36 protein-coding genes and 13 pseudogenes are annotated in these 44067 nt (G+C 63.5%); 25 read left to right on the top strand and 24 right to left on the bottom strand.

From position 1 onward, the window contains the following. The first annotated feature begins 48 nt into the window (after nucleotides 1–48). Entirely contained in the window at nucleotides 49–1506 is a 1458-nt protein-coding gene (locus tag BQ7477_RS02065) for a hypothetical protein (RefSeq protein WP_073982633.1), read from the top strand. Here the strand turns inward: BQ7477_RS02065 and BQ7477_RS02060 are convergent. Beyond that, a complete protein-coding gene (locus tag BQ7477_RS02060) occupies nucleotides 1429–2343 on the bottom strand; it encodes an enolase C-terminal domain-like protein (protein WP_478209443.1) in 915 nt (304 codons plus the stop codon). The two genes, BQ7477_RS02065 and BQ7477_RS02060, sit on opposite strands and share 78 nt — an antisense overlap. A gap of 410 nt (nucleotides 2344–2753) precedes the next feature. Here BQ7477_RS02060 and BQ7477_RS12960 point away from each other — a divergent pair. After that, nucleotides 2754–3834, top strand: a pseudogene (locus tag BQ7477_RS12960) (enoyl-CoA hydratase-related protein). A 15-nt stretch (nucleotides 3835–3849) separates the two neighbouring features. On the opposite strand, the gene BQ7477_RS02040 reads toward BQ7477_RS12960, so the two are convergent. Next, nucleotides 3850–5016 (bottom strand): hypothetical protein, encoded by a 1167-nt coding sequence (locus BQ7477_RS02040; protein WP_073982631.1) that lies wholly within the window; start codon nucleotides 5014–5016, stop codon nucleotides 3850–3852. 395 nt (nucleotides 5017–5411) lie between these two features. Between BQ7477_RS02040 and BQ7477_RS02035 the strand changes: the two genes are divergently transcribed. After that, complete coding sequence (locus BQ7477_RS02035) at nucleotides 5412–5987, top strand: hypothetical protein (RefSeq protein ID WP_073982630.1); 576 nt, start codon at nucleotides 5412–5414, stop codon at nucleotides 5985–5987. Between the two features lie 50 nt (nucleotides 5988–6037). Here BQ7477_RS02035 and BQ7477_RS02030 read toward each other — a convergent pair whose 3' ends face one another. Beyond that, nucleotides 6038–7771, bottom strand: a complete 1734-nt coding sequence (locus BQ7477_RS02030) for an alpha-glucosidase (protein WP_073982629.1) — start codon at nucleotides 7769–7771, stop codon at nucleotides 6038–6040. Nucleotides 7772–8421: 650 nt separating this feature from the next. Continuing rightward, nucleotides 8422–9864 (bottom strand): L,D-transpeptidase family protein, encoded by a 1443-nt coding sequence (locus BQ7477_RS02025; protein ID WP_073982628.1) that lies wholly within the window; start codon nucleotides 9862–9864, stop codon nucleotides 8422–8424. Nucleotides 9865–10070: 206 nt separating this feature from the next. Here BQ7477_RS02025 and BQ7477_RS02020 point away from each other — a divergent pair, with 206 nt between their 5' ends. Beyond that, on the top strand, nucleotides 10071–11393 hold the full coding sequence (locus BQ7477_RS02020; RefSeq protein WP_073982627.1) for an AMP-binding protein: 1323 nt from the start codon (nucleotides 10071–10073) through the stop codon (nucleotides 11391–11393). Nucleotides 11394–11436: 43 nt separating this feature from the next. Next, nucleotides 11437–11835, top strand: a pseudogene (locus tag BQ7477_RS11300) (UbiA prenyltransferase family protein); the annotation flags it as partial. Here the strand turns inward: BQ7477_RS11300 and BQ7477_RS02015 are convergent. Beyond that, nucleotides 11824–12351: pseudogene (locus tag BQ7477_RS02015) on the bottom strand (MFS transporter); the annotation flags it as partial. The pseudogenes BQ7477_RS11300 and BQ7477_RS02015 sit on opposite strands and share 12 nt — an antisense overlap. Nucleotides 12352–12443: 92 nt before the next feature. On the opposite strand from BQ7477_RS02015, the gene BQ7477_RS02010 reads away from it, so the two are divergent. Beyond that, on the top strand, nucleotides 12444–13337 hold the full coding sequence (locus BQ7477_RS02010; RefSeq protein WP_073982626.1) for a 1,4-dihydroxy-2-naphthoate polyprenyltransferase: 894 nt from the start codon (nucleotides 12444–12446) through the stop codon (nucleotides 13335–13337). Between the two features lie 125 nt (nucleotides 13338–13462). Here BQ7477_RS02010 and BQ7477_RS02005 read toward each other — a convergent pair whose 3' ends face one another. Further along, on the bottom strand, nucleotides 13463–14893 hold the full coding sequence (locus BQ7477_RS02005) for an MFS transporter (RefSeq protein ID WP_073982625.1): 1431 nt from the start codon (nucleotides 14891–14893) through the stop codon (nucleotides 13463–13465). 165 nt (nucleotides 14894–15058) lie between these two features. Here BQ7477_RS02005 and BQ7477_RS02000 point away from each other — a divergent pair, with 165 nt between their 5' ends. Together BQ7477_RS02000 and BQ7477_RS01995 are read left to right on the top strand one after the other, a co-directional pair. After that, nucleotides 15059–15964 carry a ribokinase gene (locus BQ7477_RS02000; protein WP_073982624.1) on the top strand — a complete coding sequence of 302 codons (906 nt, stop codon included), beginning with the start codon at nucleotides 15059–15061 and terminating at the stop codon, nucleotides 15962–15964. Nucleotides 15965–16030: 66 nt separating this feature from the next. After that, nucleotides 16031–16393, top strand: a complete 363-nt coding sequence (locus BQ7477_RS01995; protein WP_073982623.1) for a phospholipase — start codon at nucleotides 16031–16033, stop codon at nucleotides 16391–16393. A 64-nt stretch (nucleotides 16394–16457) separates the two neighbouring features. Here BQ7477_RS01995 and BQ7477_RS01990 read toward each other — a convergent pair. From BQ7477_RS01990 to BQ7477_RS01960, 6 genes and pseudogenes are all read right to left on the bottom strand, one after another. After that, nucleotides 16458–17396 (bottom strand): annotated as a pseudogene (locus BQ7477_RS01990) (IS1249 family transposase); the annotation flags it as partial. A 6-nt stretch (nucleotides 17397–17402) separates the two neighbouring features. After that, a pseudogene (locus tag BQ7477_RS12955) lies at nucleotides 17403–17534 on the bottom strand (IS30 family transposase); the annotation flags it as partial. A gap of 1118 nt (nucleotides 17535–18652) precedes the next feature. After that, entirely contained in the window at nucleotides 18653–19045 is a 393-nt protein-coding gene (dtd, locus tag BQ7477_RS01980; RefSeq protein ID WP_073982671.1) for a D-aminoacyl-tRNA deacylase, read from the bottom strand. A gap of 749 nt (nucleotides 19046–19794) precedes the next feature. Beyond that, nucleotides 19795–20391 (bottom strand): annotated as a pseudogene (locus tag BQ7477_RS12950) (transposase); the annotation flags it as partial. A 58-nt stretch (nucleotides 20392–20449) separates the two neighbouring features. Further along, nucleotides 20450–20590: pseudogene (locus tag BQ7477_RS11290) on the bottom strand (IS256-like element ISAod1 family transposase); the annotation flags it as partial. Between the two features lie 112 nt (nucleotides 20591–20702). Then, a pseudogene (locus tag BQ7477_RS01960) lies at nucleotides 20703–20882 on the bottom strand (hypothetical protein); the annotation flags it as partial. A gap of 143 nt (nucleotides 20883–21025) precedes the next feature. Between BQ7477_RS01960 and BQ7477_RS01955 the strand changes: the two are divergent. Beyond that, entirely contained in the window at nucleotides 21026–21427 is a 402-nt protein-coding gene (locus BQ7477_RS01955; protein WP_234968635.1) for a hypothetical protein, read from the top strand. 96 nt (nucleotides 21428–21523) lie between these two features. Here BQ7477_RS01955 and BQ7477_RS11280 read toward each other — a convergent pair. After that, nucleotides 21524–22498: pseudogene (locus BQ7477_RS11280) on the bottom strand (MFS transporter); the annotation flags it as partial. Between the two features lie 2 nt (nucleotides 22499–22500). Further along, a pseudogene (locus BQ7477_RS01945) lies at nucleotides 22501–23187 on the bottom strand (MFS transporter); the annotation flags it as partial. A 176-nt stretch (nucleotides 23188–23363) separates the two neighbouring features. Here BQ7477_RS01945 and BQ7477_RS01940 point away from each other — a divergent pair. Further along, the gene (locus BQ7477_RS01940) at nucleotides 23364–24140 is read left to right on the top strand and encodes a hypothetical protein (RefSeq protein WP_073982618.1); all 777 of its coding nucleotides are present in this window, start codon (nucleotides 23364–23366) and stop codon (nucleotides 24138–24140) included. Between the two features lie 4 nt (nucleotides 24141–24144). Beyond that, the gene (locus BQ7477_RS01935) at nucleotides 24145–24969 is read left to right on the top strand and encodes a hypothetical protein (RefSeq protein WP_073982617.1); all 825 of its coding nucleotides are present in this window, start codon (nucleotides 24145–24147) and stop codon (nucleotides 24967–24969) included. A 212-nt stretch (nucleotides 24970–25181) separates the two neighbouring features. On the opposite strand, the gene ispD is transcribed toward BQ7477_RS01935, so the two are convergent. The 3 genes from ispD to BQ7477_RS01920 all read right to left on the bottom strand — a co-directional run bounded on the left by ispD (nucleotide 25182) and on the right by BQ7477_RS01920 (nucleotide 27488). Then, nucleotides 25182–25904, bottom strand: a complete 723-nt coding sequence (gene ispD, locus BQ7477_RS01930) for a 2-C-methyl-D-erythritol 4-phosphate cytidylyltransferase (RefSeq protein ID WP_073982616.1) — start codon at nucleotides 25902–25904, stop codon at nucleotides 25182–25184. Continuing rightward, nucleotides 25882–26400 (bottom strand): CarD family transcriptional regulator, encoded by a 519-nt coding sequence (locus BQ7477_RS01925; protein ID WP_073982615.1) that lies wholly within the window; start codon nucleotides 26398–26400, stop codon nucleotides 25882–25884. Before BQ7477_RS01925 ends, ispD begins: the two co-directional genes overlap by 23 nt. 350 nt (nucleotides 26401–26750) lie before the next feature. Continuing rightward, complete coding sequence (locus BQ7477_RS01920; protein ID WP_073982614.1) at nucleotides 26751–27488, bottom strand: phosphoglyceromutase; 738 nt, start codon at nucleotides 27486–27488, stop codon at nucleotides 26751–26753. A 256-nt stretch (nucleotides 27489–27744) separates the two neighbouring features. Between BQ7477_RS01920 and BQ7477_RS01915 the strand changes: the two genes are divergently transcribed. Continuing rightward, complete coding sequence (locus BQ7477_RS01915) at nucleotides 27745–28962, top strand: OmpA family protein (RefSeq protein WP_073982613.1); 1218 nt, start codon at nucleotides 27745–27747, stop codon at nucleotides 28960–28962. A 42-nt stretch (nucleotides 28963–29004) separates the two neighbouring features. Next, nucleotides 29005–29367: a hypothetical protein gene (locus tag BQ7477_RS11825; RefSeq protein WP_073982612.1), complete on the top strand. Its 363-nt coding sequence runs from the start codon at nucleotides 29005–29007 to the stop codon at nucleotides 29365–29367. Here BQ7477_RS11825 and BQ7477_RS01905 read toward each other — a convergent pair. After that, entirely contained in the window at nucleotides 29354–30367 is a 1014-nt protein-coding gene (locus tag BQ7477_RS01905) for an IS30 family transposase (protein ID WP_073982611.1), read from the bottom strand. The genes BQ7477_RS11825 and BQ7477_RS01905 overlap by 14 nt on opposite strands. A 36-nt stretch (nucleotides 30368–30403) precedes the next feature. On the opposite strand from BQ7477_RS01905, the gene BQ7477_RS12225 reads away from it, so the two are divergent. Continuing rightward, the gene (locus tag BQ7477_RS12225; RefSeq protein ID WP_234968632.1) at nucleotides 30404–30571 is read left to right on the top strand and encodes a DUF3060 domain-containing protein; all 168 of its coding nucleotides are present in this window, start codon (nucleotides 30404–30406) and stop codon (nucleotides 30569–30571) included. 62 nt (nucleotides 30572–30633) lie between these two features. Here BQ7477_RS12225 and BQ7477_RS01895 read toward each other — a convergent pair whose 3' ends face one another. Further along, on the bottom strand, nucleotides 30634–30963 hold the full coding sequence (locus tag BQ7477_RS01895; RefSeq protein ID WP_073982610.1) for a histone-like nucleoid-structuring protein Lsr2: 330 nt from the start codon (nucleotides 30961–30963) through the stop codon (nucleotides 30634–30636). Between the two features lie 225 nt (nucleotides 30964–31188). Between BQ7477_RS01895 and BQ7477_RS01890 the strand changes: the two genes are divergently transcribed. Continuing rightward, nucleotides 31189–31650, top strand: a complete 462-nt coding sequence (locus BQ7477_RS01890) for a MarR family winged helix-turn-helix transcriptional regulator (protein WP_073982609.1) — start codon at nucleotides 31189–31191, stop codon at nucleotides 31648–31650. A gap of 598 nt (nucleotides 31651–32248) precedes the next feature. On the opposite strand, the gene BQ7477_RS01880 is transcribed toward BQ7477_RS01890, so the two are convergent. The 3 genes from BQ7477_RS01880 to BQ7477_RS01870 all read right to left on the bottom strand — a co-directional run bounded on the left by BQ7477_RS01880 (nucleotide 32249) and on the right by BQ7477_RS01870 (nucleotide 33383). After that, complete coding sequence (locus BQ7477_RS01880; RefSeq protein WP_073982608.1) at nucleotides 32249–32917, bottom strand: histidine phosphatase family protein; 669 nt, start codon at nucleotides 32915–32917, stop codon at nucleotides 32249–32251. A gap of 64 nt (nucleotides 32918–32981) precedes the next feature. Next, complete coding sequence (locus tag BQ7477_RS01875; protein ID WP_003792170.1) at nucleotides 32982–33080, bottom strand: 30S ribosomal protein bS22; 99 nt, start codon at nucleotides 33078–33080, stop codon at nucleotides 32982–32984. 84 nt (nucleotides 33081–33164) lie between these two features. Next, nucleotides 33165–33383, bottom strand: coding sequence for a helix-turn-helix domain-containing protein (locus tag BQ7477_RS01870; RefSeq protein ID WP_073982607.1), 219 nt, complete (start codon nucleotides 33381–33383; stop codon nucleotides 33165–33167). Nucleotides 33384–33523: 140 nt separating this feature from the next. On the opposite strand from BQ7477_RS01870, the gene BQ7477_RS01865 reads away from it, so the two are divergent. The 3 genes from BQ7477_RS01865 (at nucleotide 33524) to BQ7477_RS01855 (ending at nucleotide 36606) form a co-directional block, all read left to right on the top strand. Continuing rightward, on the top strand, nucleotides 33524–35086 hold the full coding sequence (locus BQ7477_RS01865; protein ID WP_073982606.1) for a TrkH family potassium uptake protein: 1563 nt from the start codon (nucleotides 33524–33526) through the stop codon (nucleotides 35084–35086). A 108-nt stretch (nucleotides 35087–35194) separates the two neighbouring features. Beyond that, nucleotides 35195–35650, top strand: coding sequence for a hypothetical protein (locus BQ7477_RS01860; RefSeq protein ID WP_073982605.1), 456 nt, complete (start codon nucleotides 35195–35197; stop codon nucleotides 35648–35650). Nucleotides 35651–35697: 47 nt separating this feature from the next. After that, nucleotides 35698–36606: a hypothetical protein gene (locus BQ7477_RS01855; protein WP_073982604.1), complete on the top strand. Its 909-nt coding sequence runs from the start codon at nucleotides 35698–35700 to the stop codon at nucleotides 36604–36606. Here the strand turns inward: BQ7477_RS01855 and BQ7477_RS12945 are convergent. Next, nucleotides 36578–36988, bottom strand: coding sequence for an integrase core domain-containing protein (locus BQ7477_RS12945; protein WP_073982603.1), 411 nt, complete (start codon nucleotides 36986–36988; stop codon nucleotides 36578–36580). The two genes, BQ7477_RS01855 and BQ7477_RS12945, sit on opposite strands and share 29 nt — an antisense overlap. 98 nt (nucleotides 36989–37086) lie before the next feature. On the opposite strand from BQ7477_RS12945, the pseudogene BQ7477_RS01845 reads away from it, so the two are divergent. The 6 genes and pseudogenes from BQ7477_RS01845 to BQ7477_RS01815 form a co-directional block, all read left to right on the top strand. Next, nucleotides 37087–37671, top strand: a pseudogene (locus BQ7477_RS01845) (transposase); the annotation flags it as partial. Between the two features lie 41 nt (nucleotides 37672–37712). Then, nucleotides 37713–37859 (top strand): annotated as a pseudogene (locus BQ7477_RS12220) (integrase core domain-containing protein); the annotation flags it as partial. 584 nt (nucleotides 37860–38443) lie between these two features. Next, nucleotides 38444–38818 carry an integrase core domain-containing protein gene (locus tag BQ7477_RS12940; protein WP_073982602.1) on the top strand — a complete coding sequence of 125 codons (375 nt, stop codon included), beginning with the start codon at nucleotides 38444–38446 and terminating at the stop codon, nucleotides 38816–38818. A gap of 815 nt (nucleotides 38819–39633) precedes the next feature. Continuing rightward, nucleotides 39634–40311, top strand: coding sequence for a potassium channel family protein (locus BQ7477_RS01825; protein ID WP_073982600.1), 678 nt, complete (start codon nucleotides 39634–39636; stop codon nucleotides 40309–40311). A gap of 8 nt (nucleotides 40312–40319) precedes the next feature. After that, complete coding sequence (locus BQ7477_RS01820; RefSeq protein WP_129582472.1) at nucleotides 40320–41783, top strand: hypothetical protein; 1464 nt, start codon at nucleotides 40320–40322, stop codon at nucleotides 41781–41783. A 106-nt stretch (nucleotides 41784–41889) separates the two neighbouring features. Then, nucleotides 41890–42492 (top strand): GA module-containing protein, encoded by a 603-nt coding sequence (locus BQ7477_RS01815; protein WP_073982598.1) that lies wholly within the window; start codon nucleotides 41890–41892, stop codon nucleotides 42490–42492. A 109-nt stretch (nucleotides 42493–42601) separates the two neighbouring features. Here BQ7477_RS01815 and BQ7477_RS01810 read toward each other — a convergent pair whose 3' ends face one another. Then, nucleotides 42602–43786 carry a S8 family peptidase gene (locus tag BQ7477_RS01810; protein WP_073982597.1) on the bottom strand — a complete coding sequence of 395 codons (1185 nt, stop codon included), beginning with the start codon at nucleotides 43784–43786 and terminating at the stop codon, nucleotides 42602–42604. A 139-nt stretch (nucleotides 43787–43925) separates the two neighbouring features. On the opposite strand from BQ7477_RS01810, the pseudogene BQ7477_RS11270 reads away from it, so the two are divergent. Continuing rightward, nucleotides 43926–44067 (top strand): annotated as a pseudogene (locus BQ7477_RS11270) (DNA repair protein RadA); the annotation flags it as partial.

Here is a 44067-nt window from a genome sequence, read left to right as displayed (position 1 = left end):
GCGAGGGACCGTTGGCTCCTCGGCGCTGCCCTGTGATACAAACGACTCATGGGCAAAGACGATCATCCGGGCACGAACACTCCCGCGCGCGCTGAGGGGTGGGTGCCACCGAGCGGGGCGCCCCCAATCCCCCAACCCGCCAGCGTGCAGCCCCACGTGAAGAAACGCGGGAGGCCGGTCTTCCTCGCGGTTCTCTTGTGCGTCCTCGTCGTCATCGTCGTCATCGCCGTCGTCGGCATCCGTCTGCTGACGCAGACCCTGGGGGGTCAAGACGATCAGCATTCATTCACCTCCGCTCCTACCGTCGGCTACTCGGGGTCCGCGACGAGCACGGGAGCGATCTCCCCCGCCTGGGCCTCGGGCGTCGAGACGGCGTGGAGAATCTCCTTCCCCTCCACACAGTACGGCCCCCGCGCGATCACGACCGTTGAGGGCACCACCCTGTACGCCCTCTTCGAGGACCCCGACTATGCTACCCACCGGGCCACGGTCGCGGCCTTCGACATTTCGTCCGCGCAGCCGCGCGAGCTGTGGCGCACGACGGGCCCCACTCCCGAGTCATTCGGGCGTCCGGCTTTCGTCTCGCTGGCCGATCAGTTCATCGTCGGCTCCATCGTCATCGACAAGGCGACAGGCGCCCAGTCCCTGGCTCCGTGGGAGGGGTCGGAGGCGCTCGCGGCCGTTGACGGCGTCGTCGTGGCGTGCGATGGCAAACAGGCGTGCTCGGGCTGGGTGCTGGAATCCTCCTCGTGGGCGCGCCGGTGGGTGACGACCACGGCCAGCCAACGGGGTGGCCTGTCCACGTCGGCCACGCTCACGTACCCCGATACTCCCGTGATCGGTGCCGGAGAACACCAGTCGGTTGTCCTGCGGGTGGATTCGCCGACGCACCTGGCGCAGCTCCTCGATCCGCGAACGGGGCAGGCCACGGACGCTGCTTCTGTGAGTCCCTTCGAGGATAGAACAAACAACGTTGTCAGCATCATGCTCGCCAGCGATGGGCTCGTGGCTTTCAACGACGACGTGTTCGTCACCTACGACGCCGACGGCTTCATCACGGGCACTCATTCCTATGAGAAGTCGCTGAGAAGACCGACGCGCGATGGGCGCGTGCCCTCCACATCAGAACTCACCGATTTCCTGGTCGGAGGTCTGCCCGCGTGGTCGAATGCGGTGGTCACTGCCCAAGCGGGGGCCGTAGCCCTCACGGTGACGCCGAGCGACGGAAGCCCGGCATTCGTTCTTGATCCCGCCAACAACGACCAGCACCACTCCAGTAACTTTTGGCCCGAAGAGGTCCGCGCCAGCGCCGACATGTCGGTCGTGTACGTCGAGTCCGTCGAACCCAATACGACGGGCAACCGGTTCTTCTTCGACACGGCGAGCGGGGTGGGACATGGGTCGGCGGAGTTCCACGACGCGAAAGACTTATCGTGGGCCTTCGACGACCTGGCCATTGGCGTGACGATCGACGGCATCGTGGCTTTCACCCCGAAGGCCTCGTGATGTTCCAACCCCCGAGCACCTGCCCGCGAACGCCCGCCCGAGCGACGACAGAAATGACACGCCCATGAGTACCAACGCCCCCCTGTACGGGACCTCCACGAGGACCTCGCCCACGCGACCGACGCGCCTCTTCCTGGCGGGTGTCGCGCTTGTCGCGAGCCTCGGGGCCTTCCTCGCGCCCTCGCTNTCCTTGCGGGCCACGTCGAGGGGGTCTTCGGCGCGACGGATGGATTCGTCGGCGGCGATGGGAACGTCGACGCTGCGACGTACTTCGGCCAGTTCGTTCACCGTGAGGCATGGCTGTTCAACGTATTCGATGGGAACCACGCCCGCGGCCTCAGCCATCGTGGGAATCGCGGCGCGTGCCTCGTCCACTTCCCAGGCGCCGTTGGCGTCCAGGCGGATCATGGCTTGCCCTCCGACGGTGTCACGCAGGGCGTCGGCGACGGCGGCGATGCGCGCGCAGTCACGGCTCACGCTCACACCGGGTTCGGCGACCTTGATTTTCGCGGTGGCGCACCCGCCGGAGACCTTGACTCGTTCGTAGGCTTCTTCGGGGGACACCACGGGGACCGTCACGTTTACGGGCACGTACTTGCGGCGAGGAACCGGCGGGAAGCGGCGCGCCGATTCGAGGGCGGCGGCCAGCCAGCGCGAGGATTCGACGTCGTCGTAGTTCCAGAAGGGGGCGGCTTCGCCCCACCCTGCATGTCCATGGAGAAGGAGTCCTTCGCGGCGAGTCACGCCACGGAAGCGCGTGGTCATCGCTACCTTGTACACCAAGATGTCGTCGACGCCTTCGAGGACGTAACGCGCCTGGCGGCTCAGCGTGCGCATGGGGATGCGCATGAGCGTGGCCTGCTGCGATGCGTTCATCAGACTCTCCTTACATGTCGGTAATATTGTCGCGCAACATTCCTTCTTCCTCAACTCGTTTACACTGACACCTGCTGGTTCGTTTTGAACTAACCATTGAGAAATGACAGACTCGCACGGAATGCCAAACGCCTGGAAAATACGGTTATCTCACAGATCACAACGAATGTGACTAGTGAGCACTTGCCGCCTGTCTTTTCAGACAGCCCCCATGCCGTGCGGTTAGCTTGCCCGCACGTTGGGCACGCGCGGCCCCTGCACGCCGGGCGCGACGCAGCGCATCGACACACCCCACCCCCGATCTCCCAACCACCGGAGATGGTTGGGACAGGGACAGACCCGTCCCGGCCTCGTCTACTAGAATCCGACACATGAGTGCTCTGCCCTTCGTCTCCGACACCTTCGACCCGAACCGCTGGCGCGAGGTCGAGGGCTTCGATTTCGCCGACATCACCTACCACCGTGGGATTTCGCGCGGCCCCGAAGCGGACGGACGCCCCAAGGGCGCGGACATGCCGGTGGTGCGCATCGCCTTCGATCGCCCCGACATTCGCAACGCCTTCCGCCCGGGCACGGTCGACGAGCTGTTCCGCGCGCTCGACCACGCGCGCCAGACTTCCCAGGTCGCGGCCGTCATCCTGACGGGCAACGGGCCGTCGGCGCGCGACGGCGGATACTCGTTCTGCTCGGGGGGCGACCAGAGGGTCCGAGGCCGGGACGGCTACCGTTACGAGGTCGAGGGCGCGGACCCGGAGGCTGCCACCGCGAAGCGCCGCGAGCAGATCGACCCGGCGCGCGCCGGACGCCTGCATATCCTNCGTGGGTGACGCCCAGGGCGTCCAGGGTGGACAGGATCGCGCGTGCGGTATCGACGGAGGGCATGCGCCCAGCCTACCGGGCGCTTGCCTCCAGGTGCTCGGCCATACCTTCGAGGCGCATCCCCCACCGGGACGCGAGGTCGGAGTCGCCGGGGGTCCGGTCGATGAGTTCCTGGTCGGGTTCGAGGCGTCCCACGGGTAGTCGGCCGTGTTCGGGCACGAGGGGGGTGGTGACGTCGGCGACGAGCAACGAGGCCGTGGCTAGTCCGGCCGCACGAGGGATCCCCGGTACGGCGGCCGCCGCGGAGACGCCCACGGAGAGGCCCACGNCCTGGCCGAGCGCTACGACGCGCAGACTGCCGAGCGCTGGGGCGTCATCAACCGCGCTGTCCCGCATGCGCGGCTGGAGGAGACCGCGCTGGAGTGGGCGGCGACCATCGCGACGAAGTCCCCGCAGGCCATCCGTATGCTCAAGTTCGCCTTCAACCTGGCGGATGACGGGCTGGCTGGCCAGCAGGTCTTTGCGGGCGAGGCCACGCGCTTGGCCTACATGACGGCAGAGGCCCAGGAGGGGCGTGACGCCTTCCTCGAGCACCGCGCCCCCCGCTGGGAGGACTACCCCTACTACTACTGAGAGCCCGAGCGGTTGTCAGGTCTGGCTCGGGGCGAGGGTGATCCCGGTGATCGCTTCGTTACCGTTCTCGTCGTAGGACATGGTGCCACTACCCGTGTATGACTCGGCCATGCCGGGCGCCGGGTCCGGGAAACGCAGACTCTTAATCGTGAAGGTCGTCGGAGAGTCCATGGTCACACGAACGCCGTAGTAGTCGAGCTCGTGACGAAGGTCAGCCTGCTTGACTCTCGGTGGGGCGTTTGTGGTCGCGTCGGGGCACAGGTGCGATGAGCTTCCCTGCGTGTCGATACACTCCGTGATGAGCTCCACGAGCTCGTATTCTGTTTCCTTTTCCAAGACGGTAGCGTCGAAGGCGAAGGGGGTAACCGTCACGGCACCGGCACGCGAGGGCAGAGCAGTGAATTGGGACTGGACCGCGCCGTGTTTGTCGTCCCGATACAGGAACATACCCTTGCCGGGCAACGATCTCAGGCGCGCCTCGCTGCTGAATGAGCGCGCACCGATCTCATACTTCCCCGGGTAGAGGGTCAACGTGAGGGCCCGTCCTTTGACCGGCCACTCCGCCACGGGGTTAAAGGAAGCGATGGTAGCCCCGTTGAAGAGGACGTCGGTCGTGGCGCCGGGCAGCTCGACCGTCACCGTCTGCGCGAGGCTGGTGGCGATCGTCCAGGGAGCGTCCACGCTGTCTCGGCGCGCCACCATCTCAATACTCTCCTCACGCGCTGCCATCCCGACGCGAGGGGTGCTCGTGACAGCAAAGGTCGCAGTGAGCCTGTCCGCGGACATCTCCCCCTCGGACACAGACAAGGACACGAAGGTGCCGGCCGCAACCGCGAAGTCCTCCCCCGCATCGCTCAGCATCCAATTGGGGTCCGTAGAATCTGCGAGGCCATCCATCGCAGCCGCTTCGTCGATGCGTCCACCCAAGACGGCGTCACAGTAGGCGGACACGACGCTGGTGGCACCGGCGAGCGCCTCGTTATCCCTCTCCCGGTTGACGCGCTCCTCGTGGGAGCGCCACGCGAGCACAGACACCGCAGCACCGATGAGGACCACGACGGCCACCACGCTCGTCAACCAGTAGCGGCGGCGCGCGAAAAACACGGGAGGCTGGACAGACCATCGCAGCCGCGCGCGCACCACACGCGCGTACAGGCGGTGATAAAGCTTCTTCGCCGTCATGACGCCTCTCTCCCTAGGAGCGAAAAACCTGACCGTTCCACATATTATCGAACGTCAGCACCCTCAGTAACCCACCACATCGCCAAGACCCAGGAGGAGCACGACGCCTACCCCAACCAACGCACCGCGCTTGGAGGATTCTCCCGACAACTGACGCCCCGGAATGTTCCGGTGCTTGCATCACCGAGAGCACCCTTGCTATCTTTCACTGTTGCACGCCCTGTGAGGCTCCATGGCACACACTGAAACAGCAACGAATAACTCGTCGACGGAGCCGTCATCGCGCCCGTCGCGGCGCAAGCGCTGGGTTGCCGCCGCCTCGTGCGCGGGCCTCGTGGCCGTCATCGCAGGCGGCGGATACTGGTNTCGCAGGAGGCGGATACTGGTCGAACTACGTGTACCTGTCCGACCTGACCGCCTTGGATGCGTGGAACCGCTACATGGACCTCGTCAAAGACGGGAAATACGACGAGGCCCAGAGATACTTTCCAGAACAAGCGCCCCTCTTCGACGGCGAAGACTCGCGCGACTTCCTAACGGATGCCGCACACGCGCACGCCCCCTCGAAAGTCTCCTTCGAGGGGCGCGCAGCCCCCAACAACCCGTCGGAGATCGAGGGCACGGTTCGATTCAACGCCAGCAGAAGTGACGCCCACTACTTCAACATGCATTTCGATGAGACCAGGAGGAGGAACGGTCAGCTCGGCATGTGGAAGATCGACGACTCTTCGTATGGATCGATGACCACGTTGATCGACACGGATGGCCTACGCAGCATTCGCATCGGCGACGTGATGGTCAGTAACCCACAAGGCTGGTACTACCTTTTCCCCGGCAGCTACCGCATAGAAGCCACCCCTAAGAACCCCGCCTACTGGACGATCAACTACGAGCACCCCCGGTTTACGTGCACCATCGACTTCGCTTACGACGGTGCGACGCCGACGATGGAGTGCGCCCTGGATAAATGATTCATGATGCGTACACGAAAATACGCCAGCACCCAGGGGCCACGCGCCCCTCAGGCGAGGTAAACGCGCGCCTCCCACGGCTCCAGGACTGCCGGGACTCCCCGATCGGCCTCGGGCAGGTCGCGGTTGGAAAGAAGCAGCTCGCCGACCACCCCGCGCGCCGCCTCGCCGAGGGACGCAGACTGTGAAGACAGGTTAACGAAGACCGTTGCCACGGCCGCGCCGAGGGTGCGCCGGTAAGCGAAGACCGCAGGCGAAGGGGTCGCAATTCTCTCGAACATCCCGGAGGCGATCACCGGCAGGCAGTGGCGCACGTCCGCGAGCGCGCGATAGTAGGCGTACACGGAAGAGGGATCACCGACCTGGGAGGCGGCGTTGATCTCCCGATAGTTCGGGGTGACGCCAATCCACGGGTCCCCCTCCGTGAAACCGGCATGCTCGCTCGCGTCCCACTGGACGGGCGTGCGCGCGTTATCGCGGCCGGTCGCGCGCATACCCACCAGGACGGCCTCGGGACTCTCCCCCGTCGCCACGGCCTCGCGGTAGTAGCGCAGCGCCTCAACATCACGGAAATCGTCGAGGCCATGGAAAACCCCGTTGGTCATGCCGAGTTCCTCGCCCTGGTACACGTAGGGGGTGCCACGCAGCATGTGCAGGGCGGTGGCCAGGGCGGTCGCCGACTCGTAGCGGTGCGATTCGTCGCCGAAACGGCTGACGGCGCGCGGCTGGTCATGATTATCCAGGTAGAGGCTGTTCCAGCCGACCTCGCCTTGGGCCTCCTGCCAGGCGCTCAGGCAGTCGGCGAGCTCGCCGGGGCGCAGCGGGCGCGGGTGGAACTTCCCCGCTTCGAGGCCGAGGTCGACGTGGTCAAACTGGAACACCATGTCGAGCTCTGCGCGGGCCGGGTCCGTGAACAACAGGACGTTATCGCGGCGCACGCCCGGGCACTCCCCAACCGTCATAGTGCCGACGCGCCCATCGAACACCTCGCGTCGCATCTCGGCCAAGTATTCATGCAAGTGCGGGCCTTGCGAGAAATGCGGGAAACCCTCGCCCCACGCGCGCCCCGGGTAGACGACGCCGTCGGGCAGGCCCGGATCCTTCGAGATCAGGTTGATAACGTCCATACGGAATCCGTCAACGCCACGGTCGAGCCACCAGTTCATCATGCGATAGACGGCTGCGCGCACGTCGGGGTTGTCCCAGTTCAGGTCGGGCTGCTTCTTGTGGAACAGGTGCAGGTAGTACTGGCCCGTGGCCTCGTCCCACGCCCAGGCCGAGCCGGAGAAGAAGGACCCCCAGTTGTTAGGCTGCGCCCCGGCCTCTCCTCCCACGCATCCGGGGCGAGGGTCACGCCAGATGTACCAGTCGCGCTTCGGGTTCTCCCGCGAGGAGCGCGACTCCACGAACCACGGGTTCTCGTCGGAGGAGTGGTTGACGACCAGGTCCATGACGAGGCGCATGCCCCTCTCGTGGACGCCCTCCAGCAGGGCATCGAAGTCCGCGAGCGTCCCGAACATGGGATCGATGTCGTAGTAGTCGGCGATGTCGTAGCCGTTGTCTGCCTGCGGGGAGGTGTAGATCGGCGAGAGCCACAAGACGTCCACGCCCAGGGACTTCAGGTAGTCGAGCTTGGAGCGGATACCCTCGAGGTCCCCGAAGCCGTCCCCGTTGGAATCCTTGAAGGAGCGCGGGTAGATCTGGTAGACGACCGCGCCCTTCCACCACTCGTCGGGACCCAGGCCGTTGCCTGCGGGGTTCAGAGCATCGCGAGAGAAGAACATGGAGCACCTGCCAAGAGTCGGGGAACGCACGCAGCCGCTAGCCCCGTGTCACTAGCGGCTTACTGTCAGCCATCAGCCGCAGACTACCGCGTCTCAGGGTCCGCGCCAAGTTCGCAGGCCGAGCAGCCACCAGCCGGGCAATTGCAACGACACGCCGACACAAGCGCCCTATGGTGTCCCCATAAATCTCGCACGTAATTCCCTTCCTTGAATCTTCAAGATCCGCCACAAACGTTGCAATTCCAACGATACAATTTCAGGATTCAAAAGGTTTACATGGAAATTGCGTGCGACATTGCGGGGGAACCACTCCAGCAGGTCCAGCACGGTGCACAACGCGCCACCCACAACGACCTCACACCGCGACGAGCGTCGAAATACCTTGATACATGCACATCCGGACAGGTAACGAACATCCGGATAGGTAACGAACATCCGGATAGGTTATTAAGCTATCCGGATACGCACAACCTATCCGGATACGCACAACCTATCCGCGAAACCGCAACCCATCTGTCTACGCATCACCGATCCGAGAACCATCAGTACGCCCAGCACCGCGCCCGCAGCTCTCGCACCCCTCGCGCGGTGACAGAAAACGGGCCGGAACCTCTCGGTTCCGGCCCGCCCCCGATGCTCAGTGCCGACAATCAGTAGTGCACGACCACCGTGTCGCCCATATCGGTCCAGTCGTAGATGAACTTCGCGGCGTCCACGGGCATGTTCACGCAGCCGTGGGAGCCACCGTAGCCGTTCCAACCGAAGGAGGAACGCCAGGGCGCGCCGTGCATCGCGTAGGAACCCGTGAAGTAGGTGACCCACGGGACGCCTTCGGTTTCATACTTGCTACCGTCGGCGTTCTCGCCGCGCATGGTCTGCACGTCGTACTTGAGGTAGACGTGGAAGGTGCCGGTCACGGTGGGCGTGTCGGGGGCGCCTGGGACCATGTAGAAGGGGCCGCCCGCAACTGTACCGCCGACGTACGCGGTGACCGTGGCTTCGGAGAGGTTAATGTCAACCCACTTCTCGCCTTCGGCTGCCTGATACGCCAGGTTTTCGACGCCTTCGGCGACCTGCTTGGTTTCGGAGCCGGGCTCGACGTCGTCGTAGTGGAAGAGACCCTCGTAAGGGGTGCCAGCAGTCATAGCATCGACGACGCCCTTCGTGATCTCCTCAGCGTTGTTGGTTTTAAGACCCTTCTTGCCTTCACGGGCGGTGGTCAGAACATTGCCAGAGGAGTCGACGTTCTCGACGCGGTTTTCAGGCTCGACGTCGGTGGTGGCCGCCAGGGCGTTGACCCAGTCGGCGACCTTGACGGCATCGATGCTGGGTTCGTCGAGAGTACCGTCGTCCTTGGTGAGGAATTCGATCCAGTGGACTTTGTCGGAGCGCTCGGCGGTGAAGGTATCAATGCCGTCGGAGATGTCGATCTCTGTGTCGAGCATGTCGTTGGCTTTGTCCGCGGCGTCCTGGGCGTCTTCGGTGGTGATGGAGGGTTCCATCTGGGAGACGGAGAGGTCCTGGCTGACGGAGGTCAGGGTGGCGCCTGCCTGTTTGACGGCAGCGGCGATCTCGTCGGTGGAGACGCCGTTTCCGTTCTGCGAGGGCGTGACCGTGAATGATTCACCGTCTTGCGCGATGATGACCTGCGCGTCCTTCATTTCCGAGGTCAGGGTGGAGTTAACAGTTGCCGCGAGCTTCTTGATGGAGTCGTCGCTGACGGTCGTCACGGGTTCGACGGAGCGCGCTGAAAACATTGCGCGCACGAAGGCGGGAAGGGAGGTTGAGCCTTTCATAGCTTCGTCGGCGGTCGCGTCGGCATCAACCGTGATGCCCGCTTCGTTGAGCGAGGCCGTGGTGGCCATTCCATCAACGGTGAGGGTCACGTTCGTGGCGTCGGCTCGCGAGGTGACGGATGCGATGACCTGGTCACGGGTCATACCATCAACGGCGGTCCCTGCGACCGTGGTGCCGGGTAGGACGCGCCCGGAGTAGTTGGCCGCGTACACGATGATCGAACAGATGATGAGGAGGACGAGGGCGCATGCGGCGCCGATCGCCCATCTAGTTTTGGAGGATAGATTCTTGAGCATCGCCGTTCATCCTATCGCCTCGCGTATCCTTGTGAAAGTAGGAGGTTGAATTTTCAGCTGCGTCCTTGGCCACATAAAAATGACCGAAATATCAAGATTTCGTGCCTCAAACGTGATCAGTGCCGCCAGCAGGCTCGCCACCTGCGAGAAGACAAACACTTATCCTTATAGTATCCGCGTTCGACGTCGATCTAGGGAGGCTCATCATGGCTGCACCGCGAATTCTTGTCGTACCTGGCGGCACAGCGGTCAATGCCGTCGCGTTGGCTAACGCGTCCATCCACAAGCTGGTCGAGCTGCACGAAGAACGCACCGCCGACCCGACGCACCCGGCACCGCGCACCGTTGTCTTTCTGCGCGATCCTGCTTCGGTTCCGCCGAGCACACTACGCGGCTGCGCGGCGACGCCCGAGGAGGCGTTTGCACCCGAAGAGTACCCCGGTCTCGCCGATCAGATCACAAACGATCCGCATTTTCTCGACGGCGTGGATCTCATCATCGCAACGTCAGGGTCGAGCGCGGGCAAGCCACGCCTCGTTGGACTGTCGATCGACGCCCTGATCGCCTCCGCCAGGGCTACCGAGCTGACGCTGGATGGCCCGGGTCGGTGGATTCTCGCTCTGCCAACGCACCACATCGCAGGCGCAATGGTCCTGCTGCGCGCGGCTGTCGCGGGAACAAACCCGCAGGTCGTTGACACAACGGACGGCTTTGACCCCGACGCTCTGCTTCCCGCGATCGCGGGCGTGACGCAGGACGACATGCCGAGCTATCTCTCGCTCGTGCCCACACAGCTCGTCCAATGTTTGGAGGCCGGCGAGGAGATTATGAGCGCCCTTCGCTCCCTGTCAACAATCATTGTGGGCGGCGCGGCTATCAGCCAGAGCCTGCTGCAGCGGGCACTGGATGCCGGCTTGAAAGTACGCACGACGTACGGCATGACGGAAACGTCGGGCGGCTGCGTCTACGACGGCGAACCCATGCCCGGCGTGACCGTTCGCGCGGTCGATTGGGATGGGCGCACGCGCCTGGCGTTCAACGGGCCGATCCTGATGACGCGCTACCTGGACGCGGACAGCCCATTCTTCGAGGAGGGCGGTCACCGTTGGCTTATCTCGGGCGACATGGGTTCTATCCGCGCCTCCGGAAAGGTTGAGGTGCATGGGCGCGCGGACGATGTCATTGTCTCCGGGGGCTTATCGATCGCTCCGGGGCCTGTGCGCCGCGCCGTGCGCTCCTACGAAAACATTTCTGACGCGTGGATGCTGGGGACCCCCGATGAGAAGTGGGGTCACATCGTGACGGCCCTCGTTATCCCTCGCCACATGCCGTCGGATTCACTGGAAATGGCGAAGCTGGGCAACGCGGTGCGCGACCACGCTGCCGCCCGCATCGGGCGCGCTCAGGCGCCGCGCCGCGTCGTCGCGGTGGAGTCTCTCCCCTATCTGGGTTTCGACAAGATCGACCGATCTGCTGCCGCGAAGGCCGCGAACGCGGCCGTGGGTACTGAGAGGGAGTGGGTTCGCTAGCCTGCTGTCCGCTCCCGGCGCTCCGCCACTTACACTGGTAGCCATGGCTACCGTGACGGATTGGATTGAAGGCGCTCGTCTGCGCACCCTGCCTGCTGCCGCCGCACCCGTGATCGTCGGGTCGGCGGCAGCGCATTACCTGGGAGGGTTTGATGTGGGGCGTGCGTGCTTGGCGCTCGTGGTGGCATTGGCCCTGCAAGTGGGTGTCAACTATGCGAACGATTATTCGGACGGGATTCGCGGCACGGATGATAATCGCCAGGGGCCGGCGCGTCTGACGGGCGGTGGCCTCGCCAAGCCGAAGACGGTGCTGTCGGTCGCGTTGGGGTGTTTTGCGTTGGCGGGTGTCGCGGGACTCACTCTGGTTGCGGTGTCGGGTACGTGGTGGCTGATCGCGGCGGGCGGCGCGGCGGTGGGAGCCGCGNGCGCTGGCGCGGGCGGGGACGCGGCGCCCCATGATGGGCAGGAAGGCGAGGCCGCCGAGGGGGATGAGGAGCAGGAGCGCCCAGTTGACGTCGGCGAGGAGGCCCCCTGAAAGCATGCCGATGGCGGTTCCTCCTTGGAAGGCGGCGCACATGAGGCCGACGTAGAGGCTGCGGCGCTTGGGGTCAGCAATGCCGGTGGCGAGGATCATGTAGGCGGACGCGGCGGCTTGGTAGCCGAGGGTTTGGAGGGCGCGAGCAATGATGATGCCGGCCAGGGAGGAGGAGAAGAGGAAACCGAGGAGGGAACCGGCGACGATGAGGGCGACGCCTGCGTCGACGATGCGGCGCAGAGGGATGAAGTCGCCGAGGGTGCCGTACAGGAAGCATGCGACGCCGAGGACGATGCCGGGGATGGCAGTGATAAGGCCGGACGCGTCGCCTGCGCCGATGTCGGCGGCGACGCGCAGGTAGACGAGGTTGAAGCCTTGCAGGGAGACGGTTCCGAGTGCGTAGATGCCGAGGAGGGGCAACAGGACGCGCGCGGCGTGGCCTGTTGGGGCCTGCGTGGTGGCGGCCCCGCGNCCTGCTGTCCGCTCCCGGCGCTCCGCCACTTACACTGGTAGCCATGGCTACCGTGACGGATTGGATTGAAGGCGCTCGTCTGCGCACCCTGCCTGCTGCCGCCGCACCCGTGATCGTCGGGTCGGCGGCAGCGCATTACCTGGGAGGGTTTGATGTGGGGCGTGCGTGCTTGGCGCTCGTGGTGGCATTGGCCCTGCAAGTGGGTGTCAACTATGCGAACGATTATTCGGACGGGATTCGCGGCACGGATGATAATCGCCAGGGGCCGGCGCGTCTGACGGGCGGTGGCCTCGCCAAGCCGAAGACGGTGCTGTCGGTCGCGTTGGGGTGTTTTGCGTTGGCGGGTGTCGCGGGACTCACTCTGGTTGCGGTGTCGGGTACGTGGTGGCTGATCGCGGCGGGCGGCGCGGCGGTGGGAGCCGCGTGGTTCTATACGGGCGGCAGGCACCCCTACGCTTATATAGGGATCGGTCTGTCGGAGTTGATGGTGTTCGTTTTCTTTGGTTTGTTGGCGTGCGTGGGGACGACGTGGACGCAGGTGCAGGCGGCGCCGTGGTGGCTGTGGATGAGCGCGTCGGCGTTGGGTCTTCTGTCGGTGGCATTGCTGATGGCGAACAACATCCGTGATATTCCAACGGATCGGGTGTCGGGGAAGACGACGGCTGCCGTGCGTTTGGGCGAGCGCGCGTCGCGCTGGGTGTTTGCGGCCTGCGCGTGGGTGCCGGTAGGGATGATCGTGGCGCTCGGTGTTGCGATTGGCTTGCACCCGCTGGGAACGTGCGCATTGGGTGCGGGCGCGGCCAGTTGGGCGGTGGGGGTGAGTCTGCCTGTGTTGACTGGGGCGTCGGGTCGGGCGTTGATCGTGGTCCTGCGCAATACGGGGTTTTTTACGCTCGCGTGGGCGCTTCTTGCTGCCCTGGCGCTGGTTCTCTCTTAGGGACGAGGCCGGGTCGGGTGTAGCGCTGGGCACGGGGCGCTCGTCGCGCGCATTGACGAGGCCGGGGCGCGCTCCTCAGAAAGCGCTCCTCAGAAAGAGGGGGACGGGCGCTCGCTGAAAGGGGGTCAGCGGCCCTTGCGGTAGAGGTATTCGTGGGTCCAGTCGCCGAGGATGCCGGTGGTGGCGGCTCCGACGCAGACGAGGGCGATTGCGTGGAAGGAACCGGAAGCGAGCCAGGGAGTGAAGACGCCGATGCCGATGGCGGCGCTGCCTTGCATGGCCAGGTCGTTCATGGCGACGGCGCGACCGTTTTGGCCGGGGGCGACGGTGGCAAAAACGGTGTCGTAGATGGGGGTGAAGAGGGCACCGAAGCCGGCGTAGATGAGGCACATGGCGACGGTGATGATCCACGGGCCGGAACTCATGAAGAGGGCGAGCAGCGCGGTTCCAGCGAGGATGAGGCTGACGCATCCGCGCACGGTGGCTCCGCGTCCGATGCGGGCCATGACGGTCCCGGATGTCATCGCGGTGGTGAGGGCGACACAGTAGGCGGGCAGGAGCCGGATGGATACTTGCGCGGGATTCAGCCCATAGGTGAGGGCACCGATGCCGTTCATGAGGGGCGCGACCGTGAAGTTCATGCAGTAGATGATGACGATGAGGCTGACGGAGCGCGCCCAGGGGACGTTGGTGAAGAAGGAGCGGGTGATGAAGGGGGAGCGGGCGCGACCGATGTAGCGCCAGAAGATGACGCCGCCGAGGATGAGTCCGCCGATGAGCCACCAGCAGGGGTCGGAAGCGGCCAGGGTGAGCAGGAGAGCCAGGCCGGAAAAGATTGCGAGGCCGACGACGTCGACGCGACCGGCGCTGGCGCGGGCGGGGACGCGGCGCCCCATGATGGGCAGGAAGGCGAGGCCGCCGAGGGGGGTGAGGAGCAGGAGCGCCCAGTTGACGTCGGCGAGGAGGCCCCCTGAAAGCATGCCGATGGCGGTTCCTCCTTGGAAGGCGGCGCACATGAGGCCGACGTAGAGGCTGCGGCGCTTGGGGTCAGCAATGCCGGTGGCGAGGATCATGTAGGCGGACGCGGCGGCTTGGTAGCCGAGGGTTTGGAGGGCGCGAGCAATGATGATGCCGGCCAGGGAGGAGGAGAAGAGGAAACCGAGGAGGGAACCGGCGACGATGAGGGCGACGCCTGCGTCGACGATGCGGCGCAGAGGGATGAAGTCGCCGAGGGTGCCGTACAGGAAGCATGCGACGCCGAGGACGATGCCGGGGATGGCAGTGATAAGGCCGGACGCGTCGCCTGCGCCGATGTCGGCGGCGACGCGCAGGTAGACGAGGTTGAAGCCTTGCAGGGAGACGGTTCCGAGTGCGTAGATGCCGAGGAGGGGCAACAGGACGCGCGCGGCGTGGCCTGTTGGGGCCTGCGTGGTGGCGGCCCCGCGCGTGGGGGACGAGGCCGTGGCCCCCGTCCGGATTACCTGGGAGGGGATGGTGGTGACGCGGCAGGAAGGGGCTGTCGGTCGCGTTGAAACGAGGTATCGAAGGCTGCGCACGGCGAATAGTTCACCATAAAGCGTCGTTTTAGCAGTATTGCAGGAAACTGGTTTAACAATTAAGTCACACTTAACTGTTGGGAACTCGCCGAAACTCGCCACTCCAACGCTGTATGTTCGCTCTGTGACATGACACAATGAAGCATCCCTCACATAGGAGATCTCATGGCACGCGTCATCGTTGTCGGTTCCATCAATCATGATGTGACTGTCACCGTCAACCGTTTCCCCAAGCCCGGAGAAACACTCTCAGGATCCTCGCTGACCTACGGCCTCGGCGGAAAAGGAGCCAACCAGGCAGCAGCCGCCGCGCGCTCCGGCGTCCCCACAGTCTTCATCGGCGCCGTCGGGACCGACCTAGCGGGACACCGCCTGCGCACAGACCTCGCCGCCCACGGGGTGGACACCTCATACCTGCGCGAAGTGGATTCCCCCTCGGGAACCGCACTTATCACCGTGTCCGCCAACGGAGAAAACACGATCATCCTGGACGCAGGCGCAAACCGCGCGGCAACAATCGAACCAGCCAAAGCCTCGTTATTCCCCACCCCCTCGGACATCGTCGTCCTCCAAGCGGAGATTCCCGCCGAAGCGAACGCCGCCGCTCTCGCATGGGCACACTCCTTCGGCGCGCGCGTCCTCCTCAACCTAGCACCCGTGCGCGCAAGCGACCCGACGACGCTCTCACGGGTAGACATCCTGGTCGTCAACGAATCCGAAGCAGGACTGACACTCGGCTTACCCGCACCTGCAACCCCGCTCGAAGCGATCGGCGCGGCGCAAGCCCTGCGCGGCATGGGTCCGCGCCACGTGGTCGTGACGCTGGGCAGCAAAGGCACAGCATGGGCATCGGGCGCGCAGGCCCAACACTCCCCAGCGATCACCCTCGGACAAACCGTAGACACCACGGGTGCGGGCGACGCGTTCGTCGGCGCACTAGCGGCGGCACTGACGCTCGGCAAACCCTTCAGCGAAGCCATAACAGACGGCATGCGGGCAGGAGCTACAGCCATCCTCGCACCAGGCGCAGCCTCCTCCTACGCGGCACTACCGACGATCACGCGCAACTAAGAACAACGAATTGCCCGGGAAGCGAACGCGACCGCGTGAGACACCACACGCCCGTACACTAGGGACATGGCCAGGGTTTTCTTCTTCGTCGTCATGCTTGCGCTCACCATCTACGCGGCCGCAGACTGGCACCGCACGCCCGAAGACGAGATGCCCGGCAAGCTCCCCAAACCGATCTGGCTACTCATCATCCTCTTCACAGCGACGATCGCGGCCATCGGCCCGATCGTATGGCTAGTTCTGCGCTGGGTGTCGCGCGCCGAAAAAACGCAGCAAAGCCGCCCAACCAAGCCCTCTCGCCCCATCGCGCCCGACGACGACCCCGAGTTCCTCTTCCGCCTCGAACGCGACATCCAACGCAAGCGCCGCGAAGAAGAGCGCCGCAAGCGCGAGCAAGGCGAAGACAACGACGAACCCCCGGCCAGCTAAGCCAGACAGCCCGACGCGGCCCGCGCGAATCCAGGCTTATAGGCCAAAACGTGTTGGTTTCGGTTTAGTAGGTTTCGTGCCAGGTTCCGCTGTGGTGGAAGTCGGTCCAGTTAACTGCGGTTCCCCACCTGTCGATCTCGGCTTGCGCTTGGGCGCGGTGGCTGGCCTTGTCGAATTGGTCAATGATCTGTTGGTCGGTGAGCGTGGTTTTAAGGATGTGTGCTGGGGTGGCAGGGAACTCGGTGTGCAGGTAGCACCACCACAACACGGTCTTGACCTGGTGATTAAGACTCATGCCACGGTGGGCTCGTAGCACGCAGCGTAGTTGGGTATTAATCCCGCCCTCGATCAGGTTCGACGTCCTGGCAATGGGGTCACCTTCAAGGTCAAGGGCGGGATCGAGGTAGGTAAACAGCGTGCCTTGTTTGACCAGCGTGTTGAGGGAGTTCTTGGCCTGGATCAGCCGGGCATGGGTGGCAACCCAACGTCCGTCTGGTAGCCGGGTGCGCTGGGCTAGGAATTCCTTGTAGGTGGTGTTCCAGGTGGCGAGTTTGCTCATCCATGCCACTGCCTGGTCAAAGATAGTGACCTCGAGCAAGGCCTGAGCAAGACTGTAGAGATCAACACCTGCCTGAGTGCGTGGCCGGGTGGTGGTCTTACGCTTGACCGCGCTATAGGCGTGAAAGACACAGCGTTGGATCCGGGTGGTAGGCCAGGTGGTCTTCACCGCGCTGGCGATGCCTTGCCCACCATCGCACACGACAACATCTGGGGGCGCGATCCTAGACATCAGTGCTTGCCAGGCGCGGGTGGTCTCACCCTTGGCCACGTACCAGCCAAGCACATGGGTCTTGGTGCAGGCAATAAGAACCACCAGCTTGTGGGACAGGTAGATTCCGTCAACAAAGACCACATGGTGAACCTCGTCAACCAATGGAGAAACTGGCCATAGATGCCAAAATGGTTCGTTACGCCGTCGTATGGTGCGTCCCTTGGGCCCGTGGCGGTGTCAATGGGTGGTAGCAATGAGTTCGTTGAATGCTTCTGTTGGGGTGCGGTAGCCGAGGGTGGCTCTGGGGCAGTTGTTCAGTTCGTAGGCGATGGCGTCGAGGTAGGGTTGGTGGCTGGTGATGGGGGTTCCTNCCTCGGGCATCTCGACAGCGTGGGTCCTGCCCACCAGCGACACTCTCCTGCCCGCGCAGCTGATCACCGAGGGCCAGACCCTGTACGTGCTCACCTACGGCAGCGGGAGTCCGACAGCGGTCACGGTGGCCGCCTACGACGTGTCGGGCAGTGAGCCGGTCGCCCAGTGGAGTACGACCGGACCCCAGCTGTCCCGGATTCGCGCCGAGGCGTTCCCATCCTCCGTCTCGACTCCGAATGAGATTCTGCTCAGTGACATCATCGTTGATCGGTCGACCGGTGCCCAGACGCAGGCGCCCTGGGGTTCCGACCTGCCGATGGGGGTGGCAGGCGGCGTCCTCGTCACCTGCGACACTTTCAGCTCGTGCTCCGGGTGGTCCCGCGACTCTGGCGCGTGGACGAAGCTGTGGTCCACGACGACCTCGCCCCAGCGCCGCGCGGGCCTGGCCCACTCGGGGCTGACGGCTCCCGCGAGCNCCTGAAAGGTTGACAGGGAAATTACGTGCAAGATTTTTGGGAAACCACACCCGTTGCCACACAGCAGAGGGCAGTTCACCAGCACGCGAGACACCGGGACTCAACCCAATCGGCGGCGCTGCACCCGTTACGAAGCGCTGCACCCATTACGAAGCACTGCACCCGTTACGAAGCGCTGCACCCATTACGAAGCGCTGCACCCGTTAAGGAGCATTACACCCGATCAGAACGGGTGCAATGCCTACTGATGGGGTGCACAGCCCCTTCGACAACAAGCACAAACGCGGAGTCGCCCACGAAGGTTCAGCCTGATCGGGAACATTCACCACGATCAGAAAGGGTTAAACCTTACCGACCGCAACCCATCACAACAAGCTCGAGTGCGGATCGACGCGCATTCCTGGCATCCACTCCCAGGCCGTTCCGTGCGAGAGTTCCAGGCGAGAACACAGCGCCAGAACGCGCGAGGCCGGGGCGAGGCACGAACTACCGGCAGGTATCTCGGGAGCTTCACCCAAAAGTTGCACGTAATTTACCTTGGTCAGTTTTCGACTGGCACCACAAACGTTGCAATTGCAACGACCGTATTTCAAAACCTGAAAGGTTGATAGGGAAATTACGTGCGACATTGTGGGGGAACTACGCCTCGACGAGGACCGTGAACGGCCCGTCGTTGACCAGCGACACCTCCATCATCGCCCCGAACTGGCCGGTTTCGACATGCAGACCCCGGCCTCGCAGGTCGGCAACAACCGCGTCGACGAGGGGCTCGGCCTCCTCACCGGGCGCGGCGTGAACCCACGACGGGCGGCGCCCCTTGCGGGTGTCGCCGTACAGGGTGAACTGCGAGATCACGAGAATCGGGGCACCCACGTCGAGCGCGGAACGTTCGTCGTCGAGGATGCGCAGCTCGGCGATTTTGCGGGCGACCGTGGCAACCTGATCGGGACCGTCGCCACGCTGGACGCCCAGGAGAACAACGAGGCCTTGGCGCGGCCCACTGATCCGCTCTCCCAGGGTGGAAGGTTCGATCGTTTCACCGGCGCCTTGCGCATGCCCGTCGGTGGCATCTGGAGCGGGTGCGCGCGCCGGGCTGATCGCTGCGGGGTAACTGGCCCCTGCCTCGGACCCGGGCTCACAAGACGAACGAGTCCTGGAGGTGGCGTCGCNCCCCAACCCGCCAGCGTGCAGCCCCACGTGAAGAAACGCGGGAGGCCGGTCTTCCTCGCGGTTCTCTTGTGCGTCCTCGTCGTCATCGTCGTCATCGCCGTCGTCGGCATCCGTCTGCTGACGCAGACCCTGGGGGGTCAAGACGATCAGCATTCATTCACCTCCGCTCCTACCGTCGGCTACTCGGGGTCCGCGACGAGCACGGGAGCGATCTCCCCCGCCTGGGCCTCGGGCGTCGAGACGGCGTGGAGAATCTCCTTCCCCTCCACACAGTACGGCCCCCGCGCGATCACGACCGTTGAGGGCACCACCCTGTACGCCCTCTTCGAGGACCCCGACTATGCTACCCACCGGGCCACGGTCGCGGCCTTCGACATTTCGTCCGCGCAGCCGCGCGAGCTGTGGCGCACGACGGGCCCCACTCCCGAGTCATTCGGGCGTCCGGCTTTCGTCTCGCTGGCCGATCAGTTCATCGTCGGCTCCATCGTCATCGACAAGGCGACAGGCGCCCAGTCCCTGGCTCCGTGGGAGGGGTCGGAGGCGCTCGCGGCCGTTGACGGCGTCGTCGTGGCGTGCGATGGCAAACAGGCGTGCTCGGGCTGGGTGCTGGNGCTGGCCCCGTCTTGGCCGATGATCAGGTCGCCTTCCCAGTTACCCGGGATTTTCCGATCAGAAATGTCAGGGCGCTCGTCAATCAGCCGCATCCCAACGATAGGGGGTTTGCGCCCGCTTGCGGGGGGTTTCTTGCGCATCCACCGGCGCGAGGGCAAGCAAATGCCGTGCTCGATGAGCGTCTTCTTGGGGTGGGCGTCAATCCACGTGTCGATCGCCTCGTGGCTGATCGTGTGACCCTGAGCGTCGGGGGAAGTATCCATGGAGGGCAGTGTGCCACACGCCTCCATGCGCAGGCGCCCGCTGATCTGGCGGGGCGTGTGCCCCTGGGACAAATCAGCGATCACACGGCGGCGAAGGACCTCGTCACAATCCAACAGGCGCTTCTTCGGGCGACGCCTGGCCGCGCGGGCCGCCTTGTCGGCCTCCTCGGCCCGATACTGCCCATCAGGGCCCGTATGGCGGGCGATCTCACGGCACACCACCGAGGGGCTACGCCCAATCAAGTGAGCGATACGCGTCTTGGACAAGCCCACATCCACCCCCGCCATGATCGCCGCGCGATCCCAGGCACCAAGCATCCGACGACACCCCATGATCAGCCTCCAAACAGCATCACCACTACACGAAAATTGCTTACACCCTATGACACCGCCCGTAATCGGCCAGGGTGTATTTGCCGGTGACGAAGTCTAAAAACGCACTGAAATGCCGGGCACGGGTATCGTTACGCCGAGACTGGCTTGCCCTACACGCAAGACAGCGGAACCTTGGCCTACCTGCTCGAGTTGACCCNAGCGCCCGCCCGGACTCGAGGGCCCACTGTTCCCCCGACGGGTCCCCGAAGTGCGGGGTCGCGCCGAAGGAGGCCACGGCCTCGTCGACGAACTCGGAATCGAGCGCGGACTCAGACAAGGAAACCGTCCCGGGAGTCGTCGATGCCGTCGATGACCTCGCCGGAGGCGGTCGAGGCCTGCTCGGTGCGGTGCAGTCGGCCGGAGATTTCGACGTCGGCCTCGTCCTCGCCGTCGAGCGTGCGCTCCTGCGTCCACATGAGTTCGCCGGCGACCAGGCCGNCCCGTCTCCCGGGTCACTCTGGCGAGCGACGGCGTCCTCATCGCCAGCGAGAAGGAAAGCATCGCCTACAACACCGCGGGTGAGGTCGTGGGCACTGTCGGGGCCGGGTGGACGCTCGACCGTTTCCCTGCGTCGGACCGCGCTCTCCCGAGCGTGGCAGACGTCGAAGCATTCTTGACGCAGGGCGGCGCGCAGTGGACGACAGCCACCGTCGAGCGGCCCTATTCGAGCGACGTTAACGGTCATCTCCTGACGGTGAGTCCGACCAGCGGAAACTCTGCTCGCACGATCAACCCCGGTGAGTCATTCTCCGACCACGCCATGACGGACCCTTGGTCCGCCGCGCGGGTGCGCGCCAGCGCAGACGGTAATGCGCTGTTCGTCCAGTGCCTGCCGTCGTCCCCCACCGGTCCCTTCTTCTTCGGTATGGAACGCGAGATGACCTACGTGTCGCCGGAGCTGGACGAGGCCACGAACCTCACGTGGATCTTCGACGACTTGCTCGTCGGAGCACGCAGCGGCGAAGTCATCGCCGTGACGCCACGGACCCCGTAAGCGGATCGATACAGAACCGTCCCCGACGCCCGAGAGCATGCCCGGTCGCGTCGGGGACGAGTCGTCTGGGGCCGCGTAAGGCCGCGGCGAGGGCGCTCAGCCCTCCATGTGGTGGAGCGTAGCGCGGTCCGCCTTCACGGGGATGGTCAGGCCCAGGCCCACGAGGAGGATCAGCATGATGCCGAGGATACCCCAGTAGGTGTAGTCCTCGCCGGCGGGGGTCAGGCGCTTGCCGATCATGAGGAAGAGGCCGTACATGGCGGGGGCCATGAAGGACACGGCGCGCCCGGTCGTCGCGTAGAGGCCGAAGACCTCGCCCTCGCGCCCGGCGGGGATGATGCGCGACAGGAAGGAGCGCGACGCGGACTGAGTGGGGCCCACGAAGACGCACAGGGCCAGGCCCAGGGTCCAGAACACGATGGGGCCGCGGGCGTGGAGGAAGAAGACTCCGAAGCCGGCGACGACCATGGCGGACAGCGACAGGATGATGACTTTCTTCGGGCCGATCTTGTCGTCCACCCAGCCGAAGGCGACGGTCGCCAGGCCGGCGACGATGTTCGCGGCGATCGCGAAGATCATGACCTCGCCCGCGCTGAAACCGAAAGCGGTCTTGGCCAGGACGGCACCGAAGGTGAAGACGCCGGCCAGGCCGTCGCGGAAGACGGCGGAGGCGATGAGGAAGAAGAGGGTGTGCGGGGCCTCGGAGCTCAGGGTGCGAACGGTGCGCCACAGCAGGACGTAGGAGTCGAGGATGGACACGAGGGAGACCTCGGGCAGGTCCAGGCCCTCGCGCAGCAGGTTGATGCCCACGAGCACGTCGAAGGTACCCAGGCGCAGTTCGCGCAGCAGCTCGACGCGGCGCAGCGTGTCGACGTCGGAGTGCAGGTACTCGACTTTGACGCCGCGCTCGGCCAGGTAGGTCGTGAGCTCCTCGGCCATCTTCTTCGTGAGCGTGGTGACAAGGACGCGCTCGTCTCGTTCGACGCGCAGGCGCACCTGTTCGAGGAGATCGTCGATCTGCCCCTCGGTGGGCTTGACGACGACGAGCGGATCGACCAGGCCCGTCGGGCGNCGTGGTCGCCGCCGGTGTGCACCTTTTTGGGCAGCGGCGGGTGGAGGATGACGGGGATGGCGAAGCCGCCGAGCCACAGGGCGGCGATCACCATGGAGATGCGGATCGGCAGGTACTCGTCCGTGGGGACGCCGAGCAGGTTGGTGCCGATGAGGCCCACGTAGAGGATGAGCAGCAGGACGATGCCGCCGATGTAGCCGGACGCCCAGCCGAAGCCCGAAATCTTGCCGCGGTCTTCCTTCTCGCCCAGGTGGTTGAGCATCGCGTTGTAGTTCACGGATGCGAACTCGAAGAACACGTTGCCCAGGCCCAGCAGGGCGATGCCGAGCATGAGGGCGCCCTTGGGTCCGAGCACCGATTCGGGGTGTACGAAGTACATGGCGAGCATGCAGGCGACGACCAACCCGGTGAACCATCCGAGCCAGACTCCGCCCCGGCCTCGTCGATCGGCGCGCTGACCGGTGATGGGGGCGAGGAGCGCGATGAACAGGCCCGCGATCGTCATGCCGTTGCTGAGCCAGCTTGAGGCGGTGCCCGCGTCGGTGAAGACGCCGTCACTGGTCAGGTAGGTCGTGAACACGAAGGTGGTGGCGACCGCGTTGAAGGCGGCGCTCCCCCAGTCCCAGGCCGCCCATTCGACGACTTGGCGCGTGATCACGCGGCGGCGGGCGGCGGGCGTTGTGCTCATGGGATCGGGCTCCTTCGGTGGGGAGTACTCGGTGGCGCGTGTGCGTCCAGGGTGAAACTACCACGTTTCGCTTCCCCCGCTCGTCCGGGGGCGCAGTGGGGACGAGGCCGGGGAGCCACCAGCGCGACCTGACCGGATGCAATATACTGGCCTGTCACCCTGGAAGGAGACCAACGATGGCGGACGATTCATTGCGCAGCGTGTCCGATGCGGACGAACGGCTATCCAAGGCGCGCGCAAATTTTTTCATCGCCACCATTTGCGCTAGTTGTGCAATCTTCTTTTTCTGTATACGCAGCTTTTTCCCAATCGCCTACACATTCTTTTTCGTCGTAGTTCCGATTCTCCTCGCTCTCGCTTCCCTCACACTCGGCGTCGCCGAAATCGTTCAGCAGCGCCGGGGAGTTCTCATGCACGTCGAGTCGGAAGGAATCGCCCTCTATCCCCTTCTCTTCCCCTTCTACGTTTCGTCGATCTGCTCCGTGTTCTTGATGACCTGCGGCCCCATCGCACTCCTCTTGTTCCTTATTCAGCCTAATTCTGTCATGAGCCTAATCCTGGGGTTCTCGTATTCGTACTTCGGATACACAATGTTCAACGTGACAGACTATCGCCCCTCGCGCATCCACCGGTCACCGATGATCACGCTCGGTCCCGATCACCTGTCGATTCAGCCCCTCCTGCACGACAACCCGACGCGCATCCGTTGGGATCGCAACCCCCAGATTGAGGGTTTCGAGCTTTTCGTCGCTGCTAATGAACCCCACCAGTTGATGCATGTATCCACCCGGGACTCCGAGGAGGCATTCGTTTTCGAGATGAGGGGGACGCCCATCTGCTACTGGCAACTCGCGCGGCTCATGAACCACTTTGTCGCTCATCCAGAGGATCGAGCAACGCTCGGAACACCCCAGGGACCGCAGCTCGTCAGCGACATCCTGACGGCAGGCTAGGCTCATGCTTCCCCTGACACTCATCCGGCGGCCCCTCACCCCGAGCCAAGCGGACGCCATCGTGCGGCGAGCGTGGATCGTCCCCACGTGCTTGTATGCCTTCGGAGTCGCGGCAGCACTTGTTCTCGTCGCCCTCATCACACTCGGTTTCCCCGCCCTCGGCCTACGTTACGGACTCGCTATCGTCTGCCTTCTCCTCGTCGCCTTCATTCCAGCCGCCGTTGCCTACGCGCGCGCACCCTGCCGCCCGCCGAGTGTCACTGCCACCACGACGCGCGAGAAGGACCGCACGGTCACCGAGCTGATGATCACCGGGGACGCTACATTTGCCCGCAGTCGCAACGCTGGATTCACATGGGGACTAAGTAGCATTGCTCTTTGCCTCATCCCTCTCGCGTTCTCCTCGAGCACAAAAAATGGTGTCCTCATGTCGCTCGGCGCTGGTGTCTTCATCATCTGCCTTCTCGTGAAAGTGCCAGGTCTGTATTTCCCCCAACCGCGCGACGTCAAGGTACAGAAGTTCGTTCTCATCCCCGAGGGGTTTGCCTTCGCGGAGAGAGACCTCCTCCCTCGGATCAAGATGGCCGACTGGAGTGATGTGACCGGCGTGGGCGAGACCGTCAAGGGAATAACCGCCATTCACTGGACCGAAGACGGCGAGGAAGGCATCATGTGGCTACATTTGAAGGATCCTGGCCTCTCCTACGTCGCCTTCGAGCGCCTTATCGACTATTTCGTCTCCAACCCCGGGCGGCGACGCGTTCTCGGCACCAAGGACGGCGTCGATGTGGTTCGCGCGCTCCTGCGAGGGCAGGACCCAGACGCCTGAGGGGCGGCGACCCACGTGTGGGGACGTGCCGGGACCGCAGTGGGGACGAGGAGGGGGAACCACCAGCGCAACCTGACCGGATGCAATATGCTGGCATGTCAGGGACGAAGGAGACGCACGTGGAGGGTGACGGATGATCGATACGTCCCAGCCTCAGCCTTGTTCGCTGTCAACATGTCAGTGGCGGTGGCCACCCTGACTAATCCTGCGCCCTAGGAGTTCGGCTCCTGGTCGGCGAGCAGCCGCGCTATGGCAAGGTCGAGGGGACGCGTGACCTTCAGGGAGCGTTCGTCACCCGCGACCGTGTGCACGGCTCCGCCGATCGCCTCGACCAGGCCGGCGTCGTCCGTGGCGGCCACGGCCTCGTCCGCACCCAGAGAAGCGCCCGCCTCGTGCGCGCGCGTGAGCACATCCCAGCGGAAGCCCTGAGGGGTCTGCACGGCCGCCAAGTCGGCGCGCCGCGGCGTGCCCGTGACGAGGCCCGAGGCATCCACGGTCTTGAGCGTGTCGGTGACGGGCAGGACGGGGATGACCGCGCCCGCGCCAGCGCGCACCGCGTCGATGACGCGCGCGGTGACCTGCGGTGGGGTCAGGGGGCGAGCCGCGTCGTGCACGAGGACGACCGTATCCGTGCCTCTGTCCCCGAGGGCAGCCAAGCCCAGTGCGACGGAAGCCTGCCGCGAGCGGTCTGAACCAGCGACGACAAGCACGTCACCCAAGCCGTCGATCGCGGCGCGGAACTCACCGAGGCACGAGGCCGGGGCAGTGACGACGATCACGCCCACTCCCCCGGCGCGTAGGCCGCGGGCCGCCCACCACAGCAGGGGGCGACCCGATAATTCAACGAGAGCCTTGGGCAGCTCACAGCCGAGGCGAGAGCCGGACCCGGCGGCCGTCAGGACCGCGCAAACCTCACTCGGAGATTGCGTCATCATCGATCTCGATGCGGCCCTCAGCCAAGACAGAATCGAGGCGATCCGCGGCGGCCGACTTATCGATATTGCGGGCCAAAGCCAGTTCAGAGGTGAGGATGGAACGGGCCTTCGTCAGCATGCGCTTCTCGCCCGTGGACAGCTTCTTCAGGTCGTCGCGGCGCGTCAGGTCGCGCACGACCTCGGCGACCTTGACGATGTCGCCAGTCGCAATCTTCTCCTGGTTTGCTTTGAAGCGGCGCGACCAGTTGGTGGGTTCCTCCACGTAGGGGGCGCGTAGAACGGCGAGCACTTCCTCCAGGCCGTCCTCGTCAACAATGTCGCGCACGCCAACCAGGTCAACGTTTTCTGCTGGAACCTGGATCTCCAGGTCGCCCTGGTTCACGCGCAGCTTCAGATACGTACGTTCTTCACCGCGAATGGTGCGCGTCATGACCTCTTCGATCGTGGCTGCGCCGTGGTGCGGGTAGACGACCGTCTGACCGATTTCGAACGACATGGAAGGACTCCTGGGTGCTCGCGTGGATAGCACGTCCATTCTACCAGTTGCCTGACGAATATCTCCGAGACAGTGTGAAAGCTCAACGTTACACGCATTAGAGGAACGATACAAACCAACGTCAAGCACGACCACCATACGACCATCTCTGCGACCCCAGTCACGATCGGATGGTCAGTTTTAGGGAATGCGCCACACTCGTTCGTTCACCCGCGCACCCCTACTTCAACACACCCCTCGCACACGCCCACGGAGGCACAAGCATCATCCCAACCCCGCGATTGTCGCGCCCACAGGCACGACGAAGCCCCGGCCTCGTCCACGCAGACGAAACCGAGGCCCCCCGTCGCTTACTTGCCCTGGTTAGCGACCGCGGCGATCTTCGCCTCGGCCTCAGGATCCAGGTAGGTGCCGCCCTTCTTGATGGGCTTGAGGGTTTCCTCGTCGAGCTCGTACACCAGCGGAATACCGGTGGGGATGTTGACGCCGGCAATGTCCGCGTCGGAGATGTCATCCAGGTGCTTGACGATGGCGCGCAGCGAGTTGCCGTGCGCGGCAATCATGACAGTCTTGCCGGTCTTAATCGCAGGAACAATGGCCTCATCCCAGTAGGGGAGCAGACGCGCGATGACATCCTTCAGACACTCGCTCATGGGGACAGGCTCACCGGCATAGCGGGGATCCTGATCCTGCGAGAACTCCGAGCCAGCCTCGATGGCGGGCGGAGCCACGTCGAAGGAACGGCGCCACAGCATGAACTGCTCCTCGCCGAACTCGTCGCGAATTTCCTTCTTGTTCTTACCCTGGAGCGCACCATAGTGACGCTCGTTGAGGCGCCAGTTGCGCTCAACGGGGATCCAGTGGCGATCGGCGGCGTCGAGAGCCAGGTTCGCGGTCATGATCGCGCGACGCAGCATCGACGTGAACAGGAGATCCGGCAGAACGCCAGATTCCTTGAGGAGCTCACCACCGTGGGTAGCCTCCGCGCGGCCCTTGTCCGACAGCGGAACATCCACCCAACCGGTGAAGAGGTTCTTTGCATTCCATTCGCTCTCGCCGTGGCGGAGCAGCACCAGTTTGTAGCTCATGTCTCTATTGTCCCACAGTCGGAGCGTAGCTCCTACATTCCGTGTCGTTGATCACGCCACAGCTGCGGGGACGCGCCGAACCATCCCTCAGCGGCGAAAACCACTCCTCCCGCATCTTCTCCCCGACACTACCCCGGTCTCCCCCTGATTACCCCCTGAACGCCTCGCCGTTTCCCCCTGAACGCCCCAAAAATCAAGGTTCCACATGATTACCGGAACAGTATGCACTCTTCACTTCTTCCCGTACGGTTACACTATGACCATCACACGACGCACTCTGACAACGGCCGCCCTCATCACCGCGGCCTCCCTTGCCCTGGGCGCCTGCGGTTCATCCAAGCCGAAGGATGCGGCCCCCTCCCCCACACAGGAGGCAGCCACCACCTCGCCGACACCATCACCCACTGCCACGGCCTCGGCCACCCCCACGGTCCCCGGATACCGGGCCGGAGAAATCCCGCCGATCCCCCTCTTTTCTACTCCCCCGATCGACGTGTTCGCATCCAACGCCGACAAAGCCATCGTCGACTCCGCATCCTCAACCCTCTCCTCCGTTCCCGGCGTGAGCGTCGCACCCGCCAAATGTGACGGCACCTCCGTCGTCTCAGGCACCACAGTCTTCGGCGGCGACGGATCCGCCGTAACCACCTCCAACAACACGACCGTCATCAACGCAGGCGACGGCTCCGGCGTCATCACCGAGGGAACAACAACCATCACCTACGCAGGCGACGGCTCCGGCACCTACACGAACGGCGACACGAAGCTCACCATCACGGTTGACACCGACGGCTCCGGCACCTACACCAGCCCGACCACCACCTTCACCCTGAACGGACACGGCGGCGGCACCTACACAAACTCCGCAACAGGTGAAACGATCACCAACAACGGCGACGGCTCAGGCACACACACCACACGCACCGTAACAATCATCAACAACGGCGACGGCACCGGCAACTACACGGACCCGAACCTGACCATCATCAACAACGGCGACGGCACTGCGATGGTCAACGGCACAACGATCACCGGCGCACCCAAGGTTGAAAAAGCCTCCACACTCGGCACCTTCCCGCCGGTCGAGTCACTCAAGCCCGTCGAATCCTGCGGCACCCTCATCACCCTAGAGGACGGCGTCCTCTTCGACTTCGGTAAGTCCGACATCCGCCCCGACGCCGCCCAGACCCTGACAAAGCTCGCCGACATCCTCACCAACGCGAAGGTCCCCGCCGCCCACATTTACGGGCACACCGACTCCGTGTCCGATGAAGCTTTCAACCAGCAGCTCTCCGAAGCTCGCGCAAACGCCGTTAAGAACGACCTGAGCGCGAAAGGCGTAACCGCGACCATGGACGCGACCGGCTACGGCGAGTCGAAGCCCGTGGCCCCCAACGAGAACGCCGACGGATCAGATAACCCCGCCGGACGAGCGCTCAACCGCCGCGTCGAAATCTTCATCCCCGCTTTCTGACACACCAACATCGTTCATCTACCCACACGAAAAGGAAACCCCATGTCCATCAAGTCCCTCATCCCCGCCGCTGCCGTCATGGCCGTGGCCACCCTGGCCCTGACCGGCTGCACCCAGAACAACGCCGCACCGAGCGATACCTCATCAACATCCTCCCCCGCCACCTCGGCGCCCACAACCTCGGACGCATCCACCGCCCCCGCCACCTCGGCGCCCACAACCTCGGATGCATCCACCGCCCCCTCGCAGGACAACGCGACGCCGATCATCTTCAATGAATCAAACGAGCACCTCACCATTCCCGCGGGCACCACGACGGTCATCGTCAATGGTTCAAATAACGAGATTGACGGCGGAGAGGTTACCGCGATCACGGTGGCCGGTGGCGGTGTCAATGGGTGGTAGCAATGAGTTCGTTGAATGCTTCTGTTGGGGTGCGGTAGCCGAGGGTGGCTCTGGGGCAGTTGTTCAGTTCGTAGGCGATGGCGTCGAGGTAGGGTTGGTGGCTGGTGATGGGGGTTCCTTTGGGCAGGTAGCGGCGGATGAGCCGGTTGGTGTTTTCGTTGGTTCCTCTCTCCCAGGGGCTGTGGGGGTGAGCGAAGAACACCTCCACGCCGGTGTCGTGGGTGAGGCGCTGGTGGCGGGCCATTTCCCGGCCTTGGTCCCAGGTCAGTGTGCGCATCGCCCCGTCGGGAAGGCCCTGGATGCGGCGGGTGAGCGCGTCACAGACCTGGTCTGCTTTGCGCCCCAGGGGCAGGGCGACGATGATGAGGTAGCGGGTGGTGCGCTCGACCAGGGTCGCGCACGCACTGGCCCCGTCTTGGCCGATGATCAGGTCGCCTTCCCAGTTACCCGGGATTTTCCGATCAGAAATGTCAGGGCGCTCGTCAATCAGCCGCATCCCAACGATAGGGGGTTTGCGCCCGCTTGCTGGGGGTTTCTTGCGCATCCACCGGCGCGAGGGCAAGCAAATGCCGTGCTCGATGAGCGTCTTCTTGGGGTGGGCGTAGATCCACGTGTAGATCGCCTCATGGCTAATCGTGTGACCCTGAGCGTCGGGAGAAGTATCCATGGAGGGCAGTGTGCCACACGCCTCCTCACGCAAGCGCCCGCTGATCTGGCGGGGAGTGTGCCCCTGAGACAAATCAGCAATCACACGGCGGCGAAGGACCTCGTCACAATCCAACAGGCGCTTCTTCGGGCGACGCCTAGCCGCGCGGGCCGCCTTGCCAGCCTCCTCGGCCCAATACTGCCCATCAGGGCCCGTATGGCGGGCGATCTCACGGCACACCACCGAGGGGCTACGCCCAATCAAGTGAGCGATACGCGTCTGCGACAAGCCCACATCCACCCCCGCCATGATCGCCGCGCGATCCCAGGCACCAAGCATCCGACGACACCCCATGATCAGCCTCCAAACAGCATCACCACTACACGAAAATTGCTTACACCCTATGACACCGCCGGTTCCAACAACTCCATCGAGGTTGAATCGGTATCAACCGTATCCTTCACCGGGTCTAACAACGAAATCGAGTACGAGGAAGGAAACGCCCCTCAGGTGACCAGCGATTTGGGTGCCAGCAACGAAATCTTCATGAGCAAGTGACACTCCACCAACCAGTGTGGGGTGCGCAGATAATCTGCGCACCCCACACTGAAACATACCGATCAGGCGTGAGCCTGACGGTAAGCCTCAACGATCGGAGCGGGAATACGCCCGCGATCAGAAACCTCACGCCCGTTCTCCTGCGCCCACGCACGAATCTTCGCATTCTCCAGGCGTTGGTTCGGATTGCCAGCGTTGCCGCGACGACGAGTCGAACCAACCTTACGACCGGCCTTAATGTAGGGCTGAATAGCGCCGGCAAATTCTTCGAAATGCGCGCGGTTCAAATCGATTTCGTACGACGCCCCATTGAATGCGAAGCGCACGGTTTGCTCGGCGGGCGTCCCGTCAAAATCGTCGACAACTTCCACAATCTTTGTTGTCTTCTTCATGGATATTCCTCCTGAGGGATCAAGAATTCCACATTCCAACCATCAGTGGAATTCATTGCAATTAGGGTAACTCACAACGCATTTTCTTTCTCATCATTCATACGACGCCCTAAACGTGAGTTAGACATCACCGAACGAAAGAGCCGGTAATTGAAAGTTATACTCGTAGGCATGTACGAGGCTGGAGAGGCCTTGCAACCCCACAGGATGAGATGAGGAATCACAGTGAGCAGAGCACACCACCCCCGAGCGGCGGCATGGGAACTCTACTTCACCACAACGGCTCGCCTCACTGAACGCATCGAAGCCTCGCTCAAATGCAACGCCGGACTGTCAATGCCCGAATACTCCGTCCTCCTCATGACCGACCGCGCGGGCGAGATCGGCATCCGCCCCTCCCGCCTCGCCCACCAAGTCGTCTTTTCACGCTCGCGCCTCACCCACACAATGAAGCGCCTCGAATCGCGCGGCCTCATCGCACGTCGCCCCTGCCAGGGGGATGGGCGCGGAGGCCTCGTCTTCCTCACCGAGGCCGGAAAATGCCTCTTCGACGAAGCAGCCCTTGTCCAGCGCGACGTGATTCGCCAACTTTTCCTCAACGACATTTCGCCCGAAGAAATCGACACACTCACCACACTATTCAGTCGAGTGGCCGCGCGTCTCGACTCCGACACGCCATGTCCGTGAACGCGCGCCGCCTCGCGATCGCCACCGTCGCGACCGGAGTCATCGCCGGCCTCGTCGGCCTAACATGCATCCACCTGCTCCACTGGATCCAGGCCCTCGCCTGGGACATGCACTCCGAGACTCTCTTGGAAGCCGCGAGCGCACTCTCCCCCACCCGACGCATCCTCGTCCTCACCCTCGGCGGCATCATCGGAGCTCTGTCATGGTTCCTCCTCTTCCGCCGCAACAAGGCCATCACGTCTGTGTCAGCGGCCATCGCCGGCACCCCGATGCCTCCCCTGCGCGCCACCTGGCACGCCCTGACCCAGGTACTCGTCGTCGGCNCCCCCATTTTTGCGTCGTGCCACCACAGATTTTGCATCGAGGATTTCCCATCCCCCAATCCAAGCCGATTCAAACCCCGACCTTACCGCGGAATATCAATCAAAAACCGGGATAAAACCAACACGACCTGGCCAACCAAGAACTCAAGTCACAACGAGTCCAACCCCCACCTTTCGGCTTTGTAGCAACGAAAGACAGCCCAAAAACCAACACAACCTGACCTATAAGCCCGAATCCACGAAGCCTCAGCACCATCCAACCAGGCGCCGACGCGTCACCGACGAAGATCAGCCGCCGAATCTCCTGGCGTCATGTCCTGAGCCAGAGCGACGAGGTCCGCCGCCGGTTCCACGTAGGAAGTTCCCACGAGCGTGGCGCCGGAGAAAATAAACGACGTGATAGACGCGAGCGAACAGTGCCGCGACTGAGGCGAGTGCGCCAAAGGCTGACCATTAATGAAACGCGTCAGCGTCACGATCGGATTCTGATGGGAAACGAGCAAGGCCTCACGCCCCCTGGCCTCACGCAGCGCTGCAGACAGCGCGGCACTCATCCGAGACGCGACATCGCGATAAGGCTCCCCCCAGGACGGACGCAACGGATTGCAGTAATACTTGTAGTACTTCGGGTTGGCCAGCATCGCGCGATGGGAGTTGACCGGGAGCCCCTCGAACACGTTGTCGGATTCGATGAGGCGGGGATCCGAGGCGATGCTCAGCCCGTAGGCGGCCGCAGTCGGCGCCGCCGTCAACTGGGCACGCAGCAAGGGCGAAGAGATGACGCGGGCAATATCCGCCCCCGAATCCACCAGATAAGCAGCACCGCGAGCCGCCATCTGATACCCCAGCTCCGTCAGCCCAAAACCAGGCAGCCTGCCGTACAAAACGCCGGTGGGATTGTCCACTTCTCCGTGACGCATGACGTGAATGATGGTGCGGTCCATAACAGACAAGTATAGGGGTCTACAGACACGAGAGGCCCGGCCATCTGGCCGGGCCTCCACTCGCTCACTTCTTATTGCGACGCTGGTGACGCGTCTTACGCAGGAGCTTGCGGTGCTTCTTCTTCGCCATGCGCTTGCGGCGCTTCTTGATGACGGAGCCCATGGGGTTCCTCCCTCGTAGTGTGGGCGGCAGAGGTACTACCGCTAACTAATGATGGGTGCCCGGAGCGGGCACATCGTGCCTATACTACCCGCCAATGACGCGAGACTGGCCACCGGAGTGATCCGCCATACCTGCCTGAATCATCTGAGCGACCGCAGCCTCTGGGACCCGGAAGCTCTTCCCGACGCGAATCGCGGGCATTTCCCCACTGTGAATCAACCGGTACACAGTCATTTTAGAGACGCGCATGATGTCCGCCACTTCCGTGACGGTCATAAAGCGCGGCGCCGACTGCTGTTCCATCAATGACTCCCAGTATGCTCGCGAGGCGCGCTAAACCCGTTCGTTCACCGCTTACGTAGCCTCACGAAATATACTACTGCCCAACCACATGGAAACTGCAACTTTATCCACGTTTGTTGCAGAGTCGTTAAGGAGCAGTGATGGCACGGCCACGCAAACGACACACCAGGCGGCCCAAGCCCCCTCGCCTACGCACCGAACCCAGCGCCACACGCTCCCTCATACGGAAACGATCCACGGCCTCGTCCCCTACGATTTCAGCTGAAAGCCTGAGCCCGCAGCCTTCCCCCATCGTTCGCCAGGTCCCCGGCGGCCCCAGCGGCCCACACCCGCAAGTCCCCACATCACACATCCAACGAATCCGCGCATGGCTCTCGAAGCAGGCACGCTACTCACCCGCCCGACTCGCCCTGAGCACCTTCGCACTCATCATCGGGATCATTACCCTCCTGCTCATGCTGCCCATCGCGTCCGCGACCGACACGTCCGCGCCCTTCGTCGACGTTCTCTTCACCGCCGTCTCCGCCGTCTGCGTGACAGGTCTCACCACCGTCGATACTGCGACCTACTGGTCCCCCTTCGGGCAGGCCATCATCGCCGCCGGCATCGTCGTCGGCGGCCTCGGCGTCATGACACTCGCATCGATCCTCGGCTTCGCCGTCTCCCGACACCTCGGCCTCACCCAGCGCATGCTCGCCACGCAGGAAACCGGAACCGGGGCCATGGGCCAGATCTCCACGCTACTCAAAGCCGTCATCGCGACCTCACTGAGCATGCAAGCACTCCTAGCCATCATGTTCGCGCCACGCTTCCTCACGATGGGCATCAACCCCGCGCGCGCCATCTGGAACGCAGTCTTCATGGCGATCTCCGTATTCAACAACGCGGGCTTCGTGATCCTACCCGAAGGACTCTCCCCACACGTCACCGACTGGTGGATACTGATCCCCATCATCCTGGGAACGACCGTGGGCGCAATCGGCTTCCCCGTCATCATGGACGTCTCCAAGAACCTACGCAGCCCGCGCCGGTGGCGCTTGCACACGAAACTGACGCTGTCCACCTACCTGATCCTCGCCTTCATCGGCGCCCTCACCCTGGCACTGACCGAATGGCACAATCCTGCGACGTTGGGAGCCATCGACACCCCGTCAAAAATCCTCAACGCCATGCTCGCCGGCGTCAACTCGCGATCCTCTGGCCTGTCCGCCCTCGACGTGGGCGCGATGCACTCTCAGACCCACTTCATTCAGGACATACTCATGATGATCGGCGGAGGCTCCGCCTCCACCGCAGGCGGCGTGAAGGTAACGACCTTCGCTGTACTGGTCCTGGCCGTCATCGCCGAAGCCCGAGGCGACCGCGACATCGAGACGTTCGGGCGACGCATCCCCACCTCAACCGTGCGTCTGGCGGTCGCCGTCTCCCTGCTAGGCCTCGCGATGGTAGCCATGTCCGTCGTCCTCCTCATGTCAATGACAGACCATTCCCTCGACACCATCCTCTTCGAAACCGTCTCCGCATTCGCCACGGTCGGCCTGTCCACAGGCATCACACCCAACCTGCCGGTGGCCGCAAAGTACGTGCTCATCGCTCTCATGTTCGCGGGACGCACCGGGTCGATGACCGTCGCAGCCGCACTCGCACTACGCGAACGTTCCCGCGTCATCCGCATGCCTGAGGAACAACCGATCATCGGCTAAGGCACACCGCTCCCGGGCCGCTTCCAAAGAGCGAAACGACTTTTATCGCGCCTTCCCCTCTGCTAGTCTGTGCCTCACCTGGGCATGCCCGCGCAAAGGAGACACATCATGGAGGACAACCGCCTCGACATCACACGAGCACAATGGAAGGGATGGATTGATCTCATTACGCGCGACGGAGATGGGATCGTCGCGCAGCTCAACAGTGCCGCCGCGGAAATTAAGGCCGCGGCAGACGGCCAAACATCGGAAAAATGGAGCAGCCTGCAGGGTCCCGCGACCTTCGGTAGAACCTACAAGGAATACCTCAACGCCGAATACAAGGCCCTGACGCAAATGGCTCAGAACGCCTCCGATGTCGCCCAGCACCTGGACACCGCCCTCCAGCAGATCTCCAACACCGACTCCGTCTCGGAAACACAACTGAACACAACGATCGCCGGCCTCACGACGTCCCTTTCTGGAATCGACGCCGTCTACGAGTCAGAGGAGTCGAAAGCGTACTGGAAGCAATATCCAGGAGATGTTCTGTCCGCAAATAGAAGGCGGCCCCCACGCTACTAAGCGAACCCGCGAAGCCACTACAGCTACCGGCACACAGGAGGAGATTCATGACAAAGACAACGCTGCTGCGCACGCTGGCATGCGTGGTCGGGGTGCTCGCCTGCGTCACTGGTGTCGCCTCACCCAGTTACGCAGCACGTACGCCCGTTCCTGTTCCCTCGGCCCCCGTCAGCAACGCGCCTGACACGCCCCTCTTACCGGGTCGCGAGGTCAAGATCACTGCGTCCCTGACGTACGGCGCCAGCGATGACCTCGGAGATTTCGTCAGCGTTAGCAAACTGGGCATGACCCTGGTGAGTATCTATCCGAGTTCCGAGATCACCATGGACGAATGCAAAACGCTGACAGACACCTTCTGGTCGGGAAGCGCTCCCAACTACCACAGCACAGCCGAGTACCAGAGCGGCATTTGCACCCTCACTGCCGACTACGCCTACGATGCACGCCACGCCTTCTATTCTCTCGACGAGGACGGACGATTCCAGGCGCGCGCGCCCATGGAATACCTGAACCAGATCGCCTCCGCCTTCGAAACCGCACACTTCACGCGATTCGAATATCGGCTGACGGATATAAGGAACGCCCAGTGCAACGCCAGCCCGTCCTATTCGGAGCTCGACAAGCTTCTGATTGACAACGTCCACATGACAACCTGCGTGTGGAACACCGAAGAGGGGGCCACCATCCCCACCACGGATGACCCCCTCGTCGAGGCCGATGCCGAACAAGCCTTTTATGAGTCCGAAGACGGCACCGTCGGCCCGTTCACCGACCTGACGCTCCCCGTCAACCCCTTCACCCTCACGCCCACGCCCACGCAGGCCGCGGACGATTCTTCTCCCGCCTCCGCCTCTTCTTCGCCGCGGGGCCTCATCATCGGCGTGGGCGCCACCATCACCGTCCTAGCCCTCGCAGGCCTCGCAGCCCTCATCTGGGCGCTACGCGCCAAGAAGTAACACCGTCCACGCACACATTCAGAACGCGTCGTCCCGCGGCCCGTTGACACGACTGACTCCCGGCGCAGCCGGCGGGGCGTCGAATGCGAACCCGGCGTGTCAAGTCCCGGGGTTGATCCAGCCGAAAGCGGCGGACGCGGGGGCGTCGAACGCGAACCCGGCGTGTCAAGTCCCGGGTTTTGTGGAGGCTTGTTGAGGCCGCTTCCTTTCGTGTTGTTGCGTGTTGGTTTTCTGCTTGTTGTGGTGTGATGCCGCCCAGGGCGAGGTGGGGGCGGCGGGTGTTGTACCAGTGGACCCAGGCGGCGGTTTCGTGCGTCGGCTTCCAATCGGGCTGGTTCCCCAGTAACGTCGCACGTAATTCCCGTGCGCATATTTCAGACATTGAAATGTGGTCGCTGGAATTGCAACGTTTGTGGCCTATCTCGAAAAATGACCGCGTTAAATTGCGTGCGACTTTTGCTCGGGTGGTTACCGTCGTCACTTTCTGGTCTCTCTACAGCCCCGGCAACCGCGACCTGGCCCCAGTCCATGGTCCAAACCTGCGTGGTTCACTTAATCCGCGCCTCCATGCGTTTCGTGTCCTACAAGGACCGCAAGAGCGTCGCCGCGGCTTTGAAGCGGGTCTACAGCGCGCCCAACGAGGAAACCGCCCGAGGGGCGCTGGAGGACTTCGCGGCCAGCGACCTGGGAGCGCGCTACCCCCAAACCGTTGCCACCTGGCAGCGCGCCTGGCAGCGCTTCACGCCGTTCTTGGCGTTCCCGCCCATGGCGCGCCGCGTCATGTACACCACCAACGCTATCGAATCGTTGAACTACCAGCTACGCAAAATCACCAAGAACCGCGGGCATTTCCCCAGCGAAGAAGCCGCCGTCAAACTCTTATGGCTCGCCATCTGCAACATCGAAGACAAACGAGCCGCCCAGCGCCTCGCAGACGCCGGGAAACCCCCCAACAAACGAACAGGACACACACGCCTCATCCAAGGACACACCACCACCAACTGGAAACAAGCCCTCGCCCAACTCACCACCGCCTACCCCGACCGAATCACCCCCTACCTCTAACCCCCATACACAGAAAAATTGACAGGCTCGTGGGCGGCCCCTGGCGCGATCGGTGCGAGGTCGAACGTGAAACCGCCGCCTGGGTCCACTGGTACAACACCCGCCGCCCCCACCTGGCCCTGGGCGGCATCACGCCACAACAAGCAGAAAACCAACACGCAACAACACGAAAGGAAGCGGCCTCAACAAGCCTCCACAAAACCCGGGACTTGACAAACAACGCGAGGGCCGCTGCACCCGTTACGGGGCGCGACACCCGATCAGAAGGGGTGCACTGCCTACGGATCGGGTGCACTGCCCCCCACGACAAGCACAACTGCGGACAGTTCCTCCCGACATACCCAAGCGGCAGCATCAGACGCAGCCACACCACCTCGAAATACCTGCCCGGCTCCGAACAAGAGGCGCTACACCCGATCCGTCGCGCTACACCCGATCAGAAGGGGTGCACTGCCTACGGATCGGGTGCAGTGCTCCGAATCACAAGAACAAACGCGGAATCTGTGAGACGATCGCCGACACGCCGCCAACACGCCGGCGGCCAGCTCCTCATGCTGCAAACCCCCACTGCCCAAGTCAAGACCGTTGCACAGGGGGCGAATCTTGACGGTCCCAATGGAGAGCGCACCGGCAGGCCAGGTCGCGGTTGCCGGGGCTGTAGAGAGGCCAGAAAGTGACGACGGTAACCACCCCAGCAAAAGTCGCACGCAATTTAACGCGGTCATTTTTCGAGATAGGCTACAAACGTTGCAATTCCAGCGACCGCATTTCAATGTCTGAAATATGTGCACGGGAATTACGTGCGACATTACTGGGGAACCAGCCTGATTGGAAGCCGACGCACGAAACCGCCGCCTGGGTCCACTGGTACAACACCCGCCGCCCCCACCTCGCCCTGGGCGGCATCACACCACAACAAGCAGAATACCAACACACAACAACACGAAACACCGATCGCGCCAGGGGCCGCCCACACCCGGGCGACCCCCCCACGCGACCACACAAACGCCGCTACAAACTCACCAATCCTCACCCTCATCACGGCACACCGGCCTCAACTGATCAGCGCTACCAGCACCACCCATCACACCAACAGCGGACTCATCCAGGCCATCCACACGCACCACNGTCGCCCTTCGGGCTGTAGATAATTTTTTCCTCGGCCAACGCCTCCGTGTTGATCTGATCCAAGATCTCCTTGGCCCGTGCCTCACGTTGCGCGTTCTTCTGTTCTTCTAGAGCGCTAAGGTATGCGTCCGAAGTCGCGTACTTTTCAACTCTTCCATCAGCGAAACTGAGTTTGAGCGGAGGGTCTTGATGGCTCGCGGCAATATCCGAAGCACTGAGCAGGACGGGGCTTAGTTCCCTGCCCCGCGCAGCTTGAGTGTGCATGCTTTCGCGCACCGTCAGGTTGTGGGCCTTGGTCGATTCAATGTTTCCGAGGTGCGTATTGACGTCGGAGATGAAGGAGGACATCCAGGTGTTCGCACCCGTTTGGGTCTGCGATGTGCCCACGGTTTTATCGGAGACGAACGCTTGAGCGTTGCTGTGTGCCGAATCGACCTTGCTGTGGGCGTTGCCGACCTGCGCATTTTCGGTCCGGTCTTCGCCTCCCAGGGGCTGGCGAGGCATGTCAAGCAGTTCCTTGAGCTTGTTATAGTTCGGTGAATCAACCAAGGCACGACCTCGCATCTGTTCAACATCACTGATATATGACGGGTGAGAACGCTCCCGTGGTGGGGACGCTCTCGATGTAGCGTCAGTCTAACCGCACCGGGACACGAAAGTCTAACGCCTTGAAAATCTTGCCTTGACAGAGCTATGCTTCGTGTCACACCGATGCGCGTCGACGCGAAGGCGCAGGGGAGTGCTCGCCGCCCACACCTGATACGTCACAGCGACGTGGGGTGGAGTGCGGTCGCACCATTCGCGTCAAAGCACGTGGGAAGGAACAATGGAGCCATGGCAGATGAACGTGACTCCAAGGAACTCCAGTCGGGCACGCTGGTCATCGGGTTGGGCCGTTTCGGTTCGGCTGTTGCAGTGACGCAGGACCAGCTGGGATACGAGATCTTGGCGGTCGAAAAGAACCCTTCGCGCGTGCAGGCCTTCGCGGGACGTTTCCCACTGGTCGAGGCCGATGCCACCTCGAAGGATGCACTCGAGCAGCTCGGAGCGCGCGAGTTCCGAAGCGCGGTTGTCGGCGTGGGATCCTCGCTCGAAGCCGCCGTGCTCATCACCGCCAACCTTGTCGACATGGGTATTTCCTCTATCTGGGTCAAGGCGACATCCTCTCAGCACGGGCGCATCCTGCGCCGTGTGGGCGCCCACCACGTCGTCTACCCTGACCTGGATGCCGGCAAGCGTACGGCGCACCTGGTGGGTGGTCGCATGGTCGACTACATTGAAATGGAGAAGGATGGTTTCTCCATCATGAAGCTGCGCCCGCCCAAGGAGGTGCACGGCTTTTCGCTCGACGAGTTAGACCTGCGAGGCCGCTACGGCGTCAACGTGCTGGCGATTCGCCGCCCCAAGCAGCGTTTCGAGTATGCGGACTCTCAGACGCGCATCAACGCCGACGATGAGATCATCGTGTCGGGCGATTCGCACCTGTTGGAGTACTTCGCGAACAGGCCCTGAGGCATCCCGTGTCTTCCGCACCCAACCAGCCACGGCCTCGTGACCGGGACATGTCGCTCACGGGGATTCCGTACGCGCCCACTCGCTTCGTTCAGCTTCTGACGCCTCGCCGCGCGAGCGCATACCTGCGCAACGCGACGGAGGGCGGCTTTAGCCGGGCGTACGTCCAGGGGTTCTTCGTCCAGGAGGAGGCGCTTGCGCAGTGCCTCACCGCGTCCGCTGTCCTGGGGGTGATGGACGTCGGCTGGCTTAGCGAGCGCGGTCGCCTCGCATCCTTCCGGGGGCCGCTCCCCGATGCGTCGGACCAGCTCTCACCCGGTACGGTGGCGACGTGTTCGGGCAGCGGCGCCTCCTGCGTTTATGTTCTGTGCTTCGACGTTGCTTCGGACCTCGAGGCCACCCTCACCCACCAGGATCCGCCCGGCCACTCCCCCGCATCGGGCGCATGGTGGCATTCGGGCGAACCGATGGCGATCCTGCCCGGCGCCCGCATCGAAGCGATCGACGAGGACGGGCACCGGCGCGTGCTCGCACACTGGAACGCGGAGACGAACGGGCTGTGGCACTGGGGAGGGCTGGGCGAGCCTGGGAGTTTCTCCACGCTCGCGACTATCTTCGAACGTACCTTTTCACGAGGCCGTGGCTGGGTTCCGATTCGTCCACTCGACTCGCGCCGAGGCCTGGTCCACGCTGCCGACCGCAGGATCTTGCGCTTCCTGCTTGGCGATGCCCTGATCCAGTCGGGTGCGGGGGTCGCCGCGTGGGGTATCGTCGACCTCGCGGCCTCAGACACGCTGGTGTGCACGACCCACGTGTCGTACTGGGGTGTTGTGGGCGTTCTGACGGGGTTCCATCCTGACGGCGCTGGCAACACCCTGGCGTCACTGACTGCCCACGTGCCGTGGAGTCCTGCGGTGGAGCAGGCAGGCATGTGGGGCGATGAGATGGGTGGATTCCACGCTGACATTCCGTTGGAGGAGACGGGGCCCTTCGCTCACGAGTCCGTCGTGGCCCCTACGCGCTCGCCCTCCACCCCGCTGGAGGAGCTTCCTATCCCCTGGGGAGCCGCGCGCCAGGAACGCTGGCATGGGGATTTCATTGAGCTCCCCTCGGGAACGCGCGCTCCCGTCGTCGTTACGGAGGATGGGAGGGTCCACGCCGAGGCACCGGATCCTCGCTCGGTTGGGGTGCTCTTCCCGGGTCCATCCTCCTATGTCTGTGGTCCCGGATCGAACGTGTGGGTGGACATCACCGATCAGGGCGGTGTCCTCCTCGAAGCGACCACCACCGGACAGATCTTCGGCGTCAAGCGCCTCACCGCGACCATCATCGGAGAGTCGCGTGACGAATGGCATTACCACACGCCTTCGCTGGTGCGCAGCGTCGAGGCGACGTCGCGCCCGCCCCACTGGGCCGCGAAGACGCTCGTGACGCATGTTCGCGACAGGCTGACGCTACGCCCACCCGCCTGACCAGACAGACATCATGCTCCACCGGGGGGTGTTGCAGTGACCGTATCGTGAGAGCAGCCTCCCACCATCGCGTATGATGAAACGTTCCCGACACTGGAGATAACTCATGCGTTCCGCCGCTTCTCGTCGCGTCCTCGCGACGACCGCAACCCTGCTCGTCGCCACTACACTTGTCGCAGGCTGCAGGCCCTTTCGTATCCGCGGCCATCGTTCTTCGCGTCCGGGTCCCACGGCGACTACCCAGGCTGGCTCCGCCGCCCAGGCTGGCTCCGCCGCCGAGATTTCCAACCTGCCTAATATTCCCGTCGGACAGAAGAATCAGCTCGTCGACGAGTACAACAACGCTCAACGCCAGCAGAAGAGCAGCATCATCGACAAGGCGCGGGCGCTCAATAACATGGTGGGTGCGCAGCTGGTGGCTACCTCGCCCGTCACGATCAACCAGCAGCGCTTCTCTCTGAGCACCAACGGAACGATCTCCGTGAATAAGAATGACAAGGTCTACCAGATGATGTCCGCGACCGACTTCTGGCGCCTCGGATCGGACACGTACGACCTGTGCGTGGACCGAGACTGCGCATACTATTCGTCGTGGACCGTGCAGGTGGAGGGCAGCGGCAACACTCTGACCTACGTGTGGACGATGAAAATCGACGGGCCTGAACAGCCGACGGCCCCTATCGTCCGCCGTTTCCAGGTCTCCGCGTGATGGAACCAGCCAGATGAGAGCCTTCGGGCGCGACGAGGAGCGACGGACAGCCGGTAAGGCGCCCGGCCCTCAGCGAGTGTAGGAGGGCCAGGCGCCATTGTATCTGCTGCTATTTCCTGTGGTAGCGAGGACTCGTGCCAAGGTGGGTTGGATAGCTGTGGCGCCCACTGAAGGCTATTGATTCGTCGAAGCCTCGATACTCGTAGTCGCCGTCCGCGTAGATTTGACTAGGATCCGCCACGCCGTCCGCATAATCGAGCACATCTTGGCGGGTTGGGGTGGAATTGTAGCCCTTGTTCATGAAGGGGTTCTGGTCCGGGTAGCTCATCGGACTGGTCGTCATCAGCGCGTAGGTGTTGAGCGCACCGTAGCCCGTGAATGGGTTCCAGCTGTTGCCGTCACTGCCCACGCCCGTGTGTGTCAGCCCCTGCATGATCTGGTTGCCTGTCGCGTTCGGCCAGCGTTGTTTCGCCAGCGCTAAGGACCCCGCAACCGTCGGTGACGCGAACGATGTTCCCCACCAATTCCACAGTTCATCGGTAACGCCTCTGCGAGCGTACGGACGCCCCAGGGCAGCGGTGGACACGTAGTTGCCATAGTTCGAGTAGTCGGACATGGAACCGTTGGTCTCGATTGCACTCACGCCGATCACGCCGCTCATGCGCGCGAGCGTATCCGGATAATCGTAGGTCGCTTCGTTGCCCATTGAGACGACGACGGGGACTTGCCGCACAATCGCGCGGGCGAGGGCCCAGCGCATCACGTCATAGTCCCCTGGATACGAGGAGGAGATTGAGACGACATCCACGCCGTCATTCAAGGCGTACTCAATCAGGAGCGCCGCATCCGACTTGCCGCGTGTCCAGTCACCGATCGCGCAATCCGCCTCAGTGGACTCTCCTTTGAATGACAGCGTGTAACTGTAGAGCGCCGCGTCAGGAGCGACACCGAAGGCGGGGGAAACGAGAACTTGAGCGATGACCGACCCATGATCCCAATGGTTGTCCGTCGAGTTAACCGTGCAGCGGCTCATGTTGTGAATATTCGCGCCGTTGAGTTCGGGGATGTTCGTGTTGATGGGGCCGTCGATGAGGCCGATCGTGACCCCGGCACCCCGATAGCCCGCGTTGTGAATGGAGTCGAGGGAGTAGTACGAGTAGTACTCCTGTTCACCTGCGGTAATGCCTGCGGCCCGGGCAGCAGGCGCGGGGACTATCAGGGCAGTTACCGCGAGTGCACCGGTAACTCCGACGCCCAGGGTCCGTCGCATCAGGCGCGTCATGTCACGGGTCATGTCAGTATCCTTTCGCCGCACACCACACGGCGCGACCAGCCATTCTACCATTCGGTCACGTGTTGGTACAAGATTCCGCCCCCTTCCCTCCACGCGCACTGGAACCGCAGATGAGCCAGGGGCGCGTTACCGTGGGTGCATGGCGAAAGAGAAGATCACCTACCGCTGCTCCGAGTGTGGATGGTCCTCCCCCAAGTGGGTTGGGCAGTGCCGCGAGTGCGGGGCGTGGGGCACGGTCGACCAGACGGGCGAGGCCTCGGGCACCCCGCGCGCGTCAGCGA

It is taken from the genome of Actinomyces bouchesdurhonensis, from assembly GCF_900128465.1.
Taxonomy (GTDB): domain Bacteria; phylum Actinomycetota; class Actinomycetes; order Actinomycetales; family Actinomycetaceae; genus Pauljensenia; species Pauljensenia bouchesdurhonensis.
The sequence above is the reverse complement of the archived record's forward strand: the minus strand, read 5'-3'. Positions and strand labels throughout refer to the sequence as shown.

What these genes read in the sequence shown, in the direction of transcription:
- BQ7477_RS02065 (WP_073982633.1), top strand. Translation starts at nt 49, where the DNA reads ATGGGCAAAGACGATCATCCGGGCACGAACACTCCCGCGCGCGCTGAG.
- BQ7477_RS02040 (WP_073982631.1), bottom strand. Translation starts at nt 5,016, where the DNA reads ATGACGGCGAAGAAGCTTTATCACCGCCTGTACGCGCGTGTGGTGCGC.
- BQ7477_RS02030 (WP_073982629.1), bottom strand. Translation starts at nt 7,771, where the DNA reads ATGTTCTTCTCTCGCGATGCTCTGAACCCCGCAGGCAACGGCCTGGGT.
- BQ7477_RS02025 (WP_073982628.1), bottom strand. Translation starts at nt 9,864, where the DNA reads ATGCTCAAGAATCTATCCTCCAAAACTAGATGGGCGATCGGCGCCGCA.
- BQ7477_RS02020 (WP_073982627.1), top strand. Translation starts at nt 10,071, where the DNA reads ATGGCTGCACCGCGAATTCTTGTCGTACCTGGCGGCACAGCGGTCAAT.
- BQ7477_RS02010 (WP_073982626.1), top strand. Translation starts at nt 12,444, where the DNA reads ATGGCTACCGTGACGGATTGGATTGAAGGCGCTCGTCTGCGCACCCTG.
- BQ7477_RS02000 (WP_073982624.1), top strand. Translation starts at nt 15,059, where the DNA reads ATGGCACGCGTCATCGTTGTCGGTTCCATCAATCATGATGTGACTGTC.
- BQ7477_RS01995 (WP_073982623.1), top strand. Translation starts at nt 16,031, where the DNA reads ATGGCCAGGGTTTTCTTCTTCGTCGTCATGCTTGCGCTCACCATCTAC.
- BQ7477_RS01940 (WP_073982618.1), top strand. Translation starts at nt 23,364, where the DNA reads ATGGCGGACGATTCATTGCGCAGCGTGTCCGATGCGGACGAACGGCTA.
- BQ7477_RS01935 (WP_073982617.1), top strand. Translation starts at nt 24,145, where the DNA reads ATGCTTCCCCTGACACTCATCCGGCGGCCCCTCACCCCGAGCCAAGCG.
- ispD (WP_073982616.1), bottom strand. Translation starts at nt 25,904, where the DNA reads ATGATGACGCAATCTCCGAGTGAGGTTTGCGCGGTCCTGACGGCCGCC.
- BQ7477_RS01925 (WP_073982615.1), bottom strand. Translation starts at nt 26,400, where the DNA reads ATGTCGTTCGAAATCGGTCAGACGGTCGTCTACCCGCACCACGGCGCA.
- BQ7477_RS01920 (WP_073982614.1), bottom strand. Translation starts at nt 27,488, where the DNA reads ATGAGCTACAAACTGGTGCTGCTCCGCCACGGCGAGAGCGAATGGAAT.
- BQ7477_RS01915 (WP_073982613.1), top strand. Translation starts at nt 27,745, where the DNA reads ATGACCATCACACGACGCACTCTGACAACGGCCGCCCTCATCACCGCG.
- BQ7477_RS11825 (WP_073982612.1), top strand. Translation starts at nt 29,005, where the DNA reads ATGTCCATCAAGTCCCTCATCCCCGCCGCTGCCGTCATGGCCGTGGCC.
- BQ7477_RS01905 (WP_073982611.1), bottom strand. Translation starts at nt 30,367, where the DNA reads ATGGGGTGTCGTCGGATGCTTGGTGCCTGGGATCGCGCGGCGATCATG.
- BQ7477_RS01895 (WP_073982610.1), bottom strand. Translation starts at nt 30,963, where the DNA reads ATGAAGAAGACAACAAAGATTGTGGAAGTTGTCGACGATTTTGACGGG.
- BQ7477_RS01880 (WP_073982608.1), bottom strand. Translation starts at nt 32,917, where the DNA reads ATGGACCGCACCATCATTCACGTCATGCGTCACGGAGAAGTGGACAAT.
- BQ7477_RS01875 (WP_003792170.1), bottom strand. Translation starts at nt 33,080, where the DNA reads ATGGGCTCCGTCATCAAGAAGCGCCGCAAGCGCATGGCGAAGAAGAAG.
- BQ7477_RS01870 (WP_073982607.1), bottom strand. Translation starts at nt 33,383, where the DNA reads ATGGAACAGCAGTCGGCGCCGCGCTTTATGACCGTCACGGAAGTGGCG.
- BQ7477_RS01865 (WP_073982606.1), top strand. Translation starts at nt 33,524, where the DNA reads ATGGCACGGCCACGCAAACGACACACCAGGCGGCCCAAGCCCCCTCGC.
- BQ7477_RS01860 (WP_073982605.1), top strand. Translation starts at nt 35,195, where the DNA reads ATGGAGGACAACCGCCTCGACATCACACGAGCACAATGGAAGGGATGG.
- BQ7477_RS01855 (WP_073982604.1), top strand. Translation starts at nt 35,698, where the DNA reads ATGACAAAGACAACGCTGCTGCGCACGCTGGCATGCGTGGTCGGGGTG.
- BQ7477_RS12945 (WP_073982603.1), bottom strand. Translation starts at nt 36,988, where the DNA reads ATGTCTGAAATATGCGCACGGGAATTACGTGCGACGTTACTGGGGAAC.
- BQ7477_RS01825 (WP_073982600.1), top strand. Translation starts at nt 39,634, where the DNA reads ATGGCAGATGAACGTGACTCCAAGGAACTCCAGTCGGGCACGCTGGTC.
- BQ7477_RS01815 (WP_073982598.1), top strand. Translation starts at nt 41,890, where the DNA reads ATGCGTTCCGCCGCTTCTCGTCGCGTCCTCGCGACGACCGCAACCCTG.
- BQ7477_RS01810 (WP_073982597.1), bottom strand. Translation starts at nt 43,786, where the DNA reads ATGACCCGTGACATGACGCGCCTGATGCGACGGACCCTGGGCGTCGGA.